This window comes from Streptomyces sp. G-G2, from assembly GCF_030063135.1.
Classification (GTDB): domain Bacteria; phylum Actinomycetota; class Actinomycetes; order Streptomycetales; family Streptomycetaceae; genus Streptomyces.
The window spans coordinates 111,250-166,552 of sequence record NZ_JASISO010000012.1 but is presented as its reverse complement, the minus strand read 5'-3'; the positions used below and the strand labels follow the sequence as shown (position 1 = coordinate 166,552).

Here is a 55,303-nt window from a genome sequence, read left to right as displayed (position 1 = left end):
TACGGCGGCGCAGGCTCGGCGGACCTCATCGACATCGGGGTCGGGCAGGCCCAGGCCCCGGGCGGAGCGGGTGAGCCGGTCGAGGTGCCGGGTCATGCCGAAGGCGGCCCCGCGCTCGGCCTTGAGCGTCTCGAAGACGCCGTCGCCCACGGTCAGGCCGTGGTCGAACACGGACACCTTCGCGCTGTCGGGGTCGCGCAGCGCCCCGTCGAGCCAGATCGGCTGCGCGTCCGGCGCGGGTGCGTGCGGTGTCGCCTTGGGCGTCGTCACTGAGCGGTCCCTCCACTGTGCTGGTACGTGCCCGACGCTACCGCGAGCAGCCGGGCCGCCTTGAGTTCGGTCTCGGCCCACTCCCGGTCGGGGTCGGAGCCCCAGGTGATGCCCGCGCCGGTACCGAAGCACAGGCGGGGGCCGCCGGGGGCCTCCCGGTCGATCCAGAAGGTACGGATGCCGACGGCCAGCTCGGCGGTGCCCCGGTCGGCGTCGACCCAGCCGATGCCCCCGCAATAGGGGCCGCGCGGGGCGGTCTCCAGGGCCTCGATGATCCGCAGGGCGGAGGATTTGGGGGCTCCGGTGACGGAACCCGGCGGGAAGGTCGCGGCGAGCAGCTCGGGCCAGCCCGCGCCGTCCGCGAGGTCTCCGCTGACGGTGGAGACGAGGTGGACCAGGCCGGGGTGCTCCTCGACGGCGCACAGCTCGGGGACGGCGACCGAGCCGGTGGCGCAGACCCGCCCGAGGTCGTTGCGCACGAGGTCCACGATCATCACGTTCTCGGCGTGGTCCTTGGGCAGCAGGTCCGCGACGGTGCGGCCGGTGCCCTTGATGGGACCGGACGCGATCCGGCGGCCGCTGCGGCGCAGGTACAACTCGGGGGAGGCGGTGGCGATCTCGACCCCGTGGGCGGGGAGGCGGATCGTTCCGGCATAGGGGGCCGGGTTGCCCCGGGCCAGCAGGGCGGTGAGCGCGTCCACGTCGGCGTCCGCGCCGTCCGCACCGACCCCGGCGCTGTCGGCGGCGGGTCCCGGGAGCGGCGCGGACATCACACGGCAGAGGTTGGCCTGGTAGACCTCGCCCGCGGCGATGTGCTCGCGGATGCGGCGGACGCCCGCGACGTAGGCGGCCCGGTCGAGCGAGGAGGTCCAGGCGTCGGCGGCGGGGCCTCGCCAGGCTCCCGGAACGGGCGCGGGAACGGGGTCGGGGCGTATGTCCCCGAAGCGCGCGCAGGTCAGCCGTCCCTCGAAATCCGCGGCCACCGCCCAGAAGCCGGTGGAGTCCAGGGCGGAGGGATCGCTGGTGACATCGCGGAGATCGGATGCGAGGAGGCCGCAGAAACGGGCCATGGGGGGCAGGTCGTGCACGGCTGCGAGTCTATGACCGGTGACGGCTCGGCGCCGCAGAGGTGACCTGCGGTGGCCGGCGAGGTGACGTGGGGTGGCCGGCGCCGTGACGTGTGGTGATCGAGCGGCAGCACGCTGCGGAAACGCGTTTTTGAGCTTGCTCGGGAATCCGCTAGAGTTCAACACGTCGCCAGGGAGCGCCGGGGGAAACCTCAGCCGCGAAACGGTGACCTGCGGACGTAGCTCAGTTGGTAGAGCACCACCTTGCCAAGGTGGATGTCGCGAGTTCGAGTCTCGTCGTCCGCTCGATGTGGGGGATCTCCCGAGAACCCTTGCTCAGCTCCATGGTGGAGTGGCCGAGAGGCGAGGCAACGGCCTGCAAAGCCGTCTACACGGGTTCAAATCCCGTCTCCACCTCCAAGGACGATTAGCTCAGCGGGAGAGCGCTTCCCTGACACGGAAGAGGTCACTGGTTCAATCCCAGTATCGTCCACTTGATCCGCGAGGATCACCCGCGCGATTAGCTCAGCGGGAGAGCGCTTCCCTGACACGGAAGAGGTCACTGGTTCAATCCCAGTATCGCGCACGCTGTACAGTTACCCCCCTGCGGCCCCGCGTCGCAGTGCCCGCGCGATTAGCTCAGCGGGAGAGCGCTTCCCTGACACGGAAGAGGTCACTGGTTCAATCCCAGTATCGCGCACCACCTGAGAGCCCCGGCCGTTTCCACGGCCGGGGCTTTCGCGTTCAGGGGCACGCGTTCAGGGGCCCTCAGGACGAGAAGAGCATCCGTCCGAAGCCGCCGTGCTTGTGGCCGTGCTTGTGGCCGCCGTGGTGCTGCGGGGCGCCCCAGGCGGGGGCCGCGTGCGGGGCCGGATAGCCGCCGGGCTGGGCCGGGTAGCCCGGCTGCGCGGGGTAGCCCTGCGGGGGCGCGGGCGGCGGCGGGGCCTGGAGGTACTGGGACTCCAACCGGGTCAGCGCCTCCAGCTCGCCGTAGTCCAGGAAGATCCCCCGGCAGTTGGCGCACTGCTCGATCTGGACACCGTTGCGGTTGTAGGTGTGCATCACCGCGTGGCACTTCGGACACTGCATGATCGGCTCAACTCCTCGCCGTCGAAAGTCGACACCGGATACCTGCCCGGTGGCGTGAAACTCACCCTACGGCGCTCCCCGCGCGGGCAAGTCGGCCGGGAGGGTGGCGATTCGGGCACAGGCATCGAGCATCAGCCCCTCCTCCGCGTCGAGTCTGCGCTCCTCCCGCACCGCCTTGGCCAGCGCGAGCGCGGCGGTCTGCACGGTCAAGGCGCGGGCCGCGAGGTCGAGTTCCGGCCACGGGTCGCTGCCGGGCGGACCGGCGGCGGGACCGCCCTCGGCCCGGTAGGCGTCGAGGAACCGGAGCCAGACGTCCGGGTCGAGCAGTCCGGCGGCGTACCAGGCCGCCGGACGGGCCAGGTCCCAGGCGGGATCGCCGAGGCCGAGGTCGTCGACGTCGATGAGGGTCCAGGGGCCGGTGGGGGCGGGGTACCGGACGAGCTGGCCGAGGTGCAGGTCGCCGTGGCACAGCGTGGTGGACGGCGGGGCGGCCCCGATGCCCCGCGCCCACCGCGCCACCCGGTCGGCGGCGGCCGCCACGACCTGACCGAGCCCGGCCGCCTCGGGGTGGGCGTACGTCCCCGGGCCGGCCGGGTCGGCGGCCCGCGCGGCGGGGGCGGGGGCGAAGCCGGGGACGGCCGGGGACGGGCCGGACGTGTCGCCGGTCCGTGCGGCGGGGTCGGCCGGGGCCGGGGCGGTCAGGGCTTCGCTCATGCGGCGCAGGGCGCGGGCCACCTTGGCGGGGCCGCGCATCGGGGGCACCGGGCCCGGGAGCCGGTGGACCGGGACGCGGTGGAGGCGGGCCAGCAGACGGGCGGTCTCCTCCCACGGGGCCGCGGCGGGCCGCCCGGGGTCCACCGGGACTCCGTACGGCCAGAGCGAGACCGGCCGCCCGTGGAGGTGGCCGAACCCGGGGTCGAGCGGGGGCAGCAGGATCCCTGCCAGCGCCTCGGACCCGGCGATCCGGATGCGCGCCGCGAGGTGCCCCCGGTCGCTGTCCCCGGCGTGCGCCTTGGCCACGGCCGCGCCCCAGCGCACGACGGTGCCGTCCTCCCGGTCGGCCAGCACCACGTGCCCGGCTCCGGCGCTCGCGTCGGCGGTGCCCGCGTCGGCGCTGTCCGCGTCGGCCGTGGTCACCTCGGCCCTGCCGGCGTCGGCCCTGGTCGGCCGCGGCGGGGTCGAGGCGTGTCGGGCGGCTGCCGCGAGGGCCGTGGTCAGGCGGTCGGTCGGGCTCACGCGCGCTCCCGGGTCGGGCGGGGCCGGGCGGCCCGCCTGGGGATCGTACGCGTGGCCGGGCGGCGGGACGGGGAACGGAAAAGGGCGCTGCCCCGGCGACTTCTCAGTCGCCGGGGCAGCACCCTTCTCCTGCCGTCCGCCGCACCCCCGTCCCCACGGGGCTGATGGCCGATGTCCCGGCCCGGGCCGCTCTCCCGGACCCGGGGCGCTGCTCAGCGCCCCAGCAACGAACCCACGGACGACGCTTGCGCCACCACCTGGTCCCATCCTCCGAAGAAGAAGACCAGGATGGCGGCCAGGGGGAGCACCATCGCCGCGGCGACCAGCGGGTGCCGCGTGCCGGACTCATGGCCGTTGAACGCGAATGCCTTGCGTCCCGTCCGTGCGATGTCCGCCATGGCCCTCTCCCTGTGGTTGGCAGCGGCGGGCTTGTGACCTCGGGGGACGAGTGCGCCACCCGCCGCTTGTCTTCAACACTAGGGGGGCGGAGGGCTCCTGGCCTCATGCCTTCGGACCCATGCCGGGCCTCCGGGAGGATGACTGCGGCGGTACCCGTGTACACCCCTGGGTGGAGACCGCCGCCCCGGTGTAGGGGTCATCCCCGAGGCCCTGTCCCGGGGTGTCCGCCGCCCCTCCCCCGCTGGTGACTTCCCTCACGTCCCGGGGCCGCCCCGGGACGGTGCCGGGCGGGCGCGGGGGCGGCTCCGGAGGGTGCGGGGCCGTCCGGGCCGGTTGGCGTCAATCTCCTTGGCGCAAGGGCCGTTTGGGGGAACACCCGTAACCCCGCCCAGGGGTCGCTCGTACCCCTGATTCTCCCTCAAGTGGCCTTGCCCGCACTGACAATCGAATCTCGCGGCGAGGGCGCGGCCTCTGAGCGGACATGCCGGATGGTCCGTAAGCTGTGCCACGTCAACAGGACGACCGGTCAGCGGGGTGGACATGGCGATGATGCGGCTCCGGCGGGAGGACCCCCGTGTCGTCGGCTCGTTCAGGCTGCACCGACGGCTCGGCGCGGGTGGCATGGGTGTGGTCTACCTGGGCTCGGACCGGCGCGGACAGCGGGTCGCGCTCAAGGTGATCCGCCCCGATCTCGCCGAGGACCAGGAGTTCCGCTCGCGCTTCGCCCGTGAGGTGTCCGCCGCCCGGCGGATCCGCGGCGGGTGCACGGCCCGGCTGGTGGCCGCGGACCTGGAGGCGGAGCGTCCGTGGTTCGCCACGCAGTACGTTCCCGGGCCCTCCCTGCACGACAAGGTGGCCGAGGAGGGTCCGCTCACCGCTGCCCAGATCGCCGCGATCGGCGCCGCGCTCTCCGAGGGGCTGGTCGCCGTCCACGAGGCGGGGGTGGTCCACCGGGACCTCAAGCCGTCGAACATCCTGCTCTCCCCGAAGGGCCCCCGGATCATCGACTTCGGGATCGCCTGGGCGACCGGTGCCAGCACCCTCACGCACGTGGGCACGGCCGTCGGCTCCCCCGGCTTCCTCGCTCCGGAGCAGGTGCGCGGCGCCGCCGTCACGCCCGCCACCGACGTCTTCGCGCTGGGCGCCACCCTGGCGTACGCGGCGACCGCCGACTCGCCCTTCGGACACGGCAGTTCCGAGGTGATGCTGTACCGCGTGGTGCACGAGGAGGCACACCTTCAGGGCGTACCGGACGCCCTCGCACCGCTCGTGCAGGCCTGCCTGGCCAAGGACCCGGAGGACCGGCCGACCACGCTCCAGCTGTCCATGCGGCTCAAGGAGATCGCGGCGCGCGAGGCCCAGGGGATCACGGACGGACGGCCCCCGGCCCAGCGCGGCAGGCCCGAGCGGCCGACGGGGCGGCTGGCCGAGGAGTACGCCGACCAGCACACGGAGCGGCGTACGGCGGGCACGCCCGCGCCGCGCCCCCAGGGTGAGCCGGGCGCGCACGGGGTGCCGTCGCCGAGCGGCTCGCACAGTGGCTCCCACAGCGGTCCGCACACGCGCCCCGCGGGACCGCGCGAGCCCGGCGGCCCGTCCTCCCGGCCCACGTCGGGACGTACGGGCGGCGGGCGGCCGGGGCCGCGTACGACGGGCACCGGGCGTCGGCCCTCGCGGCCTGACCCGCGGCTGATGCGGCAGCGGCTGATCGTGTTCGTGCTGGTCACGCTGATCGTGGCGCTGGGGATCGCAGCGGCCCAGAAGCTCTAAGCCGCCGCGTCCCGCCCGTACTCCTCGACGGAGCCGGGTGGTTCAGCCGCGCGGGCGGGTGGCGTAGAAGGCCACGGCGGAGGCGGCGGCCACGTTCAGCGAGTCGATCCCCTCCGACATGGGGATGCGGACCCATTCGTCCGCCGCGCGCAGGGCGTAGGTGGACAGGCCGTGGCCCTCCGAGCCGAGCATGATCGCGGACTGCTCGAAGCGCTCGGGCGGGACCTGGTCCAGCGGGGTGGCCTTGGCGCTCGGCGTCATGGCGAGGATCCGGTACCCGGCCTCCCTGACCTGTTCGAGGTCGGCGGGCCAGTCGGTCAGCCGCCCGTACGGGACGGAGAAGACGGAGCCCATCGAGACCTTGATGGCCCGCCGGTACAGCGGGTCGGCGCAGTCCGGGGAGAGCAGGATCGCGCTGATGCCGAGGGCCGCGGCGCTGCGGAAGGCGGCGCCGAGGTTGGCGTGGTCGACGAAGCCTTCGAAGATCGCGATCCGGCGGCTGCCACCGGTGTGCGCGGTGAGCAGCTCGCCGCCGGTCGGGAGGGGCTTGCGCTGCATGGAGGCGAGGGCGCCGCGGTGCACGTGGTAGCCGGTGACCCGTTCGGCCAGCTCGGGGCTGACGGCGTAGACGGGGGCCGGCAGCTCGTCGATGACGTCACGCATGACATCGACCCACTTCGCGGAGAGAAGCATCGAGCGCATCTCGTACCCGGCGTCCTTGGCCCGCCGGATGACCTTCTCGCCCTCGGCGATGAAGAGTCCTTCGGCGGGCTCGCGCCGACGCCGCAGTTCGACGTCGGTCAGGCCCGTGTAGTCGCGCAGGCGCGGGTCGTCGGGGTCCTCGACGGTGATGAGATCAGCCACAGGGTGATACTGCCTTGTCCTGGGTGTGGTGCCAACGGCACGGTCGTGCGCGGGTGGTGGCGGCGGACCGGCCGTGGCGGACCAGGGCCTCGGCGATCAGGCCGATCTTGTCCACGCCCATGAGGATCACCAGGGTGCCGGTCAGCTTGGCCAGCGAGGCCCAGTCGACCAGCGACCGCGGGTCCTCGGGGCCGACGTGACCGCTGACGACCGTGAACTCGTGGGCCACCCCGCGGTGCGTCACCGGGATCCCGGCGGCGCCGGGCACCGAGATGGAACTGGAGATGCCGGGGACGACCGTGCACGGGATCCCCGCTTCGGCCAGGGCCTGGAGCTCCTCCATGCCGCGGCCGAAGACGTACGGGTCCCCGCCCTTGAGCCGGACCACGGACTTGCCGGCCCTGGCGTGCTCGATCAGCGCGTTGTTGATGGCCTCCTGGGCCATGAACCGGCCGTACGGGATCTTCGCCGCGTCGATGACCTCGACGTGCGGGGCCAGCTCGTCCAGCAGGTCGCGGGGGCCGAGGCGGTCGGCGATGACCACGTCGGCCTCGGCGAGCAGCCGACGGCCGCGGACGGTGATCAGGTCCGGGTCGCCGGGGCCGCCGCCGACCAGGGCGACGCCGGGGTTGCGCTTCTCGCGGCCGTGCGCGGGGGCGGCGAGGGTGCCGTCGCGCAGGCCCTCGACGATCGCGTCGCGCACGGCGGCGCTGCGGCGCGGGTCGTTGCCGGTCAGCACGGCGACGGTGACGCCCTCGCTGCGGCCGGTGGCGGGGGTCCAGGCGGTGGCGGCCTCGGCGTCGTCGGCGCGCACGCACCAGACCCGCTCGCGCTCGGCCTCGGCGGAGGCGGCGTCGTTGGCCGCCTTGTCGCGGGTGGCGATCAGGGCGTACCAGGTGTTCGCGAGGTCGCCGTCCTGGTAGCGGCGGCGCTCCCAGCGGATCTCGCCCGTCTCCGCCATGACGTCCACGGAGGGGGTGGCGGACGGGGAGATCAGCAGCACGTCGGCGCCGGCCGCGACGAGCGCGGGGAGGCGGCGCTGCGCGACCTGGCCGCCGCCGATGACGACGACGCGGCGGCCCGCCAGACGGAGGCCTACGGGGTAGGCGGGGTGTGCGGCCATGCGGCTCTCCTCGTGCGGTGCTCTTCGTGCGGTGGGGCGGTGCGGGCGGGGCTCGCGGCGGCGGTGGCGCGAATCGCGTGGTCAACGTTACGGGCCGGGGTGGCGGGGTGCCGGTCCGGGGGCGGGGTTGGCCGCCGGGGGCTCGCTCGCCCCTGCGGGGCCGTTCCGGAGGCACGGGCCCGTCGTCCCCCGGGAGGCGCCCCACCCGCCGACGGGGCTGGTTCGGCCGCCCGGCAGCGGGAACACGGCCCGCGGGACATCCAGCCCCACCGGCGTTCGAAGTGCCCCCGGAGGGCAGACCGAGCCGCACCCGGCAAGTCGGCACCCGGCAGTCGGCCGCGAACGGCGGGTTCGGCCTCGCCGACCGGTGGAGCCACCCCCGCGAGGGGCGGGCCCGGCTCCACCGGAGGGCGGGGTTACTTCTCGGTGACGCCCGCCGAGTCGAAGGTCGCGACCTCGTGCATCGCGCGGGCCGCGCTCTGGACCAGGGGGAGGGCCAGCAGCGCCCCCGTGCCCTCGCCGAGCCGCAGGTCCAGGTCGATCAGCGGCCGCAGGCCCAGCGTGTTCAGGGCCGCGACATGGCCCGGCTCGGCGCTGCGGTGGCCCGCGATGCACGCCGACAGCGACTCCGGGGCGATCGCCCGGGCCACCAGCGCCGCCGCGCCCGCGCTGACGCCGTCCAGGATCACCGGCGTACGCAGCGAGGCACCGCCCAGCAGCAGGCCGACGATCGCCGCGTGCTCCAGACCGCCGATGGCCGCCAGGACGCCGACCGGGTCCGTCGGGTCGGGCTGGTGGAGCTCCAGGGCGCGGCGGACGACCTCGACCTTGCGGGCGTGCGTCTCGTCGTTGATGCCGGTGCCGCGCCCGGTGACGTCCGCCGGGTCGACCCCGGTGAACACCGAGATCAGGGCCGCGGACACCGTCGTGTTCGCGATGCCCATCTCACCGGTGAGCAGCGCCTTGTTGCCCGCCGCGACCAGGTCACGGGCGGTCTCGATGCCCACCTCGATAGCGGCCACGGCCTCCTCGCGGGTCATCGCGGGGCCCACCGACAGGTCGGCGGTGCCGGGGCGGACCTTGCGCGGGAGCAGTCCCGGGGTCGCGGGGAGGTCCCCGGCGACGCCCACGTCGATCACGCAGACCTCGGCGCCCACCTGGTTCGCGAAGGCGTTGCAGACGGCCCCGCCCCCCAGGAAGTTGGCGACCATCTGCAGGGTGACCTCCTGCGGCCACGGGGTGACGCCCTGGGCGTGCACTCCGTGGTCACCGGCGAAGATCGCGACGGCGGCGGGTTCCGGGATCGGCGGCGGGCAGACCCGGGAGAGGCCGCTGAGCTGCGCGGAGATGATTTCGAGCATGCCCAGGGCCCCGGCGGGCTTGGTCATGCGCTTCTGGCGCTCCCACGCCTCGCCGAGCGCCTTCGCGTCGAGCGGGCGGATGCTCGCGACCGTCTCGGAGAGCAGGTCGTGCGGCTCCTCGCCGGGCAGCGCGCGGCGCCCGTACGTCTCCTCGTGGACCACCCAGGACAGCGGACGCCGCTTGGACCAGCCCGCCTGCATCAGCTCGGGCTCTTGGGGGAACTCGTCGACGTACCCGACGCACAGGTAGGCCACGACCTCCAGGTGCTCGGGCAGGCCCAGCTCGCGGACCATCTCGCGCTCGTCGAAGAAACTGACCCAGCCGACGCCGAGGCCTTCGGCACGGGCGGCGAGCCAGAGGTTCTCCACGGCGAGCGCGGAGGAGTACGGGGCCATCTGCGGCTGGGTGTGCCTGCCGAGGGTGTGGCGGCCGCCGCGGGTGGGGTCCGCGGTGACGACGATGTTCACCGGGGTGTCGAGGATCGACTCGATCTTCAGTTCCTTGAACTGCTTCGCCCGGCCCTTGGGCAGCGACTTGGCGTACGCCTCGCGCTGCCGCTGTGCCAGCTCGTGCATCGTCCGGCGGGTCTCGGCCGAGCGGATGACGACGAAGTCCCAGGGCTGGGAGTGCCCGACGCTGGGCGCGGTGTGCGCGGCTTCGAGGACGCGGAGCAGGACCTCGTGCGGGATGGGGTCGGTGCGGAAGCCGTTGCGGATGTCGCGGCGTTCGCGCATGACGCGCAGGACCGCTTCGCGCTCCGCGTCGTCGTAGCCGGGGGCGGGCGCGCCGCGCTCCGCGGGCACGCTGTCCTCGGCCTCGGCGGGCTCAGCGGGCTGCTCGGCCGCGGCGGGCTCGACGAACACCTCGGGCCGCGCCTCGGCGGGCTCGGGCCGCGGCTCGGGCTCGACGGCGGCGGCCACCGGCTCGGGGGCCTGCTCGGCGGGGGGCCCGGCCACGGGCGGGACGGCCACGACGGGCTCGGCCTGCGGCTCGACGGCGGCGTCGGCGGGCGTTTCGACCGGTACGACGATCAGCGGCACGGGGTCGGCGGCCCGCACCACCGCTTCCGCGGGCGCGGCGGCCACGGCCGGCTCGGCGACGGGTTCCACGAACGACTCCGGCGCGGCCAGCACCACGGGCTCCGGCGCGGGCTCGGGATCGGGACCGGGCTGCGGCTCGGGCGCGGCCGCGATCACCGGCTCCGCCGTCCACGGGGTACCGGCCTGGAGCGGGACCTCGCCGAGCTGCGGGCCGGGGGCCGCGACGGGCTCCGCGGGCGGGGCGTCCAGGTACTCGGGGGCCCCGGCCACCTGGACCGGCGGCGCGGGGGCTTCTGCGGCGGCCTCGGCCGCGACCTCGGCCTCGACGGGTGCCGCGGCGACCGGCTCGGCCACCGGCTCCACCAGGGGCTGGGCCACGGACTGTGCCACGGGCTGAGCCACGGGCTCCGTCACCGCCTGGACCGGTGCCTCGACCGGCGCTTCGGCGGGCGTCTCGACCGGATCGGCGACCGGAACGGGGGCCTCCGACACGACGGGCGCCTCCACTGGCGCCTCCACCGGCGCTTCCACGGCGGCCTCGGCCGGAGCCGGGGCCTCCGCGACGACCGGCACCTCCATCGCGACCGGAGCCTCGACGGCCACAGGAGCGGCCACAGGAGCGGCCACGGGAGCGGGAGCCGCAGCCTGCGCCGGAACCGGCGCCGGGGCGGCCTGGACGGCGGCGGGCGGGGCCGGGGCCACGGGAGCCACCGGGGTCACCGGCGCGGCCGGGCCCCGGTCGGCGAGGGACCGTACGAGGCCACCGGAGGCGTCCGGAACCGGGGGGCCCATGTGGAGCGGGCGCCGGGCCGGGGTCGCCGGAGGCGCCACGGCGGTCGGGGGCGCGACGGGCGCGGCCGCCGGGGGCGGCAGCAGGCCGCCGAGGTCGAGGGCGCCGGAATCGCGCCCGCCCGCCTCGTGGGCGCCGTGCGTGTAGGAGCCGGTGTCGGTGACCACGGCGGCGGTGGCGAAGCCCGTGTCGGTGAAGCCCGTGACGGTGAAACCGGTATCGGTGAACCCGTTGGCCGCGGGCTCGCCGTAGTAGCCGTCGGCGTAACCGCCCTCCACGGCGAAGACCGGTGCCGGGGGAACCACCTGCGGGTCGCTCCAGGCGCCCTGGCCGCTGGGCATCAGCAACAGGTCGTCGTCCTCGGCGGGGTTGTCCACCAGGTCCTGGAAGGCGTACCCGCTCGGAGCCTGCAGCGGGGCGGGCAGCGGATCATGGAGCGGATCCGGAGCCTGAGCCTGCGACGGGACCGGCGCGGGGATGCCGTGCTGATCCACCATGCCCGCGTTGTCCGGGTGGCCCTCGCCCGGAACCTGGCCGGTGTCAGTCATGCGTACCCCTCGCCCATCGGTGTTGCTGCTTCGATCGCCCGGCGCCCGTATGACCAACGAGCGTGGCCGCCGTGCGGCACGAGCCCCTTCGGGCACGCCAGCGCGGACAACCACTAAGCATTGTCGCGCCCGTTCGCCACCCTGGTGGCCGAATCCGCCACGGTCTGCTGTGGACTGCGCCACGTCGCGCCGCCTGTGGTGCCGCCGTGCCCGGAGTGTCAGGGCAGGTCGACGATCGGCCAGCCTACCCCGCGGGCTGTGCCGGACGGTGGACGGGGCGTTCGGCCGCGATCAGGAAGACCACGGAGCGTTCCTGCTCGCGCCAGGTCCGGGTGTCCATGCCCACGGACTGGAGGAGCGCGCACTCGACGGTGTAGCCGCGTTCGGTCAGCGCGACGCCGATCGCCTCCGCCTGGTCGCGGGTGGAGGCGTGGGTGACGATCCGTTCGGGGCGGCGGTCCGCGCAGGCCTCGACGACGGGGACTCCCCCGCCGCCGATGCGGATGACATCGGGTTCCGGCAGGTTTTCGAGTACGTGGGGTGCGCGGCCGGTGACGGCCTGGAGGAGGACGCCCCGGCGGCGGGCGGCGACCTCGATGCGGTCGCAGGCGCGCGGGTCGGCGTCGACGGCGATGACGGCCGCGCCGAAGGCGGCCGCGTCCACGGCGAGTGCGCCGGATCCGGCGCCGATGTCCCAGACGAGGTCGCCGGTACGGGGGCCGAGGCGGGCCAGCTGGGCGGCGCGCAGCAGCGCCGACTCCCCCTCCTTGGTGGCGGCCCCGGCGAGGATCTCGGGGTGGTGGTCGGGGTGGGCCCAGCCGCGGGCGCCCTCGGCGGCCACGGCGACGGCGGTGGGCCGGCCCATGAGCCAGCCCGGGTCGGCGGAGACCGGTCCCCCGCCGCCGACGACGATCACGACGTTGGGGTCGCGCCAACTGTGGTCGGCGGCCCGGTCGGAGGTCAGGACGGTGACGCGTTCCTTGTCGGTGCCGAGTTCCTCGCAGATGACGAAGGTGCGGTGAACGCCTTCAAGCAGCAGGGCGAGTTCGGCGGGGCCCGCGCCGGGCGAGGTGAGGACGGCGACCTTGGTGTGGGCGCGGCAGACGTTGACGGCGCGGCGCAGGGTGCGGCGCTGGGCCACGACGACCTGGGCGTCGTCCCAGGGCATGCCCGCGCGGGCGAAGGCGGCGGCCACGGAGGAGACGGCGGGCACGACTTCGACCTCGAGGCCGTGTTCGGGGGCGCGCAGGGCCCGTACGACGCCGAAGAAGCCGGGGTCGCCGTCGGCGAGGACGACGGCGGTGCCGCGGTGTCCGGCGATCCGGCGGGCGGCGAGGCCGAGGCTGCCGAGGCGTACGCGTTCGGCGCCGGGCGGTACTTCGGGGAGGGCCAGGTGGTGGCCCGCTCCGGCCACGAGGGTGGCGGCGGAGAGCGCCGACCGGGCGGCCGCGGTCAGCGGCGAGCCGTCCCATCCGATCACCGTGACCCGGTCGGCCATCGTCGTCGGTCTCCCTGGTGTGGGTGGGGGTGCGGGGTCGTCCCGGCGGTGTGGGCGGGCACGGTGAGACTACCTGGTGAGCGGGGCGGGCCGGGGTCAGGTCCGGTCGGCCCCGGCGGCGTGGCCGTGCACGGCCGGCCGCTGGTCGTGCGCGGCGTCGTCCGGGGAGGTGTCCGGTGCGGCCTTCGCGGGCTCGTTCACCGGCTCGTTCACCGGCTCGCGCACGGGATCGCGCACGGGATCGCGCACGGGATCGCGCACGGGATCGACCACCGGTTCGTCCACGACGTGGAACTCTCCGTAGCCGTCGAGCACGTCGAGGTCGTCGAGGTCCTCGGGGACCAGGCCCCAGACGAGCAGGTCGGTGCGGGTGTCGGCCCATCTGCCGTCGGGCATCTGGGTGCGCACTATCCACGCGTTGCGCAGCACGCCCTCGCTGATGCAGCCGATCTTCTGGGCCACCTGCTGGGCGGCGGTGTTGTCGGCGGCCGTCCGCAGTTCGAGGCGCTCGAAGCCGTGGTCGCGGAAGAGCCAATGGGCGACGGCGAGCGTGGACTCGCAGGCGTAGCCCTCGCCGCGGGCCCAGGGGGCGGTGACGTAGTCCATTTCGACGCTCAGGCAGCGCCAGTCGGTGTTGCGGACGTGGACGGCGCCGACCAGGCGGTGGGTGAGGAACTCGGTGACGGCGAAGATGATGCCCCGGCCCCCGGTGCGTACGGCGTGGGCGTCGCGGGTGGCCCACGCGTGGGCGTCGGCGCGGGTGTAGGGGTGCGGGGCGCGGGTCCAGGCGGTGATGAGTTCGTCGTTCATCATCGCGGTGAGCGCGCTGACGTCCTCTTCCTCGAAGGGGCGCAGCACCAGCCGGTCCGTGCTGATGGAGACGTCCGGGAAGGTGGTAGTCATGCGCAGCTCCATGCCTGAGACCGTGGCCGTAGGGCCCCAGCATGCAGTATCGGTCCGGCAGCGCGCAGGGCCGGGCTGCCCGGAAGCGGGCAGGTCGTGGCGGTGTGCGGGCAGCGGCGCGGCCCCGCGCGCCCGGGAGGGGGCGTGCGGGGCCGGGGCGGCGTCACCGGGCCCGGAGGGAACCTGGCACGGAGCCTGGAGGGAACCCGGAACGGGACGGAAGGGGACGGGAGGGGACGGGTCAGGAAGCGGGGGTGCCGAAGGCCGGGATGACCGAGCCCTGGTACTTGTCCTCGATGAACTTCTTGACCTCGTCGGAGTTCAGGAGCTTGGCGAGCTTCTGGATCCGGGGGTCGTTCTGCTTGCCGTCCTTCACCGCGAGGAGGTTGGCGTACGGGTTGCCCTCGGCCTTCTCGAGGACGAGCGCGTCCTTTGCGGGCACCAGCTTGGCCTCGATGGCGTAGTTGCCGTTGATGACGGCGGCGTCCACGTCGTTCAGGGCCCGCGGGACCGTGGCGGCCTCCAGCTCCTTGAACTCCAGACCCTTCTTGTCGGTGATGTCGGCCAGCTTGGCGCCGGTGCCGACACCTTCCTTGAGGGTGATGAGCTTGTTGGCGGCGAGCAGCTGGAGCGCGCGGCCCTCGTTGGTGGGGTCGTTCGGGACGGCGACGGTCTGGCCGGCCTTGATGTCCGTGAGGGACGTGACCTTCTTGGAGTAGAGGCCCAGCGGCTCCAGGTGGACGTTGACCACCGGGACGATGTGGGTGTGGTTCTTCTTGTTGAAGTCGTCCAGGTACGGCTTGTGCTGGAAGAAGTTCGCGTCGACTTGGCCCTGCTCGGTGGCGGTGTTGGGCAGGACGTAGTCGGTGAACTCCTTGACCTCCAGCTTGAGGCCTTCCTTCGCCGCCAGCTTGTCCTTGACGAAGTTCAGGATGTCGGCGTGCGGGCTCGGGGAGGCCGCGATGACGAGGGGCTTGCTCTCGTCGGTCTTGCCGCCGTCGGACGAGGCGGAGGACGGGTCCGAGGAGGTGCCGCAGGCGGTGAGGCCGAGGGCGAGCGCCGCGGTGGTGGCGGCGAGGGCGGTGGACTTGATGGAGGTGCGCACGAAGAGTGCCTCTTTCCTGGTGGTGCGGATAACGCCCGAGCACGACGAGTGCGGGCTGTGGGAGGAGAGAAAGTCTGTGGGGGGGGCCGTGCCCCGGTCAGGCTGTCCGGCCGCGGCGGGCGAGCAGGCGTACCACGCCGTCACCGAGCAGCTGGATCACCGTGACGATGGCGATCAGGACGATGACGGTGGCGACCATGAAGCCGGTCTCGAAGCGCTGGAAGCCGTAGGTGATGGCCTTGGAGCCGAGGCCTTCGCCGCCGACCGCGCCCGCCATCGCGGAGTAGCCGACCAGGGTGATCACGGTGGTGGTGACGGCGGCGATCAGCGAGGGCAGGGCCTGCGGGAGGAGGACCTTGCCGACCAGGGTGGGGATGCCGCCGCCCATGGATTCGACGGCCTCGATCAGGCCCCGGTCCACTTCGCGCACGGCGGTCTCGACGAGCCGGGCGAAGAAGGGGATGGCGCCGATGGCCAGCGGGACGATCATGGCGGTGGGGCCGATGAAGGTGCCGACGACGGCGGTGGTCACCGGGATCAGGAAGATCAGCAGGATGATGAACGGCAGCGAGCGGCCGATGTTCACGATCACGCCGATGACCTTGTTGACCGCCTGGTTCTGGAGCAGGCCGCCCGTGTCGGTGAGGACCAGCAGGATGCCGAGGGGCAGTCCGCCGAGGACGGTGACCAGGGTGGACCACAGGACCATGTAGAGGGTGTCGTACGTGCCCTGCGTGAGCAGCGGCTCCATCTCGGACCAGGTCACTTGGCACCATCCTTGACCAGCTCGGCCAGCTCTGTGTCGGCGTCGACCACGTCGACCTGGAGGCCCTGCTCGCGCAGGAAGCCGACGGGGACGACGTTGTCCTCGTAGCGGCCGGGCAGTTCGATCCGCATCCGGCCGACCTGGCGGCCGCCGATGGTGTCCATGGCGGCGCCGAGGATCGATATGTCGATGTTGTAGGTACGGGCCAGCTGGGAGATGACCGGCCGGGTGGCGCTCTCGCCGTGGAAGGTGACGTCGATGACCGTCTGCTCGGCGGTGGTGGCGGAGCCGGTCAGCGGGAACAGTTCGTGGGCGAGTTCGGAGCCAGGGGTGGCCAGCAGCTCGGGGACGGTCCCGGACTCGATGATCCGGCCGTTCTTCATCAGGGCGGCGGAGTCGCAGACGGACTTCACGACGTCCATCTCGTGCGTGATGAGCAGGACGGTCAGGCCGAGCTGCCGGTTGAGGTCGCGCAGCAGCTGGAGGATCGAGCGGGTGGTCTCGGGGTCCAGGGCGCTGGTGGCCTCGTCGGAGAGGAGCACCTTGGGTTCGCCGGCCAGGGCGCGGGCGATGCCGACGCGCTGCTTCTGGCCGCCGGAGAGCTGACCGGGGTAGGCCTTGGCCTTGTCGGCGAGGCCGACGAGGTCGAGGAGTTCGAGGGCCTTGCGGGAGCGCTCGCGGCCGGAGACCCCGAGGATCTCCAGGGGCAACTCGATGTTGCCCTGCACGGTGCGCGAGGACAGCAGGTTGAAGTGCTGGAAGACCATCCCGATGCGGCTGCGGGCCTCGCGGAGTTCCTTGCCCGCGCGGCGGCCGCGGCCGGCCAGCGCGGTGAGGTCGACGCCGTCGACGCTGACGGTGCCGGTGGTGGGGCGCTCCAGCAGGTTCACGCAGCGGATGAGGGAGGACTTTCCGGCGCCGCTCTGGCCGATGACTCCGTAGACCTCGCCCTCGCGGACGTGGAGATCGACGCCGTCCAGGGCGGTGACCTCGCGGCCACGGGACTGGTAGACCTTCGTGAGGCCCGATGTGGTGATCACAGGAATTCCGTCGCTGTCGAGTGCACGGCATGGCAGACCGGGCACGGGGCAATCATCTGGGGACGCGATACGGGACGAACCGGAACGAAAAGGCGGTTCGACGCCGGGCGTGAGGCAGGAGTGGTCCGGGCGGCGGCGTTATCGCTGACGCGCGGCGGACGGACTCGGCCGATCTCGCTTCGGGGCGCGAGGCTCAGTGAAAGGGGCCCTCAGAAGGCGCGCATTCGACACATACAACGAGCACCGGGCGTCATGGTCGCCTCGGTCGCAAGGGTGCGGCTGCTCGTCGTGGTCATGGACCCAGTAAACCAGACGTATCCCTTGACCGATCAACGATGTCCGGATAGCGGACGGATTCCGACCACCATCCGGACACCGCCGAGGTGCGGCGGGGTGGGGTCAGCCGTCCGTCGCGATCACCATGCCCTCGGCGCCCACCTGCACGGACACCGCCGAGAGGCCCCGGACCACCACTTCGGCGACCAGCTCCGCCGCCAGTGCGTTGTGGTCAAGGCCACGGTCCGCATCCCGGCCGCACGGCCCGCCGCCACACCCGCCGGGGCGTCCTCGAAGACCACGCCGCGGGCCGGGTCCACGCCCAGCCGGGCGGCGGCGAGCAGGAACGGCCCGGGGTCGGACCTGCTCCGCGCGATGTCTCCTCGGACAGCGGGGCTTCGGCGTGCGGCCTCACGTCTTGCGGGAAGCCAGGGGCCACGGGCCAGGGGCCAGGGGCGAGCGCATCGGGCCCTTCGGCCCGTAATACCCTCGCAGCATGCTCGACGCCCTGACGGTCGCCATCGGCGTGGCCGCACTCGCCCTCGCCGCCTGGTGCGGATTCGCCGCCTGGCGGGACCAGCCGACCAAGGACTGGCACTTCGCCGGGATGGGCCTGGTCACCCTGCTGGTCCTGGCCCAGCTGGTGGTCGGACTGGTCCTGCTCGCCCGGGGCGAGCAGCCGCACGACGGCAAGGTGCTCTTCGTGGCGTACCTCGTCGGCGCCTTCGCGGCGGTCCCGGCGGCCGGGTTCCTCTCGCTGACCGAACGCACCAAGTGGGGTTCGGTGACGGTGGCCGCGGGCGCGGTCGTCCTGGCCGTGCTCGAAGTACGGCTCTACGACATCTGGGGTGGCACCGGTGCCTGATACGGACGCTGACACGAACGCGGGCACGAACGCGGGCACGAACGCGGGCACGAACGCCGACACGGCCGAGGACGCGCGGGCTCCCGCGGGGCGCACGAAGCTGGTCTCCGGACCGGGGGTGCTGCTGGTCTGGCTGTACGGGGTGATCACGGTCGGCGCGGTCTCGCGCTCGGCCTACCAGATCTCCACCGAGTTCGACCGGGCCCCGCTGCCCTACGCGCTGAGCGGGGTGGCCGCGCTCGTGTACGCCTTCATCACGTACTCGCTGGTGCGCGGCGGGGAGACGGCCCGCAAGGCGGCGCGGATCTGCTGCGCCGCCGAGCTGACCGGCGTGCTCTCGGTCGGGACCTGGACCGTGGTGCGGCCCGACGCGTTCCCCGACGCGACGGTGTGGTCGCAGTTCGGGATGGGGTACCTCTTCATCCCGGTGATCCTGCCGATCACCGGGATGCTCTGGCTGCGTACGAAGCGCGGTCAGTGAGGCGTTCGCGGGTGGTTCGGGGCGCTCCGGGCGGTAGCGGCCCGGGTCAGGCGCTGACGGCGTACTCGGTGGCTTCCTTCTCCAGCATGATCAGCTCCACGCCGTCGGAGGCGGTCCGGCCGCCGACCGCCACGTAGCCCGCCTTGCGGTACATCCGCAGGTTGGACTCGCTCTTGCGGCCGGTGAAGAGCCTGAATCGGGCGGCCTTGGGGCCGTCGGCGAGGGCTTCCTCCACGCTGCGCAGCAGGCGGGTGCCCAGTCCGTGGCCCTGGAGCCGCGGGTGGACGCAGAGCTTGGCGATCTTGCCGGCGCCGTCCTCGTCGGTGCTGCCGCGCACCGTTCCGACCACCTCGCCACCGAGCCGGGCGACCAGCACGATGTCGGCGGCCAGCTCGCCCTTGAGGGAGTCCAGGGACTGGGTGAGGGGCTGGATCAGGTAGTTGCCGTACAGCTCGGCCTCGCGCTGGAAGCACAGGTACTGCAGTTTGAAGATCTGCTCCGCGTCCTCGGCAGCTGCCGCCGAAATGGTCACGCTCATGCCCATGTGCGCATGCCTCCCGCTCACCTGGTAGCCCACTGGTCTACCGCTCCTTTCCCCGCAGGCCAGGAGCCTCAACCTCTGCAGCCAGCATTCTGCGCAGACATCCCAGGCATCGGGAACGCACGGGTCCCAAACTTCCTTGTGAGATACCCAACTCTCCTGCGATTTCACGGTAAGTGAGGTCCCTGGGCGACAGAAACGCATTCATGAGTTCCGGGCAGCGTCCGGGCAACCGGGCGACCGCCGACCGGACGGCCCGGCCCTGCTCCCGGTGCAGCAGCTCGTCCTCGGGCCCGTGTGCGGGCGTGTCGTCGGCGCATCCCGAGGATCCTGCGTACGGGACTTCGCGCCGCGCGCGGCGACGGGCCCGGCGGGCCTCGGCGCGTACGGCGCGGCGCAGCCAGCGCGCGGGTTCTGCGGGCGTCGGCCCGTGCTGGTCCCGCTCCAGCAGCCGCACCCACACGGCCTGTTCGAGATCGGCCGGATCCATGCCTGCGAGCGGTGCTTCGGCGGCGGCCTCCGCCGAGAGCAGTGGGCCGAGTTCCTTGAGCAGATCCATGCCGGGCGGGACGCGCGGACCGCGCCCCGTGGTTTCGCCGCCGGACGCGGAACACCCGTACGAGAAGATCCCGCCGCCCGTTGACGAGCGCGGCTCAGCGGGGGCGGCGGCCCGGGCGGAAGTCCTCGGCCGCGAGCAGCGCGGTGTCGGCGTTGTCGGTGAAGACCGCGTCGATGCCGAGTCCGAAGTAGGTCCGGAAGGCGCCGAAGGCGTCCCCGTACGCGTTGGGGTCGGTGCCCTTGCGGTACTCGGCGGGCAGGAAGATGTTCTCGTTGCGCGCGGTGTAGGGGTGCAGGATCAGGCCCCGCGCGTGGGCGTCGCGCACCAGGGTGGTCGGCGTACCGAGCTTCCCGGCCGCGTCGCGCGGCACGACCAGGTCCATGGTCGGGCCGATGGCCTGCGCGTATCCGGCGATCCACGTCAGGCCCTCGGGCGTGACCAGGTCGGCGACCGTGCGCGGGTCCTTGGCCAGCTCGAAGTCCCAGGGGCGGGTGTTCGCGGCGCCGAGCAGGACCACACGGGGCGCGGAGACCAGCTTGGCGAGGCGCTGGATGCTGGAAGGTTCGAAGGACTGGAGGAAGAGGGCCGAGTTCCGCCGGTCGCGGCCGTAGCGGCGCAGCAGTTTCGCGAGCGGCTCCTCCAGGCCGAGCCCCAGGGCGCGGAAGTAGCTGGGGTGCTTGGTCTCGACGTGCAGCCAGACCCGCTTGCCGCGTCGCTTGCCCTCGCGGTCGGCCCAGCGCAGCACCTCTTCGAAGGTGGGGATCTCCCAGCGGCCGTCGTAGAGGGTGTTGCGCTGGCGGACGGCGGGGATACGCTCCTTCGCCCGCAGGGTCTTCAGTTCGGCGAGGGTGAAGTCCTCGGTGAACCAGCCGGTGAGGGCGACCCCGTCGACCGACTTGGTGGTGCGCCGGGAGGCGAACTCGGGGTGGTCGCCGACGTCGGTGGTGCCGCCGATCTCGTTCTCGTGGCGGCAGACGAGGTGGCCGTCCCGGGTGGGGACGACGTCCTGCTCGATGACGTCCGCGCCCAGGTCGAGGGCCAGCTGGTAGGAGCCGAAGGTGTGTTCGGGCCGGTAGCCGCTGGCCCCCCGGTGGCCGATGACCGTCGGATAGGGAAGGTTCCGGTAGTCCCCGGCGTCGCCCCGGCCCTGGGCCTCGTACGACGGCTCGCCGTACGCCTGCGTGCCGGTCGCCGCGGCGCCCGCCGTCCGCGCGTCGGCCGCCGATGCCCGGCCCGCACCCAGCCCCCACGCACCGCCGCCCGCCGCCACGACGGCCGCCCCCAGTACCGCGCGCCTGCCTGCCCCGCCCTGCGTCATGAATGCCCCTCATCCCGTTCGGAAATCCAGCCCGGGCCGCCCGGAGCCCCCGGTGCGGCCGGTGCGGCCGTCTTGGACCGGCCGGGGCCGGTGGGCCCGGGATCGCCGGGCCGTCGGTCCCGATCGGCGGACCGATCGTAGGCAGCGGCCTGTGTCGGGCGGGCGTTCCGGGGCGGGACTGCGGGGAAACATGGCGCAAACGTGCGTCAACTTTGCGTATAGGCCCCGCGAACCCGATGTGCGATCAGAGGGGACCCGCGAGTATCGTCCTCACCTGCACTGAGCATGCGCGGTGCTGAAGACGCATTCGATGCCGGAGGGCCCACGTTGTCCCGTATTGCGCTCATCAAAGCCACTGTCGGACCGGTCATGCGGATGATGTTCCGCACCCGTGTCGAGGGCGCCGAGAACATTCCGGGTACCGGGCCGGTCATCCTCGCGGGCAACCACCTGACCTTCATCGATTCGATGATCCTGCCCCTGGTGTGCGACCGCCAGGTGCACTTCATCGGCAAGGACGAGTACGTCACGGGCAAGGGCCTCAAGGGCCGCGCCATGGCCTGGTTCTTCACCGGCTCCGGCATGGTCCCGGTGGACCGCGACGGCGCCAACGGCGGCGTCGCCGCCTTGATGACCGGTCGACGGATCCTCGAAGAGGGCAAGATCTTCGGCATCTACCCGGAGGGCACCCGCTCCCCCGACGGCAGGCTCTACCGCGGCCGCACCGGCATCGCCCGGCTGACCCTGATGACCGGCGCCCCCGTGGTCCCGTTCGCGATGATCGGCACCGACAAGCTCCAGCCCGGCGGCAAGGGCATGCCCCGCCCGGGCCGGGTCACCGTGCGCTTCGGCGAGCCGATGGAGTTCTCCCGCTACGAGGGCATGAACCGCGACCGCTACATGCTGCGCGCGGTCACCGACTCCGTGATGACCGAGGTCATGCGGCTCTCGGGCCAGGAGTACGTCGACATGTACGCGACCAAGGCCAAGGCCGCCTGAGCCTGCGGGACGCACGGGGCCTGCGGGACGCACGGGTCCAACGGGGCCTACCTGCCGCTACTGCCTGCTCAGGGAGCGGCTTACACCCGCCGCGGTGGTCGTCGCGAGCACCCAGCCGGTCACGATCAGCACGTACGACAGCCACTGGTACCACCCGCGCGGCCCGAAGGCCTCCTCCTGGCCGAAGCCGATGATCGGCAGCATCAGGTCGAGGGTGTAGAAGACCGGGTTGAACTCGGGGGCCTCGCCCGCCTTGAGCGGTGCCGGTGGCCGCAGGCCGTAGGCGAGGGCCCCGGTGCACAGCAGCGCCGCCAGCCAGCCCGCCGCGCGCAGCGGCCGGAAGCCGTAGCCGACGGTCACGTCCTGGAGCAGCCCCCACAGGCGGGCGTGCCGGGGCAGGGTCAGCCGGTGGCGGCGCAGTTTCGCGAGCTGCACGGTGCGGGCCGCCGCCTCGTCGCCCGCGGCGCGGTAGGAGGCGGCGAGCTGCTCGTAGGCGTGGGGCAGGTACCCGGCCTCGTCCCGGTCCAGCACGGGCAGCCGCTGTTCGGCGGGCAGGTGCGGGCGCAGCGACCGGTAGGTCAGCCCGTCGAGGCGGACCTGCTCGGGCCAGCCACCGGGCTCCACGTGGAGCAGGTCGAACTGGGAGCGCCGCAGGTTCACATCGCCCTGGACGGTCTCGCAGGCGCGCAGCCAGACCTCGCCGATCACGCAGCTGGAGGCGCGCAGGGCGGTTCCGCCGGGGTTGACCAAACGGGCCCGGGCCAGGTCCAGTTGGCGTGGTATCCGGGCGCCGGAGAGGTTGACCCGGCCCTCGGCGCGCAGGCCGCGGGCGCGGACGTCGGTGCCGACGGAGAGGGTTTCGGCGTGCAGGGCGTCGCCGCCGGGGTTGAGCAGCCGGGCGTCGTCCAGGTTGATCTGGCCGCCGACGGTGGCTCCGTTGACGCGGGTCTGTCCGTAGACGGTGAGGCCGGTGGCGATGACGTCGGTGCCGATGTCGGCGTGGTTGAACCGGAGCGGGGGTTCCGCGGCCTCGACGGCCGCGGCGGGATCCGTACCGGGGGCGGGCGGGGTCCCGATGACGGCGCCGCCGAGGAAGAGACCGCCCGCGACGCGGGCTCCGGCGAGCCGGACGGGTCCGCTGATCCGGCAGCAGGACAGCCGCAGGACCACGTCGACGCTGACGGTGGAGGCGGTGAGCCCGGGCAGGGCCGAGTCGCTCAGGACGAGCGCCCGCAACTGGGCGCCGTACAGAAGGGGTGCACGTTCGAACCAGCAGCCGCGGAGCCGGATGGCGTGCTCGACGACGGCGTACTTCAGGTTCAGCTTGCCGGTGACCCGGACACCTTTGAGGTTGAGTCCGGCGACCTGGCCCTCGGCCGGGGAGCCGCTCAGCAGCAGGGCGGTGAGCACGTCGGCCCGTACCGTCCGCTGCGGACCCCAGCCCGCGCCGTCGACGGCCCGCTCGTCCGGGCCTTCGCTGAAGTCGACGCGTTCACCGCGCGGGAAGGCGTCCCACACACGGCGTTCGGCCGGGGTCAGTTCGGTGATCTCCATCGCGGGGATGGTGTCCCGCGGGCCGACGCGCTGTCAACCACGGTCGGGACAGCACCCGTTGGGACATCACCCGGGGCGCGGAAGGGGACACCGGCGGGGACCGGGCGGGGACACCGCCCGCGCGGACATCACCCGTCGGGGACCGGGCGGGGTCAGTGCTCGATGCCGTCCTGGAGTTCCTGGCCCTTGAGCAGGAACCACGCCGCGGCGGCGGTGGCGAGGAGGACGGCCGCGCCGACGCCCGCGGCGAGCCGCAGCCCGTCGACGAAGGCCTCCTGGGCGGCGCCCACCATCACCTGCGCGGTGTGCGGGTCCAGGGACCTGGCCGCGTCGACGGCCCCGCCGAGCGATTCGTGCGCGGCGTCGGCGAGCGGTCCGGGGACGGAGGCGGGCGCGGTGAAGCTCTGATAGACGCCGGTGACGATGGAGCCGAGCAGGGCGATGCCGAGGGCCGCGCCGAGTTCGTACGCCGTCTCGGACACGGCGGAGGCCGAACCGGCCTGCTCCTTCGGCACGCTGGAGAGGATCACGTCCGCGGTGACGGTGAAGGAGAAGCCGGCGCCGAGGCCGACGACGAGCAGGGCCGCGCCGAGCAGCGGGTAGCCGGTCTCCTTGCTGATGACGGTGAGGACGCCCAGCGCCAGTCCGATCGCGGCGAGACCGCCGGTCACGATGACGCGTACGGAGTACTTGCGCGCGAACCGGCCCGCGAGCAGGCCGGTGACCACCGCGCCGACGGCGGCGGGCAGTTCGGCCAGGCCCGCCTCCAGCGGTTCGCGGCCCTGGACGAGCTGGAGGAACTGGGAGAGGAAGAAGACCAGTCCGGAGAGCCCGAAGACGGTGAGCAGGTCGGCGAGGACCGCGCCGGAGAAGCCGCGGTGCTTGAACAGCTTCATGTCGAGCAGCGGGGCGGTCAGGGTGTGCTGGCGGCGTACGAAGGCGTAGAGCATCGCGGCGCCGAGGAGCGCGGCCGTCCAGACCTCCCAGGACAGTCCGTGGGTGGCGACCTGCTTGACGGCGTAGACGATGCCGATGATGCCGAAGAGGGAGAGGGCGACGCTCAGGAGGTCCCAGGGGCCCGAGACCGGGTTCTTCGACTCGGGCAGGAGCTTGATTCCGACGACGACCAGAATGATCATGACGGGAAGGTTGATGAGGAAGACCGAGCCCCACCAGAAGTGCTGGAGGAGGGCTCCGCCGACCACCGGGCCGACGGCCGCGCCGGCCGAGGCGGTCGCGCCCCAGATGCCGATGGCGAGGCTGCGCTCCTTGGGGTCGTGGAAGATGTTGCGGATCAGGGCGAGGGTGGAGGGCATCAGGGTGGCGCCCGCGACACCGAGCAGCGCCCGGGCCAGGATCATCAGCGCGGGGCTGGTCGCGTAGGCGTTCAGCACCGAGACGGCGCCGAAGGCCGTGGCGCCCATCAGCAGCAGTTTCTTGCGGCCGATGCGGTCACCGAGGGAGCCCATGGAGACGAGCAGACCGGCGATGACGAAGGAGTAGACGTCGCCGATCCACAGCAGCTGGGTGCCGGACGGCTTGAGGTCCTCACTCAGGGCGGGGGTGGCGAGACCGAGTACGGTGGCATCGACCGCGACCAGCAGGACGGCCAGCACGAGCACGGAGAGCGCGATCCAGCGCCCGGGGCTCCTGCCGTCCTCCGTCCCCTCGCGCTTGCGCAGCTCTTCGGTACGGCTCATTTCTCCACACTCCGTCGTGCGCCACCGAGCAGCAACTCGGTGATCATGTACTGAAAGTCCTTGGCGGCCACCCGGCCGTCCATCACGGCCCAGGCGCAGGTGCCGATGAGGCCGTAGAGGGCCTCGGTGAGCCAGGCGGGGCTCAGGTCGATCCGGATGTCGCCCTCCTGCTGGCCGCGCCGGAAGAGCCCGGAGACCCGGGCGTCGAGCCGGGCCCAGCCCTCGTTGATCTGATCGCCCTCGAACAGCTGGTTCTCGGTGACGAGGAAGGCCAGCAGCAGGGCGTTCGGCTCGGCCTCGGCGACCAGGCGCCCCAGGGCCTCGACCGCGCTCCCCTCGTCGAGGCGGGCGTTGTCGAAGGCGACCTCGAACGCGTGGATGCCGAGTTCCTCCAGGGCCCGTACGAGGGCGTCGCGCCCGGCGAAGTGCCGGTGCAGGGTCGCGCGGCCGATGCCCGCCGCGCGGGCGACCTCGTCCATCGTCGCGGTCGATTTGCGGGAGAGCAGGGCCGCCGCGTCGCGCAGCACCTGGTCACGATCCATGGCCATGAGACAACCATAGCCCGAATGAGACGTTCACGTCTCATTTTTATCGCCCATAGGAAGATCGAGACATGACGAAACCGCTCCTGCTGATCGACGTGGACGGCCCGCTGAACCCGTACGCCGCCCAGCGCCAGCGCCGCCCGGAGGGCTACACCACCCACCGGATGCGCCCCACCGGCTGGACGGAGGCCGAGAGCCGCAGACCCCTGCGGGTCTGGCTGAACCACGGCCACGGCGAGCGGCTGCTCGCGCTGGCGCGGACGTACGAACTGGTCTGGGCGACCACCTGGAAGGACGAGGCCAACGACTGGATAGGCCCGCACCTGGGCCTGCCGAGGCTGCCCTTCATCGACTGGCCCCAGAGGCACGGGCACGCGCCGCGCGGGACCTTCTGGAAGACGCAGTACGTCCTGGAATACGCCGCGGACCGGCCCTTCGCCTGGATCGACGACGACATCACGCCGAGGGACCGCGATTACGTCGACGAGCTCCACCCCGCGCACGCCCTGCTGCTCCGCGTGGACGAGCGGATCGGCCTGGTCCGGGCCGACTTCGAGCGACTGGGCGCATGGGCGGATGGATGCGGAAGGTGATTCGATCACCACTACCCGTGTTCGACGACGGCGACCCCGGGCCGGGCAACTCGTCCATCCCCATCCGGGTCAGCAAGGCGGGTCCGAACCAGATCTTCGTGCGCACGGCCACACCGTCCGCCGGCGGCAGCCGCGCCGTCGACGACGACCGGTCGTTCTCGATCACGACCATCTGCCGAGCCCGGACGGCCGCCGACCACCCCCGCGGGCCGTGCGTCAGTTCTTGTGGTTCGCCCAGGCGTGCTGGATCACCAGGTCCGCCTTCAGCTCATTGAGCTGGACGGCGACCGCGCTCGGCGCGGTGCCGCCGCGGCCGTTGCGCGAGGCCAGGGCGCCGGGCACGTTGAGGACCGTACGCACCTCGGGGGTCAGGTGCTCGGAGATCTTCGCGAACTGCTCGTCCGTCAGCTCGTCCAGCTCGATGCCGAGCCCTTCGCACTCCTTGACGCACTCGCCCGCGACCTCGTGGGCCACCCGGAACGGCACGCCCTGACGGACCAGCCACTCCGCGATGTCGGTGGCGAGCGAGAACCCGGCCGGAGCCAGCTCCTCCATCCGCGCCCGGTTGACCGTCAGGGTCGCCATCATGCCGGTGAAGGCGGGCAGCAGGACCTCAAGGGTGTCGCACGAGTCGAAGACCGGCTCCTTGTCCTCCTGGAGGTCCCGGTTGTAGGCCAGCGGCAGCGCCTTGAGCGTGGCCATCAGACCCGTCAGGTTGCCGATCATCCGGCCCGACTTGCCGCGCGCCAGCTCCGCGATGTCCGGGTTCTTCTTCTGCGGCATGATCGAGGAGCCGGTGGAGAACGCGTCGTGCAGGGTGACGAAGGAGAACTCCTTCGTGTTCCAGATGATGATCTCCTCGGCGATCCGGGAGAGGTTGATCCCGATCATCGCCGTGATGAAGGCGAACTCGGCGACGAAGTCCCGCGAGGCCGTGCCGTCGATGGAGTTGCCGACCGAGCCCCGCTCGAAACCGAGGTCGGCGGCGACCTGCTCCGGGTCCAGGCCGAGCGAGGAGCCCGCGAGGGCGCCCGAGCCGTACGGGGAGACCGCGGTCCGGGTGTCCCACTGCCGCAGCCGCTCCGCGTCCCGGGACAGCGACTGCACGTGCGCCAGCATGTGGTGCGCGAACAGCACCGGCTGCGCGTGCTGGAGGTGGGTCCGGCCGGGCATCGCCACGTCGGCGTGCGTCTCGGCGAGGCCCACCAGGGCGTCCTGGAGGTCGGCGACGAGCGATCCGATGATCCGCGCGTGGTCGCGCAGGTACATCCGGAAGAGGGTGGCGACCTGGTCGTTGCGCGAGCGGCCCGCCCGCAGCTTGCCGCCGAGGTCCGGGCCGAGCAGTTCCAGCAGACCGCGCTCCAGGGCGGTGTGCACGTCCTCGTCGGCGATGGTGCCCACCAGGGCGCCCGACTCGACGTCGGCGGCGAGCTGGTCCAGTCCCTGCGCCATGCGCTGGAGTTCGTCGGCCGTGAGCAGGCCCGCCTTGTGCAGGACGCGGGCGTGGGCGCGCGAACCGGCGATGTCGTAGGGCGCGAGACGCCAGTCGAAGTGGACCGACGCGGACAGCTTCGCGAGGGCCTCGGCAGGCCCGTCGGCGAACCGGCCGCCCCAGAGCCGGACGTCACCGTTGTTGCTGCTCACAGCTACTGCTCCTCAAGAGGTGGGTGTACGACGGCCTCCCCGTCGCGGAGGTGCCGGGGAGGCCGTCAAAGCACTGCGCGTACCGCGTACGCGTAACGACTGGACCTCAGGCGAGGTCGCGGCGCGCGGCGATCTTCGAGGACAGGCCGAAGATCTCGATGAAGCCCTGGGCCTTGGACTGGTCGAAGGTGTCGCCCGAGTCGTAGGTCGCGAGGTTGAAGTCGTACAGCGACTCCTCGGACTTTCGGCCGGTGACCACGGCGCGGCCCGCGTGCAGGGTCATCCGGATGTCACCGGTGACGTGCTGGTTGGCCTCGTTGATGAAGCCGTCCAGGGCGCGCTTGAGCGGGGAGAACCACAGGCCGTCGTAGACCATCTCGCCCCAGCGCTGCTCGACCTGCCGCTTGTACCGGGCCAGCTCGCGCTCGACGGTGACGTTCTCCAGCTCTTGGTGGGCGGTGATCAGCGCGATCGCGCCCGGCGCCTCGTAGACCTCACGGGACTTGATGCCCACGAGCCGGTCCTCGACGATGTCGATCCGGCCGACGCCCTGGGCGCCCGCCCGCTCGTTGAGCTGCTGGATGGCCTGGAGCACGGAGACGGGCTTGCCGTCGATGGCGACCGGGACGCCCTCCTTGAAGGAGATGACGACCTCGTCGGCCTCCCGCGGGACGGCCGGGTTCGAGGTGTACTCGTAGATGTCCTCGATCGGCGCGTTCCAGATGTCCTCCAGGAAACCCGTCTCGACCGCGCGCCCGAAGACGTTCTGGTCGATGGAGTACGGGGACTTCTTGGTGGTCGCGATCGGCAGATCGGCCTTCTCGGCGAAGGCGATCGCCTTGTCGCGGGTCATCGCGTAGTCACGGACCGGGGCGATGCACTTGAGGTCGGGGCCTAGGGCGGCGATACCGGCCTCGAAACGGACCTGGTCGTTGCCCTTGCCGGTGCAGCCGTGGGCGACGATCGACGCGTTGTGCTTCTTGGCGGCGGCGACCAGGTGCTTGACGATGGTCGGCCGCGAGAGCGCGGAGACCAGCGGGTAGCGGTCCATGTAGAGGGCGTTGGCCTTGATCGCCGGGAGGCAGTACTCGTCGGCGAACTCGTCCCTGGCGTCCGCGACCTCGGCCTCGACGGCGCCGCAGGCGAGCGCGCGCTTGCGGATGACGTCCAGGTCCTCGCCGCCCTGGCCGACGTCCACGGCGACGGCGATGACCTCGGCGCCCGTCTCCTCGGCGATCCAGCCGATGGCGACGGAGGTGTCCAGGCCGCCCGAGTAGGCGAGTACGACGCGCTCGGTCACGGGTTTCTCCTTACATGGTGCATCTGACGACAGGCATAACTATGCACTACTCCGTATGTTTCGTCAACGAGCCCGGAAATCCGAGCCCCCACCCGGCTCCGCCGCCTAGGGTCGGGGCCATGAGCAGCGGGAGACCCCACCGTCGGTGGGACAAGAAGGCGGGCGGTGGGGCCGCCACCCCTGATCGCCGTCCGCCGCGCGGACGGGATCCACCGGCGGCGGTCGTGCGCGAGGTGCGCCTCGCGCCACCGGACCTGCCCCCCCGCCCGCGACCCGGAGGTCGGCGCCCTGCTGGAGCGCTGTACCGGGCTCTTCGGCGACCACGTCTCGCGCCGGATGCGTTCACACCTCGGACTACCCGTCCGCGCATCGGCCACGGAAGGATACTGACGGCATGGCGACTACGCACGAACACATAGACGGCAGGCTGCGCGCGTTCATCGAGGCCCAGCCGATGTTCTTCACGGCGACCGCGCCGCTGTCCGGCGACGGTCACGTCAACCTCTCCCCCAAGGGCCGGGTGGGCACCCTCGTCGTCATCGACGAGCACACCCTCGCCTACCTGGACTTCGGCGGCAGCGGCGCCGAGACCATCGCCCACGTCCGGGAGAACGGCCGCATCACCCTGATGTGGTGCTCCTTCTCCGGGGCGCCCAACATTGTCCGGGTGCACGGCGAGGGCGAGGCGGTATTCCGCGACGACCCCCGCTGGGGCGAGCTGATCGCCCTGTTCGGCGACGCCGACGGGCCCTCCGCCCGGGCCGTGATCGTCGTGCGGACCCGCCGGATCACCGACGTGTGCGGGTACGCCGTCCCCTTCATGGAGTACCAGGGCGAGCGCACCCTGCACGCGGAGTACTTCGGCCGCAAGAGCGACGAGGAGTTCGCGGAGTACTGCGCGAAGAAGGAATTCATCGGGACCAGCCTGGACGGCCTGCCCGCACTGCCGTTGCCCCTGCCTGCGCGTACGGTCTGACATGTGCTGCGAACCGCCGTCGCCCTCGGCTCACTGATCGTCACTTCCCTGCTGCTGCCCGGCGAGGCGCCACTGCCCGACCGGCTCGCCGACACCGGCGGCGGCAGTCAGCTGATCACCGCCGTCGCGCCCGCGCCGGGTGCCACCACCGGACGGGTGACCTGGTGGGAGCGGCGGGCGGGGCGGTGGACGGCGATGGGCGGCGCGCCCGCCCGGTTCGGCGCGAACGGGCTCACCGAGGGTGCCACCCGGGTCCAGGGCACCAACACGACGCCCACCGGCCTGTACGACCTGCCGTACGCCTTCGGCATCCGGCCCGCGCCGACGGGCACGGCGTACGGGTACCGATCGGTCCGGGAGGGGTCCTGGTGGTGCCAGGACAACTCCTCGGGCGCCTACAACCGCTGGGCGGAGCCGCTGCCCGCCGACTGCGCGCCCGGCGAGGCCGAGCACCTGGTGGACTACCCGGAGCAGTACGCGTACGCCCTGGTCATCGGCTTCAACTACGACCGGCCGGTGCACGGGCGCGGCGCCGGGATCTTCCTGCACGTCAACGGCAAGGGCGCCACGGCGGGTTGCGTCTCGGTGCCCGAGGAGTCGATGCGGGCGATCCTGCGCTGGGCCAGGCCGGAGCGACGCCCGCACATCGCGGTGGGCACGGAGTCGGGGCCGCTCGACGTGACCCGCTACTGACCGGCGGCAGGCCTCGGACGGCCCTCAGAACGCGCCGCCGCTGTCCACCCAGGTGTCGAACTCCACGGGGCTCGGCTCCCGGTGGTCGATCCGGGCCAGCAGCCCCGGGTCCAGGGCGGCGACGTCCGGGTGCGGGGGCAGCGCGGCGCAGTACGCGCGGAACGGGTCGCGCCGCTTCGGCCACACCCGCACCATGACCATGGCCGCGAGCAGCGCCCCGCAGGCGCCGACCGCCACGGCGAGGACGAACGTACCCATCAGCACGATGCCCCGCAGGGTGTCCGGCCGCGACAGCACCACCAGTTGGAAGCTGTACCAGGCGACCACCGCCATGATCAGCAGTATCGCGAGGTCGGCGAGCCGGTCCCGGACCCGGACCTCGGCCAGCCGGGGGTACTTCGCGTCCTCGACGGCGAGGAAGGCCTCGCGGGCCGCGTTCAGTGCCTGGTCACCGGACAGCTCGGCCACAGCGGTGGGCCGGGCCCGGCGGATCAGCGTGGCCAGGACGGCGGCGGGCAGCGGGTGCACCGGCGTCGGGCCGGGCTCCGGCCCCTGGTGCGGGCCCCCGGGGGCCAGGGTCAGCAGGCCCCGTTCGTCGATCTCCACGGAGCCGTCGAGCAGCAACCGGGCGACGGCGGGGCGGTGCGTGTCCGCACCGCGTCCCGCCACGGCCACCGCGTGGTACGGATCGGGCGGGGCGGTGGCCAGCAGTGCGGCGGCGGCCCGGTCTGCCCGGTCCCGTACCCGCCAGAGCACTCCGAGCACGGCGTAACAGGCAAGGGCGACGGCAGCGGCCTCGAACACCGCTGCCCAGAGGGGGTGGTGGCTCATTCCCCCAGGGTCGCCCTCAGCCCTCCTTCTGCGCCAGACGCAGGAGGTGATCGGCGAGCGCCTGGCCGCCCACCGGGTCACGGCTGATCAGCATCAGGGTGTCGTCGCCCGCGATCGTGCCGAGGATGGCCCGGAGTTCGGCCTGGTCGATCGCCGAGGCGAGGAACTGGGCCGCGCCCGGCGGGGTGCGCAGGACCACGAGGTTCGCGGAGGCCTCCGCCGAGATCAGCAGCTCACCGGAGAGGCGCCGCATGCGCTCCTCCTTCGCCGACTCGCCCAGCGGGGCCTGCGGGGTGCGGAATCCGCCCTCGCTCGGCACCGCGTAGATCAGCTCGCCGTTGGTGTTGCGGATCTTCACCGCGCCCAGCTCGTCGAGGTCCCGGGAGAGCGTCGCCTGGGTGACGCTCAGCCCGTCGTCGGCGAGCAGTTTGGCCAGCTGGCTCTGCGAGCGGACCGGCTGCCGGTTGAGGATGTCCACGATCCGGCGGTGGCGGGCGGTTCGGGTCTGCGGAACGGACTGGCCGCTCTGCTCGTGTTCCTGCGCCTGGCTCATCGTCGTCTCATTCTCCGGATCCGTCCCCGTGGGCCGCGTCGAGGATGCCGGGCAGGGCCCGGACGAACGCGTCCGCCTCGGCCTCGGTCAGTACGAACGGCGGCATCAGCCGTACGACGTCGGGGGCGGGCGCGTTGACCAGGAAGCCGGCATCCTGAGCCGCCTTCTGCACCTTCGGTGCGAGGGGCTCGGTCAGCACGATACCCAGCAGGAGGCCGGCGCCGCGGACGTGGGAGACCAGCGGGTGGCCGTTCCCGCCTCCGGCGCTCTCGATTCCGGAGCGCAGCCGCTCGCCGCGCTCCTTGACCTGGCCGAGGAGGCCGTCGGCGGCGATGGTGTCGATCACCGCGAGGCCGGCGGCGCAGGCGACCGGGTTCCCGCCGAAGGTGGTGCCGTGCTGGCCGGGCTGGAGCAGGTCGGCGGCCGGCCCGAAGGCGGCGAGCGCGCCGATCGGCAGACCGCCGCCCAGACCCTTCGCGAGCGTGACGAGGTCGGGTTCGACCCCGTCGTGCGCCTGGTGCTCGAACCACTGGCCGCAGCGGCCGATGCCGGTCTGCACCTCGTCGAGGGCGAGCAGCGTTCCGGTGGCGCGGGTGATCTCGCGGGCGGCGGTGAGGTAACCGGCCGGGGGGACGACCACGCCGTTCTCGCCCTGGATCGGCTCGATCAGGACGAGGGCGGTGTCCTCCGTGACCGCGGCGCGCAGGGCCGCCACGTCGCCGTAGGGCACGTGCGTGACGTCACCGGGCAGCGGCAGGAAGGGAGTCTGCTTGGCGGGCTGGCCGGTGAGGGCGAGGGCACCCATGGTGCGGCCGTGGAAGCCGCCGGTGGTGGCGACCATGTGCGTACGCCCGGTCAGCCGCCCGACCTTGAAGGCCGCCTCGACCGCTTCGGCGCCGGAGTTGCAGAAGAAAATCTTGCCGGGGCGGCCGAAGAGCTGGAGCAGCCGTTCGCCGAGCGCGAGGACGGGCTCGGAGGCGTAGAGGTTGGAGACGTGGCCGAGCGAGGCGATCTGGGTGGAGACGGCCTCGACGATCGCCGGGTGGGCGTGGCCGAGGGCGTTGACCGCGATGCCGCCGACGAAGTCGGTGTACTGGCGGCCGTCGGCGTCCCAGACCTGGGCGCCCTCGCCGCGCACGAGCGCGAGCGCGGGGGTGCCGTAGTTGTTGGTGAGCGACGCCTGCCAGCGGGCTCCGTACTCCTGGTTTCCGTTGCTCCCGGTCACCGGGGCTCCCCTCCCTGTACGTCGGGCACGACCATCGTGCCGATGCCCTCGTCCGTGAAGATCTCCAGCAGGATCGAGTGCTGGACCCGCCCGTCGATCACCCGGGCGGTACTCACGCCGCCGCGGACGGCGTGCAGGCAGCCCTCCATCTTGGGGACCATGCCGCTGGACAGCTCGGGCAACAGCTTCTCCAGCTCGCTGACGGTGAGCCGGCTGATGACCTCGTCGCTGTTCGGCCAGTCCGCGTACAGGCCCTCGACGTCCGTGAGGACCATCAGGGTCTCGGCGCCGAGGGCGGCGGCCAGCGCGGCGGCCGCGGTGTCGGCGTTCACGTTGTAGACGTGCGCGTCGTCGGCGCTGCGCGCGATGGAGGAGATGACCGGGATCCGGCCGTCCGCCAGGAGCGCCTCGATCGCCCCGGTGTCGATGGCGGTGATCTCGCCGACCCGGCCGATGTCGACGCGTTCCCCGTCGATCTCGGGCCGGTGCTGGACGGCGGTGATGGTGTGGGCGTCCTCGCCGGTCATGCCGACGGCGAGCGGCCCGTGCTGGTTGAGCAGCCCGACCAGTTCGCGCTGGACCTGCCCGGCGAGGACCATCCGTACGATGTCCATCGCTTCGGGGGTGGTGACGCGCAGGCCCGCCTTGAACTCGCTGACCAGGCCCTGCTTGTCGAGCTGGGCGTTGATCTGCGGACCGCCGCCGTGCACGACGACGGGCCGCAGGCCCGCCTGGCGCAGGAAGACCACGTCCTGGGCGAAGGCGGCCTTCAGGTCCTCGTCGATCATGGCGTTGCCGCCGAACTTGATGACGACGATCTTGCCGTTGTGGCGGGTCAGCCAGGGCAGCGCCTCGATGAGGATCTCGGCCTTGGGGAGCGCGGTGTGCTTGCGGGCACTGCCGACGGAGCCGCTCATGAGGAGTACGCGCTGTTCTCGTGGACGTACTCGGCGGTCAGGTCGTTGGCCCAGATGACCGCCGACTCGCCGCCGGTGGCCAGGTCGGCGGTGATGCGGACCTCACGGTCCTTCATCGAGACCAGGTCGCGGTCCTCGCCGACGGAGCCGTTCTTGCAGACCCAGACGCCGTTGATGGCGACGTTCAGCCGGTCCGGGTCGAAGGCGGCCCTGGTGGTGCCGATCGCGGAGAGCACCCGGCCCCAGTTGGGGTCCTCGCCGTGGATGGCGCACTTGAGCAGGTTGTTCCGGGCGATGGACCGGCCCACCTCGACGGCGTCGTCCTCGCTGGCCGCGTTCACCACCTCGATCCGGATGTCCTTGCTCGCGCCCTCGGCGTCGCCGATGAGCTGGCGGGCGAGGTCGTCGCAGACGGTCCGCACGGCCTCGGCGAACTCCGCGTACACCGGGACCTCGCCACAGGCGCCGGAGGCGAGCAGCAGCACCGTGTCGTTGGTGGACATGCAGCCGTCGGAGTCGACCCGGTCGAAGGTGGTGCGGGTCGCGTCCCGCAGCGCCTGGTCCAGGGTTGCGCTGTCGACGTCGGCGTCGGTGGTGAGGACGACGAGCATGGTGGCGAGGCCCGGGGCGAGCATGCCCGCGCCCTTGGCCATGCCGCCGACGGTCCAGCCGGACCGGGAGACGGTGGCCGTCTTGTGCACGGTGTCGGTGGTCTTGATGGCGATGGCGGCGGCCTCGCCGCCGTCGGTGGTGAGCGCCCCGGCGGCGGTCTCGATGCCGGGCAGCAGCTTGTCCATGGGCAGGAGCACGCCGATCAGACCGGTGGAGGCCACCGCGATCTCCCCGGCGTTGTGCGCGCCGCCGAGGACGGTGGCGACCTTCTCGGCGGTGGCGTGGGTGTCCTGGAAGCCCCTGGGCCCGGTACACGCGTTGGCGCCGCCGGAGTTGAGGACCACGGCGCTGACGGTGCCTCCCCGCAGCACCTGCTCGGACCAGTGGACGGGGGCGGCCTTGACGCGATTGGAGGTGAAGACGCCCGCCGCGGCCAGGCGGGGGCCGTGGTTGACCACGAGGGCCAGGTCCGGGTTGCCGTTCGCCTTGATTCCGGCGGCGATGCCCGCCGCGGTGAATCCCTGTGCTGCCGTGACGCTCACGGTGCGACTCCGATCGTGGAAAGACCCAGGCACTCAGCGAGGCCGAGGGCGATGTTCATGCTCTGCACCGCGCCACCGGCGGTGCCCTTGGTCAGGTTGTCGATGGCGCTGATCGCGATGATCCGCTGCGCGGCGGCGTCGTACGCGACCTGGATCTGAACGGCGTTGGAACCGTAGACGGACGCGGTGGCGGGCCACCGCCCCTCGGGGAGCAGGTGCACGAACGGCTCGTCCGCGTACGCCTTCTCGTAGGCCGCGCGCACCGATGCGGCGGTGGTGCCCGGTACCGCCTTGGCGGAACAGGTGGCCAGGATGCCGCGGGGCATCGGCGCGAGGGTCGGGGTGAAGGACACGGTGACCCGGGTACCGGCGACGGGCGAGAGGTTCTGGACCATCTCGGGGGTGTGCCGGTGGCCGCCGCCCACGCCGTACGGGCTCATGGAACCCATCACCTCGGAGCCCAGCAGGTGCGGCTTGAGCGCCTTGCCCGCGCCGGAGGTGCCGGTGGCGGCGACGATCACGGCCTCGGGCTCGGCCAGCCTGTCCTGGTAGGCCGGGAAGAGGGCCAGGGAGACGGCGGTCGGATAGCAGCCGGGCACCGCGACGCGCTTGGACCCCGCCAGCGCGGAGCGGGCCCCGGGCAGTTCGGGGAGGCCGTAGGGCCAGGTCCCGGCGTGCGGGGCGCCGTAGAAGGCGTCCCAGTCGGCGGCGGACCGCAGCCGGTGGTCGGCGCCCATGTCGATGACGAGTACGTCCTCGCCGAGCTGGGCGGCGACGGCGGCCGACTGTCCGTGCGGCAGGGCGAGGAAGACGACGTCGTGCCCGGCGAGGGCCTCGGGGGTGGTCGCCTCCAGCGTGCGCCCGGCCAGTGGCACGAGGTGCGGCTGGAGCGGTCCGAGGAGCTGACCGGCGTTGGAGTGGCCGGTCAGGGCGCCGATCTCCACCTCGGGGTGCGCCAGGAGCAGGCGCAGCAGTTCCCCGCCCGCGTACCCGCTCGCTCCGGCCACCGCTACACGAACCACCATCGGACCCTCCTCGTCGATGGCATGACTATACGTAACAATGCACGTTTATGCAAAGGTCGCTCGGCCTCCCGGGGGTCGTCACGGGGGGCGGGACAGGGCCAGGAGGCGGTCCGGGCCCAGAAATGACGAAAGGCAAGGAGGTCTCGCACTCCTTGCCACTATCAAGATATAGCGCACCGGGGGGCTTGCGGCAAGGCCCCGGTCGTGCAGCAGAATCGCCCTTCGACACCAGAACCTGGCGAATTGAGAGATTCGCGAAGTACCTGCTGAATGGGCGTTTCCATGATGGACGTGATCATTGTCGGCGGCGGCCCGACCGGCTTGACGCTGGCGGCCGAACTGCGACTGCACGGCGTGCGCACGCTCGTGCTGGAGAAGGAGGCGGAGCCCTCCCCGCAGTCCCGCGCGCGAGGTCTGCACGCGCGCAGCATCGAGCTGATGGACCAGCGCGGTCTGCTGGAGCGGTTCCTCCCGCTCGGCGAGAAGTTCACCGTGGGCGGGTTCTTCGCGGGCCTCGCCACGACGTGGCCCACCGACCTGGACACCACGCATGCGTACGTCCTCGCCATCCCGCAGGCGGTCACCGAGCGGCTGCTGACCGAGCGCGCCCTCGAACTCGGCGCCGAGATCCGGCGCGGCGCCGAGCTGGTCGGGCTGAGCCAGGACGACGACGGGGTCACCGCCGAGCTGGCCGACGGCACGCGGCTGCGCTCGCGCCACCTCGTCGGCTGCGACGGGGGCCGCAGCGCGGTGCGCAAGCTGCTCGGCGTCGGTTTCCCCGGTGAGGCCGCCACGGTCGAGACGATGCTGGGCCACATGGAGCTGACCGCGGACGCGGCGACGGTCGCCTCCGTCGTCGCTGAGGTCCGCACGACCCAGCTGCGGTTCGGCGCGGTCGCCAACGCGGAGGGCCAGGAAGGCGTGTACTTCGTGGTCGTGCCCGCCGACGGCGTGGCCGAGGACCGCGCGACCGCGCCGACCCTGGAGGAGTTCAAGCGGCAGTTGCGGGCCACCGCGGGCACCGACTTCGGCGCGCACTCACCCCGCTGGCTCTCCCGCTTCGGCAACGCGACCCGCCAGGCCGAACGCTACCGGGTCGGCCGGGTGCTGCTGGCGGGCGACGCGGCGCACATCCATCCGCCGACCGGCGGCCAGGGGCTCAACCTCGGCGTCCAGGACGCCTTCAACCTCGGCTGGAAGCTGGCGGCCGAGGTGGACGGCTGGGCCCCCGAGGGGCTGCTGGACACCTACGAGAGCGAACGGCACCCGGTGGCCGCCGACGTACTGGACAACACCCGCGCGCAGATGGAGCTGATGTCCACCGAGCCCGGTGCCCAGGCGGTGCGCCGGGTGCTGGCGGACCTGATGCGGTTCGAGGAGGTCAACCGGCACCTGATCGCGAAGATCACCGGGATCGCCGTCCGCTACGACGTCGGCGAGGGCCACCCCCTGCTCGGCACGCGGCTGCGCGACCTGGAGCTGAAGCGGGGCCGCCTCTACGAGCTGACCCACGAGGGCCGCGGGCTGCTGCTCGACCAGACCGGACAGCTGTCGGTGGAGGGCTGGGCGGACCGGGTCGACCACGTCGTGGACGTCAGCGAGGAGCTGGACGCGCCCGCGGTGCTGCTGCGCCCGGACGGGCACGTGGTGTGGGCCGGTGCGGACCAGCGGGAACTGCTCGAACACCTGCCCAGGTGGTTCGGCGCCGCGACCGGCTGAGCGCGGACGGCCCGGCGGACGGTCCGCCGGACCGCTGGACCGCTAAACGCGAACGCACCGGTGCCCCGGGCCCGGCGGCACGGCCGCGGGCCCGGGGCACCGGTGGACGCGGGGTCAGGAACGCTGGTCCTGGGACTTCGCGGCGCGCTCCGCGTCGCGCGCCTTGATGCGGACCGTTTCCTTGCGGACCTCGGCCTGCGTGGTGCGCTCCTTCTGGAGCCATTCGGGCTGCTCGGCCTTGATGGCCTCGATCTGCTCGGTGGTGAGGGCGTCCGTGACGCCCCCGCGCGCGAGACCGGCGATGGAGACGCCGAGCTTCGACGCGACCACCGGGCGCGGGTGCGGACCGTTGAGGCGCAGATCCTGGAGCCACTGGGGCGGATCGGCCTGGAGGGCGGTCAGCTCGGCGCGGGAGACGACGCCCTCCTGGAACTCGGCGGGTGTGGCCTCGAGGTACACACCCAGTTTCTTCGCCGCGGTCGCGGGCTTCATGGTCTGGGTGTTCTGGTGCGACGTCATGGTGTCAAGAGTATCGAGCGTGTGCGCTACCTCCGACCACGACCGGTAACCTGGCCGGGTGACAGGCTCGGAAACACCCCCTTCGTTCCGGCTCGCGTACGTCCCGGGAGTGACGCCCACCAAGTGGGTGCGGATCTGGAACGAGCGGCTGCCCGACGTCCCGCTGACCCTGGTCCAGGTGACCCCCGGTGAGGCGCCCGGTCTGCTGCGCGACGGCGGCGCCGACGCGGCCTTCGTCCGGCTGCCGATCGACCGTACGGACCTCAGCGCGATCCCCCTCTACACCGAGACCACCGTGGTCGTGATCCCCAAGGACCACCTGATCACGACGTCCGAAGAGGTCGCCACGGGCGATCTGGCCGACGAGATCGTGCTGCACCCCCTCGACGACACCCTCGACTGGGAGCAGCTCCCGGGCAAGCCGGCGTTCGAGCGCCCGGCGACGACGGCGGACGCCATCGAGCTGGTGGCGGCGGGGATCGGCGTACTCGCCGTCCCGCAGTCCCTGGCCCGGCTGCACCACCGCAAGGACCTCACCTACCGGCCGCTCACGGGCGCGCCCGAGTCGCGCGTCGCGCTGTCGTGGCCCGAGGAGGAGACCACCGATCTGGTGGAGGAATTCATCGGGATCGTGCGCGGTCGTACGGTCAACAGCTCGCGGGGACGTACGCCGACCCCGCCGCAGCCGAAGAAGGCCAAGGCCAAGCGGCCCGACGCCGCGGCGGGCGGCCGAAAGCAGGCCGGGGGCAGGCCCGCGGCCGGGAAGAACCCGCGCGGCGCCTCCGGTGGCGGAGCGAAGGGCGGCGGCGGCAAGGGCGGCGCCAAGCGGGGCAAGCCGCGCGGCCGGTAGCCGACCCGACTCTCACGGCTGCGGGCCTGGCGCGGGAGCTGGGTCCGCCGCGGCACGCGGACCTGACGCAGGCCGCGGGGCCGCCGTACGGCACCTGGCGCCATCGGCGCTCCGGCCGCCGGGGCGGCCCCCCGGTGCGGGCGTTCCTTCGCGGACGAGCGCCGGGCGCACGGCCGGCCGCTGTTCGACGAGCGGCTGCGCCCCTCCCTGGCGCAAGCCCCGCGCCCCGTCGAACCCCTCGGGTGACGCCCGACACTCCCTGCCGCGACGGGAAACCGAACATTCGACCGCGTGAACAGCTGACGGAGTGCCGGGCCGGAGGCGAAATCCGGCCACGGGGCTCCTGGTGGCGGCCCCGCGACCCCCGCCCCGTCGACGTCCGCGCACACCAGGCCGCCGGACGGCCGGTGCCGGGTCTCGGGCGGGCCGCGCACGGCCGCTCCGACGGGCTCCCGCGTGGCGGGAAACAGAGCGTTGCGGTCGGCGCCCCCGCGTCCCTACAGTCCCCTCTGCGTTCATCTCATCACACAGGGTCACATGTCAATGGGGGCAGCAGTGTCACGCTCACGCACCATCACCCGCCGCGTCGGCCGACTCCTGGCGGGCAGCGCCCTCGGAGCACTGGTGGCGATGGGATTGGGCGCGACGCCCGCAGGGGCCGCCGCCACCGGGGACTGCGGGGCCACCAACCGGCTGCCGCGCCCGCAGGACCAGCGGTTCTACGTCCAGTGCGCGAACGGCATCGCCACCGCGCTGCCCTGCCCCACCGGCCAGGTCTTCGACCTCGCCCAGCAGACCTGCGACCTGCCCGAGCGGGTCCGCCCGGCCGTGGCCACCCTCACCAGCGCCGGGCCCGCCAAGCTCAGCGGGCTGCTGTTCGGCGTGAAGAACCTCAGCACCACCGTCCGCATGACCGACGCCCCCGCCGGGCTGGACGGGGTGCCGGTCACCTTCACCACCGTCGGCGGCAAGACGCTGTGCACCGCCGTCACCGACCAGTTCGGCGCGGCCCGCTGCGACACCCCGTCCCGGCTGAACCTCCCGCTCGACGAGATCCTGCGCGGATACCGGGCCTCCTACGCCGGGATCACCGGGATCTACCGGCCCTCCTCGGCCACGGGCACCATCGCCCTGCTCTGACCGGCATGCGGGACGGAGCCCGCGCCCGTGGCCGCGCCCGTGCCTGCGCCCGCGAACTCTTCGGGCGGCCGGCCGACCCCGGGGCCTCCGGCACCCGGCCGCTGTCCCCCGGGCAGGCCGGGCCTCACACGGTCGTCTCCAGCGAGAGGTGCCAGCGGCCCGCCCACCCGTTGAGGGTCACCGTGGACAGCGGGCGGACGTCCACGTTCCAGTAGGTCTGCGGCGGCGCTCCGAGGGCGAAGACCAGCGCCGCGCGGACCACGGCGGGTTCGGCCACCGCGACGATCGCGTCCCCGTCGTCGGCGGGCCGGGTGTCCAGCCAGCCGCCGATCCGCGCGATGAAGGCGAGCAGGGACTCCCCGCCGTGCGGGGCCGCGCGCGGATCGGTGAGCCAGAGGTCCACCGCCCCCGGCTCGCGCGCCGCGACCTCGGCCAGGGTCAGCCCGCGCCAGCGGCCCATGTCGCAGTCGCGCAGCGCGGGCTGGGCGAGCGGCGCGAAGCCGAGGGCCCGGCCGGTGGCGCGACTGCGGGCCGTGGGCGAGCAGTAGCGCAGCTCGGCCGCCCCCAGGGGCACCAGCCCGTGCGCGGCGGTCTCCACGGCCCGCCAGCCGACGGTGTCGAGCGGCCGGTCGTCGTCGAAGCGCTCGGCGAGCAGCGAGGAACTACGGGCTGCGGTGACGAGCGAAACCCGAACATGCATGCGGCGATGGTGAGCCGAGCGCCGCATGGGGTCAAGCCTCTGAACCGCCCCCGCCGCGCATCTTCTGGACGGCCGCCGCGAGTTCGCCGGGACCGGCGACCCCCGCGAAACTGAGGCGTACGTGCGGACCCGGAGGTTCCGCGCAGAAGTACGGACGACCGGGCGCGACCGCCACCCCCGCCCGCAGCGCTCCCGCGACGAAGGCGGCCTCGTCCGTCCCGTCGGGCAGCCGCGCCCACAACTGGTACCCCCCGGACGGCATGTGCGGCAAGGTCAGTTCCGGCAGCTCCCGGCGCAGCGCCCCGGCCAGTACCTCCCGGCGGTGGCGCAGTCCCGCCGCGACGGTACGCAGGTGACGCGGCCAGGAGGGCGCGCCGACCAGCTCCAGCGCGGCCTCCTGGAGCGGCCGGGGGACGAAGAAGCTGTCCACGACCTGGATGGCGCGGAGCCGGTCCAGCACCGGCCCGCGGGCGGCCAGCGCGCCCACCCGCAGGCTGGGCGAGGTGGCTTTGGTCAGCGAGCGGACGTGCACCACCACCCCGTCGGTGTCCTCGGCGGCCAGGGTCGCCGGCAGCGGTCCCGCGTCCTCGTGGGCCAGGGCCCGCGCGTAGTCGTCCTCGACGACGAAGGCCCCGGCGGCCCGCGCGATCCGCCGCACTTCGGCCCGCCGCTCGTCGGCCAGCACCGATCCGGTCGGGTTCTGGAACAGCGGCTGGCACACGAACACCCGCGCGCCGGTGGCGTCGAAGGCCGCGGCGAGGAGGTCCGTACGGACACCGCGCTCGTCGCAGGGCACCGGCACGGGCCTGCACCCGGAGGCCCGGGCGATCGCCAGCAGCCCGGGATAGGTCGGGGACTCGACCAGGACCGGCGCCCCGGGCGGGGCCAGTGCCCGCAGGGCGGTGGTGAGCGCGCTCTGCCCGCCCGCGGTGACCAGGACGTCGGCCGCGGTGAGCGGGCCGCCGATCTCGCGGGCGAACCAGTCGCGCAGTTCGGTCAGCCCCTCGACGGGCGGCCGGGACCAGACCCCGGGCCGCCGTCCGGCCCGCGCGAGGGCGGCGGCGAGGGCCCGTTCGGGCTGGAGCGAGGAGTGCAGGTAGCCGCTGTTCAGCTCGATCACCCCGGGCGGCGGGGCCGCGAGGCAGACCATCACACCGGAGGCGTCCACGGAGCGCGGCACGAGGTCGCCCTCGGCGCTGAGCGCGACCTCCTGCCAGGAGGTGTCCACGGCGGCCGGGGCCCCGTCACGCGGCGCGGCGCGGAACACCCCGGCTCCGGGACGGGTCACCACGAGGCCTTCGGCGGCGAGCTGGGCGAGCGCCCGGGAGACGGTGACCGGGCTCACCCGGAACCGCTCGACCAGGGACCGGCTCGACGGCAGCTTTCCACCTACCGAGTAGCGGTTGAGTTCATCCCGAAGGGATTCTGCTAGCTCAGTCACGCTGCTACGCTCGTACATGACAGCACAGAATAGCGCTACTCTCCCCGCACCGATAGCGGTTCAGGGCCACACCGGCCGGGCGAACGGCACCGTCCTCGCCGCTCTCGGCGTCGTCGCCTTCTCCCTCACCTTCCCCGCCACAGTGTGGGGCATGGAGAGTTTCGGGCCCTGGTCGTTCGTCGCCCTGCGCAGCGTGCTGGCCGCCCTGATCGCGGGCGTCTTCCTGCTCGCCCTGCGGGTCCCGCTGCCGGGCCGCGCCCACTGGGCCGGGCTCGCGGTGGTCGCCGCCGGGGTGGTCATCGGCTTCCCCCTGCTGACCACGCTGGCCCTGCGCACCTCCAGCACCTCCCACGCCGCCGTGGTGGTCGGCCTGCTGCCCCTGACCACCGCCGCGCTCGCCGCGCTGCGCACCGGGGTCCGCCCCTCGCCCGCCTTCTGGGCCGCCGCCGTAGCCGGGGCGGTGGTGGTCCTCGGCTTCACCCTCGCGCAGAGCGGCGGGGCCCTCTCCGCGGGCGACGGCTTCCTCTTCGCCTCCCTCCTGGTGTGCGCGGCGGGCTACACCGAGGGCGCCCGGCTGACCAAGGTGCTGCCCGGCTGGCAGGTCATCGGCTGGGCGCTGGTGCTGTGCCTGCCGCTGACCCTGGCCGGGTCCGCGCTCGGGGTCGCGCACGAGCCCGTACACCTGACCGCCCACGGGATCACGGGCCTGCTGTGGGCGGCGGCGGGCTCCAGCTTCCTCGGGCTGTACGTCTGGTACCGCGGGATGGCGGAGATCGGCCCGGCGCGCGCCAGTCAGCTCCAGCTCGCCCAGCCGCTGCTGACCCTGGTGTGGGCGGTGGCGCTGCTCGGCGAGCGGCTGACCCCTGCGGCGCCGCTCGCCGCGGGCGCCGTACTGGTCTGCATCGCGGTGACACAGCGGGTCAAATAGTCCTGAACAGCCGTAAAATTACTGTCACCGACCGGACCGGCCCTAGGGAGGTCAGCATGCATGCGACCGAGGGTGACCAGCTGGTGCAGCACGGCAGGATCGTCGGTGAGAACGACAAGGTCGGCGAGATCCTCCAGGTCCTGGGGGACAACGGGACCCCGCCCTACCGGGTGCGATTCCAGGACGGCCACGAGGCGCTGCTGGCCCCCGGGCCGGACTGCGTCATCCGGCACCCCGACTCCTACCGCCATTGAGGAAAGCGCCCGCGGGTCAGCGCGGCGGGACCCGCGTCGGATAGTGGTCGGCGACGACCCGCGCCATCGCCCCGTTCGGGTCCGCGACCACCTGCTTCGCCGAGAAGTACAGGTGGCCGCGGACCTCCGGGTAGCGGGCGGCCGCGCTCAGGTGCCGGGACAGCTCCGCCGGGTCCCGCCAGGCCTCCGTGGCACTGTCCGCATCGCAGCGGTACAGCGCCTCCCCCACGCACAGGTCCACCCCGGTGCCCCGCACGGTCTTCGACCACCAGTCCACGAGCGTCTCGTAGTCGCACTGCGGGTGCCCGATCTGCCAGTACAGCTGTGGGGCGATGTAGTCGAGCAGCCCCTCCCTGACCCACTTGCGGGTGTCGGCGTAGAGGTCGTCGTACGTCGCCACGCCGGCCCGGGTCGGCGAGCCGAGCGGGTCGTCCTCCTCGTTGCGCCAGACCGCGAACGGGCTGACCCCGAACCGGACTCCGGGCCTCGCCGCCTTGATGCCCGCGGCCGTCTCCCGTACCAGGGTGTCGATGTTGCTGCGTCGCCAGTCGGCGCGCGAGGCGAAGCCGGAGCCGTGCTCCCGGAAGGCCTCGTCGTCGTCGAAGTACGCGCCGTCCACCGGGTAGGGGTAGAAGTAGTCGTCCCAGTGCACCGCGTCGAGGGGGTAGCGGACCACGGCATCGAGCATGGCCCGCTGCACGAAGCGGCGGACCTCCGGGAGCCCCGGGTTGTAGTAGAGCTTGCCGCCGTACGGGAGCGCCCACCCGGCGTTCACCCGGGCCGGGTGGTCCGCGGCCAGCAGGGACAGCCGCGTGTGGTTGGCCACCCGGTAGGGGTTGAACCAGGCGTGCAGTTCCAGGCCCCGGGCGTGCGCCAGGCAGACCGCGGTGCCCAGCGGGTCCCAGCCCGGGTCGCCGCCCTGCCGCCCGGTCAGCCATTGCGACCAGGGTTCCAGCGCGGAGGGCCACATCGCGTCGGCGGTCGGGCGGACCTGGAGGACCACCGCGTTCAGCCGACGCTCTACGGCGGTGTCGAGGAGCGCGACCAGCTCCGCCTCCTGCGCCTCGGCGCTCAGCCCGGTCACCGAGGGCCAGTCGATGTTCTCCACGGAGGCCACCCACATCGCGCGCAGCGCGGGCTCCGGCGCCCCCGGGGCGACCGCGGCCACCGCGCGCGTACTCGTCCCCGCGGCCGTCACCGCGGCCAGTACCCCGACCGCCCCCGCCAGCAGTCCCCGTCGGCCGATGTGCGCCATGTGTCCGCTCCGTTCCGCACAGTGATATTGATCTCGGTGGGCCCAGCATGCCCGCCCCGGGCCGTCATCAGGCGCAGGGTCGGGAGTAACGTCGGGGGTCGTGGCGGGCGCCGGAAAGCAGTTACCACTGCCGAGTACGGGGGACCCGCGATGGATGAGCAGCGAAAGGCACGATGTGACGGACCTCCCTACCGACATCGCACGCGTCGGCGTAGTGGGCTGTGGCCAGATGGGCGCGGGCATCGCGGAGGTGTGCGCCCGCAGTGGTCTCGAGGTGAAGGTTGCCGAGACCACCGGCGAGGCGCTGGAGATCGGCCGTACCCGGCTGCACAACTCCCTGATGAAGGCCGCCGAACGCGGCAAGATCACGGAGGAGGAGCGGGACGCCACCCTGGCCCGCCTGAGCTTCACCACGGACCTCGGCGAGTTCGCCGACCGTGACCTGGTCATCGAGGCCGTCGTCGAGAACGAGCAGGTCAAGACCGAGATCTTCCAGGTGCTCGACCAGGTTGTGACCCGCCCGGACGCGATCCTCGCCTCGAACACCTCCTCCATCCCGCTGGTGAAGCTGGCCGTCGCCACCTCGCGTCCGGACCAGGTCATCGGCATCCACTTCTTCAACCCGGCCCCGGTGCAGCAGCTCGTCGAGCTGATCCCGGCGCTGACCACGGGCGAGGAGACGGTCAAGCGGGCCGAGGCCCTGGTGCGGGACGTGCTGGGCAAGCACGCCATCCGCGCCCAGGACCGCAGTGGCTTCGTGGTCAACGCGCTGCTGATCCCGTACCTGCTGTCCGCGATCCGGATGTTCGAGTCGGGCATCGCGAGCCGCGAGGACATCGACAACGGCATGGAGCTGGGCTGCGCCCACCCGATGGGCCCGCTGAAGCTCGCGGACCTGATCGGCCTGGACACGGTGGCCTCGGTGGCCGACTCGATGTACTACGAGTTCAAGGAGCCGCTGTACGCCGCTCCCCCGCTGCTCCAGCGCATGGTGGACGCGGGCCGCCTGGGCCGCAAGACCGGCTCGGGCTTCTACCCGTACGGCTGACCGGCCCGCCCTCCGGGGTTCAGCCCAGGCGCAGGTGGTGCAGCAGCAGGAGTCCGGCCGCCATGTTGGCGGCCGGAACCTCACCGCGCGCGATCATGTCCGGCACCAGCTTGAGCGGTACCCACGCGCGGCGCGAGGACTCGAAGTCGTCCTGGGGATGCCCGATGTACGTCGCCCCGTCCGCCCAGTACAGGTGGTGGCGGGCGTCGGTGAGCCCGTTGGAGGGCTCGACGGTCATCAGGTGGTGGAGGGGGCCCGGGCGCCAGCCCGACTCCTCCTCCATCTCCCGGGCGGCGGCGACGGCGATGTCCTCGCCGTCCTCGACCACCCCGGCGGGCAGCTCCCAGCCCCAGCTGTCGGTGATGAACCGGTGCCGCCACAGCAGCAGCACCTCATTGGCCTCGTTGACGGCCGTGGCGACGGCGACCGGCCGCAGCCGGATGACGAAGTGGTCCAGGTGCTGCCCGTCGGGGAGTTCGACGTCCGCGAGGTTCACATCGAACCAGCGGTTCTTGTACACAGTCTGCTCACTCAGGTTCGTCCACTGCACGGTATTGCCACCTTCCGCATCTGTAGGTGGCAACATGGCAGCAGTTCCGACCGTCAGAGCGGAACGCGCAGCGCCCCGTCGATGAGGTGCGCCGTCTCACGCGCACCGGAGCATCCGCTGGTCAGCAGCTGTTCGCGGACCGTCCGAAGCCGGTCGCGCAAGCGCAGTGATTCCATCCCCTTGGCCCGCTCCGCCATTTCGGCCGCGGCCGCCACCGCCCGGTCGGCCTCCCCCTGGCGCAGCTGGATCTCGCACAGCATCGCGAGGCGGTGCACCCGGCCCCGGTCGTGCGCGGGGGTCCCGACGGCGGCCGTCGCCTGCTCGTGCGCGGCGTCGAGTTCACCAAGACCGAGCAGCGCCTCGGCCACCTGCACATTGACCAGGCCGGGCTGTACGTACCCGGTCTCGTCCGGTTCGCTGCCCGGCCGGATCCGCTCGGCGGCGGCCTCCGCGTACCGGATGCAGGTCAACGCGGAGCTGGTGTCGCCGAGTTGGGCGTACGCCTTGGCCTGCATCGCGTAGAGGTCGGCGGCCAGTGCCGGGGTGGTGTGGCGGCCCGCCGCCCGTAGGGCCGCCTCCGCGAAGGCCACGGCCTGGCGGAACTCGCGCAGGTGCAGGGACTGGTTGACGAGCAGCGCGATCACATAGGCGCCGAGCCCCCGGTCCCCGCTGGCCTTGGCCAGCCGCAGTGCCTGGTGGAAGTAGCGCTGGGCGAGCCCGTGGGCGTCCGAGTCGTACGCGCAGATCCCGGCCACCGCCACCAGCGACCCGGCGGCCCGGTACAGCCCCCGGCCCAGCGCGTCGGGGTAACTCCCGCGCAGCAGCGGGGCGGTCTCGCTGCCCAGGAAGCGGACGATCCGGTCCCGGGTGGCCACCCCGCCCGCCCGGCGGTACATCAGCTCGTAGTGGGCGCGGGCGGCCCGCAGGATCTCGATGTGCTCGGGACCGACCGGGGTCGGCCCCGAGCGGGACACGTCGGCGTCCTCGGGCGGGTTCTCCCACTCCCAGACCGGGATGACGGCCGGGGTGCCGCAGACGGCCCCGGCGGTGAGCAGGTGCGGGCGGGCCTGGCCGTCGGACCGCCACAGCGCGGTGGCCCGGTCGACGAACCCGCCCAGCGGGGAGCCGGGCGGCCCGCCGTCCGTGGCGGTGGCGGCGGGCGAGCCGGGAAGGCCGAGCCCGATGTCGTCCAGCGAGAGCGGGCGCCGCAGCCTGCTGCCGAGCACCTCGCAGAGCAGGTCGGGGACCTGGCCGCGGGGGCGCTGGCCCTTGAGCCAGCGGGCGACGGCGGTGTGCTCGTAGCGCAGGGCCAACCCGCGTCCATGGCCCGCCTGGTTGACGTGCGCGGCGAATCCGGCGTGGGACATGCCCGCCTCGGCGAGGAGGGCATCGAGCAGTGCGTTGGGCTGCATGGGCCGCTCCAAGGGCTCGTCGCTGTCAGGTTAGTGGGTGCTCGGTTCACACGGGGTGTGAACCGGGTGCGCGCATAAATGCGCCGCACACCCTGCCGCGGCGGGGCCCCGGAGCGGTTCACTGAAGAGCCTCACCAAGAGGTAGCCCGGGTCGTCGGCTCCCCCTCGAACAGTGCGACGACCCGCACTAGCGCCGCCCGTTCTGCTGTCTGCCCGACACTCCATGGCAGGCGGGCGGCGCGTCCCACCCGTCCCGCTCCACGGTCAGGCCGGGCCCAGCCGGTCGTTGCGCAGCACCAGCAGCGCGACGTCGTCGGCGAGCCGCCCGCCGGTGTGCCGCAGCAGGGCCGCGTGCACGCCCGCGACCAGCCGCGCGGGCGTGAGCGCGGTGGTGGCGGTCTCGGTGACGGCGCGGGCGAGCGGGAAGAAACGGCCGGCCCGGTCGCGGGCGTCGGCGATGCCGTCGGTGTGCAGGAAGAGGGCCTCGCCGGGGCCCAGCGTGCCGAACGCCTGGGCGGGAAGCGGGTGCGGCAGCGGCACGACCCCCAGCGGCGGCAACCTCTCGCCCCCGTCCAGCTCGCGCACGTCCACCTGCCACGGCTCCCCGGGGCCGCGCCCCGGACCCCGCTCCTCGATCGCCGGAGGGGCCGGGAACGCCACCCGCCGGGCCGGGCGGCCCGAGTCGCCGCGGGCGACTCCGGCCCCGCCCGCGGTTGAGCCGGCCCCGGAGGGCGAACCGGCCCCCACCCGGCAGGGTTCCGCCAGCCACCGCAGGGCGTACGGCCACGGGTGGCCGCAGTTCAGGGCCAGCAGGGTCCCGTCCGGCGCGATCTGGAGCAGCAGCACCGTCACGAACTCCTCCGGCTCCCCCCGCACCTGCCGCGCCAGGGCCCGTTCCATCCGCCGCAGCACCCCGCCCAGCGTCGCCTCGTCGTACGCCGCTTCGCGGAACGAGCCCAGGACCGCCGCGGCCACCCCCAGCGCGCCCAGCCCGTGACCGCGTACGTCGCCGATGACCACCCGCACCCCGAACGGCGTCCCCACGGCCTCGTACAGGTCGCCGCCCACCGACAGCTGGGCCGCGGCCAGGGTCAGGCCGTCGATCCGGGCCGGGACCGGCCGCAGCAGCGCCCGCTGCACCGCGCCCGCGAGCTCCTGGCTGCGCCGCAGCTCCGCGAGCAGCACCTTGCGGATGTGCAGCGCGCAGCCCGTGGCCAGCAGCAGAAAGGCGGCGCAGCTCGCCAGCCTCGGTCCGAGCGGCCCCGGCGAGGCCAGCTCCCAGGACACGGCGGCGCCGCCCCAGGCAAGGACGCACACCCGGCGCACGTGGGGCATCTCCCCGCGCGTGATCATCCGTTGGGCCTCCCCTCGGCCGCAACGATTGTGTCCACCGACAGGTTCATGAGACACGGGTCGCCGGGGTTCTCACCCGAACGAGTGAGGAGGGGGTCGCCAGCGCCCGCCAAAGCGTGGGGGGCGCACCCGGTGACCCGGATGCGCCCCCCACGTGGAACGGACGGTGCTACGCGCCGCGCAGGACCGCTCCCGTGCGCTCGCCCGCGAGCGCCACCGCGGCGTCACGGGCAGCCGTGGACTCCTCCGCGGTCAGCGTGCGGTCCGCCGCGCGGAAGCGCAGCGCGTAGGCGAGGGACCTCTTGCCCGTGCCGACCTGCTCACCGGTGAACACGTCGAACAGCCGCAGCGATTCGAGGAGTTCACCCGCGCCCTCGCGCAGCGCGCTCTCGACCTCGGCGGCCGGGACGGACGCGTCGACGATCAGTGCCACGTCCTGGGTCGCCACCGGGAAGGTGGAGATCCTGGGCGCCTGGAGGGCCTCGCCACCGGCCGCCGCGAGGCGGTCCAGGTCGATCTCCATCGCGCTGGTACGGGCGGGCAGACCCAGCGCCTTGACGACGCGCGGGTGCAGCTCACCGGCGTGGCCGATGACCTGCTCGACCCCGTCGAGGGTGACGACGAGTTCGGCGCAGCGGCCCGGGTGCCAGGGGCCGTACTGGCCCTGGCGCACGACCAGCTCGGCGCCGGCCTCGACGGCCAGCGAGCGGGCCGCCTGGACGGTGTCCGCCCAGTCGGCCGGGTGACCCTTGCCCCACCAGCCCGCCTGCTCGCGCGCACCGGCCAGTACGACCGCGGCGTGCCGCGGCTGCGCGGGCAGGGCCGCGTTCAGGGTGGCGATCTCCTCGACCGTGGGACGGCGGTCGACGGGCAGCCGCACCGCGACGCCCGGCCGCGGACCGGCCCGGAAGACCGAGCCCGTCTCGAAGAGCGCGAGGTCGTGGCTGCCGCGGCTGTCGTTGCGGCGCAGGGCGCCCAGCAGCCCCGGCAGCAGCGTGCTGCGCAGGGCGGGCTCCTCGTCGGAGATCGGGTTGACGAGGGTGACGACCTGGCGGAGCGCGTCGTGCGCGGGGAGCTGGAGCTGGTCGAAGACCTGGGCTCCGAGGAACGGGTAGCTCAGCGCCTCCACGTAACCGGCCCCGGCCAGCGCGCGGCCGATCCGGCGGTGCAGCCGCTGGCGCCCGGTGAGCCCGCGGCCCGAGGGGGGCTGCGGCAGGGTGGAGGGCAGGTTCGCGTAGCCCTCCAGCCGGATGACCTCTTCGGCGAGGTCGTTGGGCTCGGTGAGGTCGGGGCGCCACGAGGGCACGGTGACGACCAGCTCGTCCTGGCCGTAGACGTCGCAGCCGACCTCCTGGAGGCGGCGAACGACGGTCTCGCGGCCGTACTCCACGCCCGCGACCCGGTCCGGGTGGTCCGCGCGCATCGCGATGGAGCGCGGGGCGGAGGGCGCCGACAGTTCCGTGACGCCCGCCTCGGCGGTACCGCCCGCGAGCAGCACCAGCAGGTCGACGGTGCGCTGCGCGGCGGCGGCGGCGGCCTGCGGGTCGACCCCGCGCTCGAAGCGCTTGGACGCCTCGGAGGCGAGCTTGTGGCGGCGGGCGGTGCGCGAGATCGACAGCGCGTCGAAGTGCGCCGCCTCGATGACCACGGAGGTGGTGCCCGAGACCGGGGGGGTCGACCCAGAAGGATCAAAAGGTGTGGTGACGGAGTCGGCGATCTCCGTGTTGGCGCCGCCCATGACTCCGGCGAGGCCGATCGGCCCGCTGTTGTCGGTGATCACCAGGTCCTCGGCGTCAAGCGTGCGCGTGACGCCGTCGAGGGTGGTGAGCTTCTCGCCGTGCTCCGCGCGGCGGACGCCGATCGGACCGTCCACGCGGGAGCGGTCGTAGGCGTGCAGCGGCTGGCCCAGTTCGAGCATCACGTAGTTCGTGACGTCGACCGCGAGCGAGATCGGCCGCATGCCGGCCTTCTGCAGGCGGCGGGACAGCCAGATCGGCGAACGGGCCTCGGGGTCGAGGCCGGTGACCGTGCGGGCGGTGAAGCGGTCGCAGCCCTGCGGGTCGCTGATCTGCACCGGGTAGCCGTACGAGTTGGGGCCGGGGACGTCGAGCAGCGCCGGGTCGCGCAGCGGCAGCCCGTAGGCCGTCGCCGCCTCGCGGGCGACGCCGCGCATCGACAGGCAGTAGCCGCGGTCCGGGGTGACGGCGATGTCGAGGACCTCGTCGACCAGCTCCAGGAGCTTGATCGCGTCGGTGCCGACCTCGTACTCCGGGGGGAGCACGATGATGCCGTGCGTGCCGTCGTCGCCCATGCCCAGCTCGTCGCCGGAGCAGATCATGCCGTGGGAGGTACGGCCGTACGTCTTGCGCGAGGCGATCGCGAAGTCGCCGGGCAGCACCGCGCCGGGGAGCACCACGACGACCTTGTCGCCGACGGTGAAGTTCCGGGCGCCGCAGACGATCTCCTGCGGTTCGCCGGTGCCGTTGGCCTGGCCGACGTCGACCGTGCAGAAACGGATCGGCTTGCGGAAGCCGTCGAGCTCCTCGATGGTCAGGACCTGGCCGACGACCAGGGGGCCCTGGAGACCGGCGCCGAGCTGCTCGACGCGCTCGACCTCGAGACCGGCGTCGACGAGCCGCGCCTGTACGTCACGACCGGTCGCGCCCGCGGGCAGGTCGACGTACTCCCGCAGCCAAGAAAGCGGGACCCGCATCAGATCTCCATCCCGAACGGCCGGGTGAAACGAACGTCACCCTCGACCATGTCTCGCATGTCTTCGACGTTGTGGCGGAACATCAGCATCCGCTCGATGCCGAACCCGAAGGCGAACCCGCTGTACTTCTCGGGGTCCACACCGCAGGAGATGAGCACCTTGGGGTTGACCATGCCGCAGCCGCCCAGCTCGATCCAGCCCTCGCTGGAGCAGGTACGGCACGGGCGGTCGGGGTTGCCCACCGATTCGCCGCGGCACACGTAGCACTGCATGTCCATCTCGGCGGACGGCTCGGTGAACGGGAAGTAGTTCGGGCGCAGCCGGGTGGTCATGTCCTGGCCGAAGAGCGCCTGGACCATGTGGTCCAGGGTGCCCTTGAGGTCGGCCATGGTCAGGCCCTCGTCCACGGCGAGCAGCTCGACCTGGTGGAAGACCGGGGTGTGCGTCGCGTCCAGCTCGTCGGTGCGGAAGACCCGGCCGGGGCAGACGACGTAGACGGGGGGCTCGCGCTCCAGCAGCGTGCGCGCCTGCACCGGGGAGGTGTGGGTGCGCAGGACGACACCGGACTCGTCGCCCTCGGTGCCGTCCGGCCCCTGGACGAAGAAGGTGTCCTGCATCTGGCGCGCGGGGTGGTCGGGGGTGAAGTTGAGGGCGTCGAAGTTGAACCACTCCGCCTCCACCTCCGGACCCTCGGCCACCTCGTAGCCCATGGCCACGAAGATGTCCGCGATGCGGTCCATCAGCGTGGTCAGGGGGTGGCGGGCGCCCGCCGGGACGCGGTCGTAAGGCAGCGTGACGTCCACGGCCTCCTCGACGAGCACGCGCTCGTCGCGCTCCGCCTCCAGCTCGACCGTGCGCGCGCCGAAGGCCTTGTTCACGGCTCCCCGGGCCTGGCCGACGCGCTTGCCCGCCTCGGCCTTGGCCTGCGGTGGCAGCGCGCCGATCTCGCGGTTGGCGAGCGCCAGGGGCGAGCGGTCGCCCATGTGCGCGGTCTTCGCCTCCCGCAGCGCGTCGAGGTCGCCGGCGGACGCGAAGGCGGCGAGCGCCTCGTCCCGCATGCGCTCGATCTCATCCGGTTTCAGTGCCTCGACCTCAACAGGGTCGTACGACTTGTTCGGTGCCGACATCTCTTCCCGTACTTCCGATGGCTGGCTGGTGGGTCCCCCGCGCGACACACTCGACGCGCTCGGCACAAGGACACAAAGGTGCCAAAGCACGAGTCTAAAGGTCGCTGGGGGTGAAGGGGCCCGAGGGCCGCCTGACGAGACGCTCCGCAGGGCTACTGCGTGAGGTACGCCGGGGCGGCGACGGGCAGGATAAATCGGAATTCGGCGCCGCCGCCGGGGCCGCGCCCGACCGTGATGGTGCCGCCGTGGGCTTCCACGATGCCTTTGACGATGTACAGGCCCAGACCGGTGCCGCCGCGCTTGCTGCCCCGCCAGAAGCGGGTGAAGACGCGGCGCATGGAGTCCTCGGGGATGCCGGGGCCTTCGTCGGTCACGGTGACGGCCGTACCCATCTCGTTGTCGTTCTTGGTCGCGGTGGCACCGGCGGGAGCGGGTGCCACCTCGATGGTGACCGTTCCCTCGCCGTGCCGCACCGCATTTTCCAGCAGGTTCCCGAGGATCTGGTCGATCTTGTCGGGGTCGGCCCACAGGTCGGGGAGCGGGCTCGCGACCCGCACGAAGAAGCGGTCGGGGGCCTGGCCGTTCGCGATGAGCGCCTGGACGTGCCGGGCCACGGCGGTGGCGATGTCCACGGGCTGGCGGCGCACCTCCAGCCGTCCGGAGTCGATCCGGGAGATGTCGAGCAGCTCGGCGATCAGCCGGGTGACCCGGTTGGCGTCGGCGTCGACGGTCTCCAGCATGAGGCGCTTCTGGTCGTCCGTGAACCGTTCCCACTTCGCCAGCAGGGTGGCGGTGAACCCCTTGACGGAGGTGAGCGGGGAGCGCAGCTCGTGCGCGACGGTGGCGATCAGCTCGGCGTGGCTGCGCTCGGTGCGCCGCCGGGCCTCGGTGCCACGCAGGCTCACCACAAGGCGGCTGAGCGGTCCGGTGGGGTGCGTACGGACGTAGTGGGCGGAGACGAGGACCTCGCGGCCTCCGGGGAGCAGCAGGTTGCGCTCGGGCTGCCCGCGCCGGGTGGCGAGGCCGCCGTAGGGGTCGGTGAGCGTCCACCAGCGGCGGCCCTCCAGGTCCTCCAGGGGCAGCGCGCGCTCGATCCGGTCGCCGAGGGCCTTGCCGGGGTCGACGGCGGTGATCCGGGCGGCGGCCCGGTTGAAGCAGATGACCCGCCCGGCGTGGTCGGCGACGACCAGCCCGTCGGGGAGGTCGTCGGGGTCGATCCCGAAGCCCGCGCCGGACGCGTCGCCCGGACCGGCGCCCACGAGGGCCGCGGCCGCGCGTCCGCCGCCCCGCTGGGGCGGGGCCGACGCGTCGGTGGCCTCCCGCGGCGAGCTGTTCGTACCGACGGTCATGTCCCCGTACCCCACATCTCCGGTCGGCGCAGTGGGCCCCCGGGGCGCCACATTACTAGCTGGGGGTCACGGAGCGGCACCCTCCGGGCGCCCGCTGTGCACGCGCGGAAGCGTAGAGGCACACGGCGGCGGCCGTGGCGAGGTTGAGGCTTTCCGCCTTGCCGTGGATCGGGACGCGCACGACGGCGTCCGCGAGCGCGCGGGTCTCCTCCGGCAGGCCCCAGGCCTCGTTGCCGAACACCCACGCCGAGGGGCCGCCCATGGTGCCCGCGTCCAGCTCGGCGTCGAGGTCGTCCTCGCCCGCCCCGTCGGCGGCCAGGATGCGC

At 73.0% G+C, this 55,303-nt stretch carries 50 protein-coding genes, 5 tRNA genes and 2 pseudogenes (2 of these 57 running past the window's edge); 18 read left to right on the top strand and 39 right to left on the bottom strand.

All coding sequences use genetic code 11. The features are described 5' to 3' along the window. Both QMF80_RS12885 and QMF80_RS12880 read right to left on the bottom strand, forming a co-directional pair. On the bottom strand, positions 1-219 hold the 5' portion of the coding sequence (locus tag QMF80_RS12885; RefSeq protein WP_283452666.1) for an aminotransferase class IV. The gene continues 603 nt to the left of window position 1, outside the view; the window shows 219 of its 822 coding nt (coding positions 1-219); the start codon lies at positions 217-219; its stop codon lies beyond the left edge, outside the window. A 47-nt stretch (positions 220-266) separates the two neighbouring features. Next, positions 267-1,358: a chorismate-binding protein gene (locus QMF80_RS12880; RefSeq protein WP_283452645.1), complete on the bottom strand. Its 1,092-nt coding sequence runs from the start codon at positions 1,356-1,358 to the stop codon at positions 267-269. A 212-nt stretch (positions 1,359-1,570) separates the two neighbouring features. Between QMF80_RS12880 and QMF80_RS12875 the strand changes: the two genes are divergently transcribed. From QMF80_RS12875 to QMF80_RS12855, 5 genes are all read left to right on the top strand, one after another. Then, a tRNA-Gly gene (locus QMF80_RS12875) sits at positions 1,571-1,643 on the top strand. A 40-nt stretch (positions 1,644-1,683) separates the two neighbouring features. Beyond that, positions 1,684-1,757: transfer RNA gene (locus QMF80_RS12870), tRNA-Cys, on the top strand. A 1-nt stretch (position 1,758) separates the two neighbouring features. Next, positions 1,759-1,830, top strand: a tRNA-Val gene (locus QMF80_RS12865). A 21-nt stretch (positions 1,831-1,851) separates the two neighbouring features. Then, a tRNA-Val gene (locus QMF80_RS12860) sits at positions 1,852-1,923 on the top strand. Positions 1,924-1,965: 42 nt separating this feature from the next. Continuing rightward, positions 1,966-2,040: transfer RNA gene (locus tag QMF80_RS12855), tRNA-Val, on the top strand. 65 nt (positions 2,041-2,105) lie between these two features. On the opposite strand, the gene QMF80_RS12850 is transcribed toward QMF80_RS12855, so the two are convergent. The 3 genes from QMF80_RS12850 to QMF80_RS12840 all read right to left on the bottom strand — a co-directional run bounded on the left by QMF80_RS12850 (position 2,106) and on the right by QMF80_RS12840 (position 4,060). Then, positions 2,106-2,426, bottom strand: a complete 321-nt coding sequence (locus tag QMF80_RS12850; protein ID WP_283452643.1) for a TFIIB-type zinc ribbon-containing protein — start codon at positions 2,424-2,426, stop codon at positions 2,106-2,108. Positions 2,427-2,492: 66 nt separating this feature from the next. Beyond that, positions 2,493-3,446 carry a phosphotransferase family protein gene (locus tag QMF80_RS12845; RefSeq protein ID WP_502962830.1) on the bottom strand — a complete coding sequence of 318 codons (954 nt, stop codon included), beginning with the start codon at positions 3,444-3,446 and terminating at the stop codon, positions 2,493-2,495. Positions 3,447-3,874: 428 nt separating this feature from the next. Further along, the gene (locus tag QMF80_RS12840; protein WP_283452641.1) at positions 3,875-4,060 is read right to left on the bottom strand and encodes a hypothetical protein; all 186 of its coding nucleotides are present in this window, start codon (positions 4,058-4,060) and stop codon (positions 3,875-3,877) included. 541 nt (positions 4,061-4,601) lie between these two features. Here QMF80_RS12840 and QMF80_RS12835 point away from each other — a divergent pair. Further along, the gene (locus tag QMF80_RS12835) at positions 4,602-5,831 is read left to right on the top strand and encodes a serine/threonine-protein kinase (protein ID WP_283452638.1); all 1,230 of its coding nucleotides are present in this window, start codon (positions 4,602-4,604) and stop codon (positions 5,829-5,831) included. 42 nt (positions 5,832-5,873) lie between these two features. On the opposite strand, the gene QMF80_RS12830 is transcribed toward QMF80_RS12835, so the two are convergent. The 9 genes and pseudogenes from QMF80_RS12830 to QMF80_RS12790 all read right to left on the bottom strand — a co-directional run. Beyond that, the gene (locus QMF80_RS12830) at positions 5,874-6,695 is read right to left on the bottom strand and encodes a TrmH family RNA methyltransferase (protein WP_283452636.1); all 822 of its coding nucleotides are present in this window, start codon (positions 6,693-6,695) and stop codon (positions 5,874-5,876) included. After that, complete coding sequence (gene cobA, locus QMF80_RS12825; protein ID WP_283452634.1) at positions 6,688-7,818, bottom strand: uroporphyrinogen-III C-methyltransferase; 1,131 nt, start codon at positions 7,816-7,818, stop codon at positions 6,688-6,690. Before cobA ends, QMF80_RS12830 begins: the two co-directional genes overlap by 8 nt. 416 nt (positions 7,819-8,234) lie before the next feature. Beyond that, complete coding sequence (gene cobT, locus QMF80_RS12820) at positions 8,235-11,558, bottom strand: nicotinate-nucleotide--dimethylbenzimidazole phosphoribosyltransferase (RefSeq protein ID WP_283452632.1); 3,324 nt, start codon at positions 11,556-11,558, stop codon at positions 8,235-8,237. A gap of 244 nt (positions 11,559-11,802) precedes the next feature. Next, on the bottom strand, positions 11,803-13,056 hold the full coding sequence (gene cbiE / locus QMF80_RS12815) for a precorrin-6y C5,15-methyltransferase (decarboxylating) subunit CbiE (RefSeq protein WP_283452630.1): 1,254 nt from the start codon (positions 13,054-13,056) through the stop codon (positions 11,803-11,805). A 318-nt stretch (positions 13,057-13,374) separates the two neighbouring features. Beyond that, a pseudogene (locus QMF80_RS12810) lies at positions 13,375-13,959 on the bottom strand (GNAT family N-acetyltransferase); the annotation flags it as partial. A gap of 241 nt (positions 13,960-14,200) precedes the next feature. Beyond that, positions 14,201-15,064, bottom strand: coding sequence for a MetQ/NlpA family ABC transporter substrate-binding protein (locus tag QMF80_RS12805; protein WP_283452629.1), 864 nt, complete (start codon positions 15,062-15,064; stop codon positions 14,201-14,203). Positions 15,065-15,161: 97 nt separating this feature from the next. Continuing rightward, a complete protein-coding gene (locus tag QMF80_RS12800; protein ID WP_283452627.1) occupies positions 15,162-15,830 on the bottom strand; it encodes a methionine ABC transporter permease in 669 nt (222 codons plus the stop codon). After that, positions 15,827-16,870: a methionine ABC transporter ATP-binding protein gene (locus tag QMF80_RS12795; protein ID WP_283452625.1), complete on the bottom strand. Its 1,044-nt coding sequence runs from the start codon at positions 16,868-16,870 to the stop codon at positions 15,827-15,829. Before QMF80_RS12795 ends, QMF80_RS12800 begins: the two co-directional genes overlap by 4 nt. 399 nt (positions 16,871-17,269) lie before the next feature. Next, a pseudogene (locus QMF80_RS12790) lies at positions 17,270-17,526 on the bottom strand (HAD-IA family hydrolase); the annotation flags it as partial. 116 nt (positions 17,527-17,642) lie between these two features. Here QMF80_RS12790 and QMF80_RS12785 point away from each other — a divergent pair. Both QMF80_RS12785 and QMF80_RS12780 read left to right on the top strand, forming a co-directional pair. Next, positions 17,643-18,011, top strand: a complete 369-nt coding sequence (locus QMF80_RS12785) for a hypothetical protein (protein WP_283452623.1) — start codon at positions 17,643-17,645, stop codon at positions 18,009-18,011. Further along, positions 18,004-18,492 (top strand): hypothetical protein, encoded by a 489-nt coding sequence (locus QMF80_RS12780; RefSeq protein WP_502962829.1) that lies wholly within the window; start codon positions 18,004-18,006, stop codon positions 18,490-18,492. The genes QMF80_RS12785 and QMF80_RS12780 overlap by 8 nt, the downstream gene beginning before the upstream one ends. A 46-nt stretch (positions 18,493-18,538) precedes the next feature. Here the strand turns inward: QMF80_RS12780 and QMF80_RS12775 are convergent, their stop codons facing one another. The 3 genes from QMF80_RS12775 to QMF80_RS12765 all read right to left on the bottom strand — a co-directional run bounded on the left by QMF80_RS12775 (position 18,539) and on the right by QMF80_RS12765 (position 20,910). After that, positions 18,539-19,036: a GNAT family N-acetyltransferase gene (locus QMF80_RS12775; RefSeq protein WP_283452621.1), complete on the bottom strand. Its 498-nt coding sequence runs from the start codon at positions 19,034-19,036 to the stop codon at positions 18,539-18,541. A gap of 37 nt (positions 19,037-19,073) precedes the next feature. Continuing rightward, a complete protein-coding gene (locus tag QMF80_RS12770; RefSeq protein ID WP_283452620.1) occupies positions 19,074-19,592 on the bottom strand; it encodes a sigma-70 family RNA polymerase sigma factor in 519 nt (172 codons plus the stop codon). Between the two features lie 94 nt (positions 19,593-19,686). After that, on the bottom strand, positions 19,687-20,910 hold the full coding sequence (locus QMF80_RS12765) for a glycerophosphodiester phosphodiesterase (RefSeq protein WP_283452618.1): 1,224 nt from the start codon (positions 20,908-20,910) through the stop codon (positions 19,687-19,689). 285 nt (positions 20,911-21,195) lie between these two features. Between QMF80_RS12765 and QMF80_RS12760 the strand changes: the two genes are divergently transcribed. Beyond that, entirely contained in the window at positions 21,196-21,909 is a 714-nt protein-coding gene (locus tag QMF80_RS12760) for a lysophospholipid acyltransferase family protein (RefSeq protein WP_283452616.1), read from the top strand. Between the two features lie 57 nt (positions 21,910-21,966). Here the strand turns inward: QMF80_RS12760 and QMF80_RS12755 are convergent, their stop codons facing one another. The 3 genes from QMF80_RS12755 to QMF80_RS12745 form a co-directional block, all read right to left on the bottom strand. Further along, positions 21,967-23,463, bottom strand: a complete 1,497-nt coding sequence (locus tag QMF80_RS12755) for a membrane-associated oxidoreductase (protein WP_283452614.1) — start codon at positions 23,461-23,463, stop codon at positions 21,967-21,969. A gap of 152 nt (positions 23,464-23,615) precedes the next feature. Further along, positions 23,616-25,163, bottom strand: a complete 1,548-nt coding sequence (locus tag QMF80_RS12750) for an MFS transporter (RefSeq protein WP_283452612.1) — start codon at positions 25,161-25,163, stop codon at positions 23,616-23,618. Beyond that, positions 25,160-25,711, bottom strand: a complete 552-nt coding sequence (locus QMF80_RS12745; RefSeq protein ID WP_283452611.1) for a TetR/AcrR family transcriptional regulator — start codon at positions 25,709-25,711, stop codon at positions 25,160-25,162. Before QMF80_RS12745 ends, QMF80_RS12750 begins: the two co-directional genes overlap by 4 nt. 65 nt (positions 25,712-25,776) lie before the next feature. On the opposite strand from QMF80_RS12745, the gene QMF80_RS12740 reads away from it, so the two are divergent. Continuing rightward, the gene (locus tag QMF80_RS12740) at positions 25,777-26,301 is read left to right on the top strand and encodes an HAD domain-containing protein (RefSeq protein WP_283452610.1); all 525 of its coding nucleotides are present in this window, start codon (positions 25,777-25,779) and stop codon (positions 26,299-26,301) included. A 216-nt stretch (positions 26,302-26,517) separates the two neighbouring features. On the opposite strand, the gene argH is transcribed toward QMF80_RS12740, so the two are convergent. Together argH and QMF80_RS12730 are read right to left on the bottom strand one after the other, a co-directional pair. Further along, positions 26,518-27,945: an argininosuccinate lyase gene (gene argH / locus QMF80_RS12735; RefSeq protein WP_283452608.1), complete on the bottom strand. Its 1,428-nt coding sequence runs from the start codon at positions 27,943-27,945 to the stop codon at positions 26,518-26,520. A 106-nt stretch (positions 27,946-28,051) separates the two neighbouring features. After that, the gene (locus QMF80_RS12730) at positions 28,052-29,245 is read right to left on the bottom strand and encodes an argininosuccinate synthase (protein WP_283452607.1); all 1,194 of its coding nucleotides are present in this window, start codon (positions 29,243-29,245) and stop codon (positions 28,052-28,054) included. A 394-nt stretch (positions 29,246-29,639) separates the two neighbouring features. Here QMF80_RS12730 and QMF80_RS12725 point away from each other — a divergent pair, with 394 nt between their 5' ends. Together QMF80_RS12725 and QMF80_RS12720 are read left to right on the top strand one after the other, a co-directional pair. Continuing rightward, a complete protein-coding gene (locus QMF80_RS12725; protein WP_283452606.1) occupies positions 29,640-30,221 on the top strand; it encodes a pyridoxamine 5'-phosphate oxidase family protein in 582 nt (193 codons plus the stop codon). Positions 30,222-30,224: 3 nt separating this feature from the next. Continuing rightward, positions 30,225-30,914 carry a L,D-transpeptidase family protein gene (locus tag QMF80_RS12720; protein ID WP_502962828.1) on the top strand — a complete coding sequence of 230 codons (690 nt, stop codon included), beginning with the start codon at positions 30,225-30,227 and terminating at the stop codon, positions 30,912-30,914. 24 nt (positions 30,915-30,938) lie between these two features. Here the strand turns inward: QMF80_RS12720 and QMF80_RS12715 are convergent, their stop codons facing one another. The 6 genes from QMF80_RS12715 to argC are packed head-to-tail and all read right to left on the bottom strand — an operon-like array spanning position 30,939 to position 36,619. After that, positions 30,939-31,745, bottom strand: coding sequence for a hypothetical protein (locus tag QMF80_RS12715; protein WP_283452604.1), 807 nt, complete (start codon positions 31,743-31,745; stop codon positions 30,939-30,941). Positions 31,746-31,761: 16 nt separating this feature from the next. Continuing rightward, a complete protein-coding gene (locus tag QMF80_RS12710) occupies positions 31,762-32,298 on the bottom strand; it encodes an arginine repressor (protein WP_283452602.1) in 537 nt (178 codons plus the stop codon). A gap of 7 nt (positions 32,299-32,305) precedes the next feature. Further along, complete coding sequence (locus QMF80_RS12705) at positions 32,306-33,523, bottom strand: acetylornithine transaminase (RefSeq protein ID WP_283452600.1); 1,218 nt, start codon at positions 33,521-33,523, stop codon at positions 32,306-32,308. Then, entirely contained in the window at positions 33,520-34,440 is a 921-nt protein-coding gene (argB, locus tag QMF80_RS12700; protein WP_283452599.1) for an acetylglutamate kinase, read from the bottom strand. The genes QMF80_RS12705 and argB overlap by 4 nt, the downstream gene beginning before the upstream one ends. Continuing rightward, positions 34,437-35,594, bottom strand: a complete 1,158-nt coding sequence (argJ, locus tag QMF80_RS12695; protein WP_283452596.1) for a bifunctional glutamate N-acetyltransferase/amino-acid acetyltransferase ArgJ — start codon at positions 35,592-35,594, stop codon at positions 34,437-34,439. The genes argB and argJ overlap by 4 nt, the downstream gene beginning before the upstream one ends. Beyond that, on the bottom strand, positions 35,591-36,619 hold the full coding sequence (gene argC, locus QMF80_RS12690; RefSeq protein ID WP_283452594.1) for an N-acetyl-gamma-glutamyl-phosphate reductase: 1,029 nt from the start codon (positions 36,617-36,619) through the stop codon (positions 35,591-35,593). Before argC ends, argJ begins: the two co-directional genes overlap by 4 nt. A gap of 282 nt (positions 36,620-36,901) precedes the next feature. Between argC and rox the strand changes: the two genes are divergently transcribed. Next, positions 36,902-38,338, top strand: a complete 1,437-nt coding sequence (gene rox / locus QMF80_RS12685) for a rifampin monooxygenase (RefSeq protein WP_283452660.1) — start codon at positions 36,902-36,904, stop codon at positions 38,336-38,338. 114 nt (positions 38,339-38,452) lie between these two features. On the opposite strand, the gene QMF80_RS12680 is transcribed toward rox, so the two are convergent. Beyond that, positions 38,453-38,857 (bottom strand): DUF5997 family protein, encoded by a 405-nt coding sequence (locus QMF80_RS12680; RefSeq protein WP_283452592.1) that lies wholly within the window; start codon positions 38,855-38,857, stop codon positions 38,453-38,455. Between the two features lie 58 nt (positions 38,858-38,915). Between QMF80_RS12680 and QMF80_RS12675 the strand changes: the two genes are divergently transcribed. Next, entirely contained in the window at positions 38,916-39,707 is a 792-nt protein-coding gene (locus QMF80_RS12675) for a LysR family substrate-binding domain-containing protein (protein ID WP_283452591.1), read from the top strand. A gap of 555 nt (positions 39,708-40,262) precedes the next feature. Then, entirely contained in the window at positions 40,263-40,847 is a 585-nt protein-coding gene (locus QMF80_RS12670) for a chitin binding peritrophin-A domain-containing protein (protein WP_283452589.1), read from the top strand. 124 nt (positions 40,848-40,971) lie between these two features. Here QMF80_RS12670 and QMF80_RS12665 read toward each other — a convergent pair whose 3' ends face one another. Both QMF80_RS12665 and QMF80_RS12660 read right to left on the bottom strand, forming a co-directional pair. Beyond that, positions 40,972-41,547: a histidine phosphatase family protein gene (locus QMF80_RS12665; RefSeq protein ID WP_283452587.1), complete on the bottom strand. Its 576-nt coding sequence runs from the start codon at positions 41,545-41,547 to the stop codon at positions 40,972-40,974. 31 nt (positions 41,548-41,578) lie between these two features. Next, positions 41,579-43,006, bottom strand: coding sequence for an aminotransferase-like domain-containing protein (locus QMF80_RS12660; protein ID WP_283452586.1), 1,428 nt, complete (start codon positions 43,004-43,006; stop codon positions 41,579-41,581). Here QMF80_RS12660 and QMF80_RS12655 point away from each other — a divergent pair. Both QMF80_RS12655 and QMF80_RS12650 read left to right on the top strand, forming a co-directional pair. Next, positions 43,005-43,916 (top strand): DMT family transporter, encoded by a 912-nt coding sequence (locus tag QMF80_RS12655; RefSeq protein WP_283452584.1) that lies wholly within the window; start codon positions 43,005-43,007, stop codon positions 43,914-43,916. The genes QMF80_RS12660 and QMF80_RS12655 overlap by 2 nt on opposite strands. Before the next feature lie 56 nt (positions 43,917-43,972). Further along, positions 43,973-44,170, top strand: coding sequence for a DUF1918 domain-containing protein (locus tag QMF80_RS12650; RefSeq protein WP_283452582.1), 198 nt, complete (start codon positions 43,973-43,975; stop codon positions 44,168-44,170). Positions 44,171-44,186: 16 nt separating this feature from the next. Here the strand turns inward: QMF80_RS12650 and QMF80_RS12645 are convergent, their stop codons facing one another. Next, a complete protein-coding gene (locus QMF80_RS12645; protein ID WP_283452580.1) occupies positions 44,187-45,425 on the bottom strand; it encodes a glycoside hydrolase family 10-like protein in 1,239 nt (412 codons plus the stop codon). A gap of 154 nt (positions 45,426-45,579) precedes the next feature. Between QMF80_RS12645 and QMF80_RS12640 the strand changes: the two genes are divergently transcribed. Continuing rightward, positions 45,580-46,473: a 3-hydroxybutyryl-CoA dehydrogenase gene (locus tag QMF80_RS12640; protein ID WP_283452578.1), complete on the top strand. Its 894-nt coding sequence runs from the start codon at positions 45,580-45,582 to the stop codon at positions 46,471-46,473. A 19-nt stretch (positions 46,474-46,492) separates the two neighbouring features. On the opposite strand, the gene QMF80_RS12635 is transcribed toward QMF80_RS12640, so the two are convergent. The 7 genes from QMF80_RS12635 to QMF80_RS12605 all read right to left on the bottom strand — a co-directional run. Further along, positions 46,493-47,023 carry an NUDIX hydrolase gene (locus QMF80_RS12635; protein WP_283452576.1) on the bottom strand — a complete coding sequence of 177 codons (531 nt, stop codon included), beginning with the start codon at positions 47,021-47,023 and terminating at the stop codon, positions 46,493-46,495. Between the two features lie 53 nt (positions 47,024-47,076). Next, positions 47,077-48,435 (bottom strand): NsdA family TPR-like regulatory protein, encoded by a 1,359-nt coding sequence (locus tag QMF80_RS12630; RefSeq protein ID WP_283452574.1) that lies wholly within the window; start codon positions 48,433-48,435, stop codon positions 47,077-47,079. A 264-nt stretch (positions 48,436-48,699) separates the two neighbouring features. Further along, entirely contained in the window at positions 48,700-49,788 is a 1,089-nt protein-coding gene (locus QMF80_RS12625) for a PP2C family protein-serine/threonine phosphatase (RefSeq protein ID WP_283452572.1), read from the bottom strand. 169 nt (positions 49,789-49,957) lie between these two features. Next, on the bottom strand, positions 49,958-52,501 hold the full coding sequence (gene pheT / locus QMF80_RS12620; RefSeq protein ID WP_283452571.1) for a phenylalanine--tRNA ligase subunit beta: 2,544 nt from the start codon (positions 52,499-52,501) through the stop codon (positions 49,958-49,960). After that, complete coding sequence (gene pheS / locus QMF80_RS12615; protein WP_283452569.1) at positions 52,501-53,628, bottom strand: phenylalanine--tRNA ligase subunit alpha; 1,128 nt, start codon at positions 53,626-53,628, stop codon at positions 52,501-52,503. Before pheS ends, pheT begins: the two co-directional genes overlap by 1 nt. A gap of 152 nt (positions 53,629-53,780) precedes the next feature. Then, positions 53,781-54,977: a sensor histidine kinase gene (locus QMF80_RS12610; RefSeq protein ID WP_283452567.1), complete on the bottom strand. Its 1,197-nt coding sequence runs from the start codon at positions 54,975-54,977 to the stop codon at positions 53,781-53,783. 55 nt (positions 54,978-55,032) lie between these two features. After that, positions 55,033-55,303: the 3' end of a TrmH family RNA methyltransferase gene (locus QMF80_RS12605; RefSeq protein ID WP_283452565.1), read on the bottom strand. Its footprint extends 593 nt past the window's final position; 271 of the gene's 864 nt are visible here — the last part of the coding sequence; its start codon lies beyond the right edge, outside the window; its stop codon occupies positions 55,033-55,035.

What these genes read in the sequence shown, in the direction of transcription:
- QMF80_RS12850 (WP_283452643.1), bottom strand. Translation starts at nt 2,426, where the DNA reads ATGCAGTGTCCGAAGTGCCACGCGGTGATGCACACCTACAACCGCAAC.
- QMF80_RS12840 (WP_283452641.1), bottom strand. Translation starts at nt 4,060, where the DNA reads ATGGCGGACATCGCACGGACGGGACGCAAGGCATTCGCGTTCAACGGC.
- QMF80_RS12835 (WP_283452638.1), top strand. Translation starts at nt 4,602, where the DNA reads ATGGCGATGATGCGGCTCCGGCGGGAGGACCCCCGTGTCGTCGGCTCG.
- cobA (WP_283452634.1), bottom strand. Translation starts at nt 7,818, where the DNA reads ATGGCCGCACACCCCGCCTACCCCGTAGGCCTCCGTCTGGCGGGCCGC.
- cobT (WP_283452632.1), bottom strand. Translation starts at nt 11,558, where the DNA reads ATGACTGACACCGGCCAGGTTCCGGGCGAGGGCCACCCGGACAACGCG.
- cbiE (WP_283452630.1), bottom strand. Translation starts at nt 13,056, where the DNA reads ATGGCCGACCGGGTCACGGTGATCGGATGGGACGGCTCGCCGCTGACC.
- QMF80_RS12785 (WP_283452623.1), top strand. Translation starts at nt 17,643, where the DNA reads ATGCTCGACGCCCTGACGGTCGCCATCGGCGTGGCCGCACTCGCCCTC.
- QMF80_RS12775 (WP_283452621.1), bottom strand. Translation starts at nt 19,036, where the DNA reads ATGGGCATGAGCGTGACCATTTCGGCGGCAGCTGCCGAGGACGCGGAG.
- QMF80_RS12770 (WP_283452620.1), bottom strand. Translation starts at nt 19,592, where the DNA reads ATGGATCTGCTCAAGGAACTCGGCCCACTGCTCTCGGCGGAGGCCGCC.
- QMF80_RS12765 (WP_283452618.1), bottom strand. Translation starts at nt 20,910, where the DNA reads ATGACGCAGGGCGGGGCAGGCAGGCGCGCGGTACTGGGGGCGGCCGTC.
- QMF80_RS12760 (WP_283452616.1), top strand. Translation starts at nt 21,196, where the DNA reads ATGCGCGGTGCTGAAGACGCATTCGATGCCGGAGGGCCCACGTTGTCC.
- QMF80_RS12755 (WP_283452614.1), bottom strand. Translation starts at nt 23,463, where the DNA reads ATGGAGATCACCGAACTGACCCCGGCCGAACGCCGTGTGTGGGACGCC.
- QMF80_RS12750 (WP_283452612.1), bottom strand. Translation starts at nt 25,163, where the DNA reads ATGAGCCGTACCGAAGAGCTGCGCAAGCGCGAGGGGACGGAGGACGGC.
- QMF80_RS12745 (WP_283452611.1), bottom strand. Translation starts at nt 25,711, where the DNA reads ATGGCCATGGATCGTGACCAGGTGCTGCGCGACGCGGCGGCCCTGCTC.
- QMF80_RS12740 (WP_283452610.1), top strand. Translation starts at nt 25,777, where the DNA reads ATGACGAAACCGCTCCTGCTGATCGACGTGGACGGCCCGCTGAACCCG.
- QMF80_RS12725 (WP_283452606.1), top strand. Translation starts at nt 29,640, where the DNA reads ATGGCGACTACGCACGAACACATAGACGGCAGGCTGCGCGCGTTCATC.
- QMF80_RS12715 (WP_283452604.1), bottom strand. Translation starts at nt 31,745, where the DNA reads ATGAGCCACCACCCCCTCTGGGCAGCGGTGTTCGAGGCCGCTGCCGTC.
- QMF80_RS12710 (WP_283452602.1), bottom strand. Translation starts at nt 32,298, where the DNA reads ATGAGCCAGGCGCAGGAACACGAGCAGAGCGGCCAGTCCGTTCCGCAG.
- argB (WP_283452599.1), bottom strand. Translation starts at nt 34,440, where the DNA reads ATGAGCGGCTCCGTCGGCAGTGCCCGCAAGCACACCGCGCTCCCCAAG.
- argC (WP_283452594.1), bottom strand. Translation starts at nt 36,619, where the DNA reads ATGGTGGTTCGTGTAGCGGTGGCCGGAGCGAGCGGGTACGCGGGCGGG.
- rox (WP_283452660.1), top strand. Translation starts at nt 36,902, where the DNA reads ATGATGGACGTGATCATTGTCGGCGGCGGCCCGACCGGCTTGACGCTG.
- QMF80_RS12680 (WP_283452592.1), bottom strand. Translation starts at nt 38,857, where the DNA reads ATGACGTCGCACCAGAACACCCAGACCATGAAGCCCGCGACCGCGGCG.
- QMF80_RS12665 (WP_283452587.1), bottom strand. Translation starts at nt 41,547, where the DNA reads ATGCATGTTCGGGTTTCGCTCGTCACCGCAGCCCGTAGTTCCTCGCTG.
- QMF80_RS12655 (WP_283452584.1), top strand. Translation starts at nt 43,005, where the DNA reads ATGACAGCACAGAATAGCGCTACTCTCCCCGCACCGATAGCGGTTCAG.
- QMF80_RS12660 (WP_283452586.1), bottom strand. Translation starts at nt 43,006, where the DNA reads ATGTACGAGCGTAGCAGCGTGACTGAGCTAGCAGAATCCCTTCGGGAT.
- QMF80_RS12650 (WP_283452582.1), top strand. Translation starts at nt 43,973, where the DNA reads ATGCATGCGACCGAGGGTGACCAGCTGGTGCAGCACGGCAGGATCGTC.
- QMF80_RS12645 (WP_283452580.1), bottom strand. Translation starts at nt 45,425, where the DNA reads ATGGCGCACATCGGCCGACGGGGACTGCTGGCGGGGGCGGTCGGGGTA.
- QMF80_RS12640 (WP_283452578.1), top strand. Translation starts at nt 45,580, where the DNA reads ATGAGCAGCGAAAGGCACGATGTGACGGACCTCCCTACCGACATCGCA.
- QMF80_RS12630 (WP_283452574.1), bottom strand. Translation starts at nt 48,435, where the DNA reads ATGCAGCCCAACGCACTGCTCGATGCCCTCCTCGCCGAGGCGGGCATG.
- QMF80_RS12625 (WP_283452572.1), bottom strand. Translation starts at nt 49,788, where the DNA reads ATGATCACGCGCGGGGAGATGCCCCACGTGCGCCGGGTGTGCGTCCTT.
- pheT (WP_283452571.1), bottom strand. Translation starts at nt 52,501, where the DNA reads ATGCGGGTCCCGCTTTCTTGGCTGCGGGAGTACGTCGACCTGCCCGCG.
- pheS (WP_283452569.1), bottom strand. Translation starts at nt 53,628, where the DNA reads ATGTCGGCACCGAACAAGTCGTACGACCCTGTTGAGGTCGAGGCACTG.
- QMF80_RS12610 (WP_283452567.1), bottom strand. Translation starts at nt 54,977, where the DNA reads ATGACCGTCGGTACGAACAGCTCGCCGCGGGAGGCCACCGACGCGTCG.